General features: G+C 70.2%; 10 protein-coding genes (1 of these 10 cut by a window edge). 4 read left to right on the top strand and 6 right to left on the bottom strand.

The genetic code is table 11. The features are described 5' to 3' along the window. Positions 1-40: 40 nt before the first annotated feature. Together ACFUEJ_RS14535 and ACFUEJ_RS14530 are read left to right on the top strand one after the other, a co-directional pair. Entirely contained in the window at positions 41-796 is a 756-nt protein-coding gene (locus ACFUEJ_RS14535; protein WP_388030145.1) for an acetoacetate decarboxylase family protein, read from the top strand. 55 nt (positions 797-851) lie between these two features. Then, positions 852-1,865: a pirin family protein gene (locus ACFUEJ_RS14530; RefSeq protein WP_388030142.1), complete on the top strand. Its 1,014-nt coding sequence runs from the start codon at positions 852-854 to the stop codon at positions 1,863-1,865. Positions 1,866-1,875: 10 nt separating this feature from the next. Here the strand turns inward: ACFUEJ_RS14530 and ACFUEJ_RS14525 are convergent, their stop codons facing one another. Together ACFUEJ_RS14525 and ACFUEJ_RS14520 are read right to left on the bottom strand one after the other, a co-directional pair. After that, positions 1,876-2,535, bottom strand: a complete 660-nt coding sequence (locus ACFUEJ_RS14525; RefSeq protein WP_388030140.1) for a CE1759 family FMN reductase — start codon at positions 2,533-2,535, stop codon at positions 1,876-1,878. Beyond that, on the bottom strand, positions 2,532-3,632 hold the full coding sequence (locus ACFUEJ_RS14520; RefSeq protein WP_247449962.1) for an LLM class flavin-dependent oxidoreductase: 1,101 nt from the start codon (positions 3,630-3,632) through the stop codon (positions 2,532-2,534). The genes ACFUEJ_RS14525 and ACFUEJ_RS14520 overlap by 4 nt, the downstream gene beginning before the upstream one ends. Before the next feature lie 132 nt (positions 3,633-3,764). On the opposite strand from ACFUEJ_RS14520, the gene ACFUEJ_RS14515 reads away from it, so the two are divergent. Together ACFUEJ_RS14515 and ACFUEJ_RS14510 are read left to right on the top strand one after the other, a co-directional pair. Then, positions 3,765-4,298, top strand: a complete 534-nt coding sequence (locus tag ACFUEJ_RS14515; protein WP_006360231.1) for a DUF4878 domain-containing protein — start codon at positions 3,765-3,767, stop codon at positions 4,296-4,298. An 80-nt stretch (positions 4,299-4,378) separates the two neighbouring features. Further along, the gene (locus ACFUEJ_RS14510; RefSeq protein WP_388030137.1) at positions 4,379-5,014 is read left to right on the top strand and encodes a DUF4190 domain-containing protein; all 636 of its coding nucleotides are present in this window, start codon (positions 4,379-4,381) and stop codon (positions 5,012-5,014) included. A 120-nt stretch (positions 5,015-5,134) separates the two neighbouring features. Here ACFUEJ_RS14510 and ACFUEJ_RS14505 read toward each other — a convergent pair whose 3' ends face one another. The 4 genes from ACFUEJ_RS14505 to ACFUEJ_RS14490 form a co-directional block, all read right to left on the bottom strand. Next, positions 5,135-5,452, bottom strand: a complete 318-nt coding sequence (locus tag ACFUEJ_RS14505; protein WP_006360233.1) for a hypothetical protein — start codon at positions 5,450-5,452, stop codon at positions 5,135-5,137. 305 nt (positions 5,453-5,757) lie between these two features. After that, a complete protein-coding gene (locus tag ACFUEJ_RS14500) occupies positions 5,758-5,985 on the bottom strand; it encodes an MbtH family protein (protein ID WP_006360234.1) in 228 nt (75 codons plus the stop codon). A 121-nt stretch (positions 5,986-6,106) separates the two neighbouring features. Further along, a complete protein-coding gene (locus ACFUEJ_RS14495; protein ID WP_388030133.1) occupies positions 6,107-19,984 on the bottom strand; it encodes an amino acid adenylation domain-containing protein in 13,878 nt (4,625 codons plus the stop codon). Between the two features lie 93 nt (positions 19,985-20,077). Beyond that, a protein-coding gene (locus tag ACFUEJ_RS14490) for a non-ribosomal peptide synthase/polyketide synthase (protein ID WP_388030130.1) crosses the window boundary here: on the bottom strand, positions 20,078-45,606 show its 3' portion. Its footprint extends 14,674 nt past the window's final position; the window shows 25,529 of its 40,203 coding nt (coding positions 14,675-40,203); its start codon lies off the right edge, out of view; its stop codon occupies positions 20,078-20,080.

The following is a 45,606-nucleotide window of genomic DNA, read 5'->3' as shown; positions in this document are numbered from 1 at the left end:
CCCCCGACCAGACCCGACCCGACACGCAGGAGCAGAACAGGTGAGCGCACCTTCGACGCACGATGTACTCGGCACCCCGGTGACCATGCCGGTCGAGATCCGGCACGCACGGTGCTTCGTCGCCGGTTTCACCGCCGACACCCGGGCCGTGACACGGGCCATCGACGCCGAATCGGCACAGCCCGGGACGCTTCGCCCGTTGCGCATTCGACCGGGTCGCACCATGTGCATGCTCGTGTTCGTCGACTACGTCGACGGCGACCTCGGACCGTACAACGAGTTCGGCGTGTGCTTCCTCGTCGAGGACCCGACCACCCCACCCGCCTCACCGATCCGGGCAATGCGCTCCCTGCTGAGAGGGGACGCGCGTGCGCTGGTGCACCGACTCCCCGTCGACGGCGACTTCACCCTGGCCGCCGGGCGCGGCATCTGGGGGTTCCCGAAGACACTCGCCGAGTTCGAGGTCGACCACTCCTCCGCCACCAGACGCGGTCGCCTCGTGTCCGACGGCGCACTCGTCGCCGACCTGAGTGTGAAGCCGGGACTCAAGGTCCCGGACTCGACCGCCGACACCGTGCTGCACGCCTATTCGCAGCTCGACGGGATCACGCGGATGACACCGTGGCGGCTCACCTCGACCACCGGGACCCGCACCCGCATCGGCGGCGCGCACCTGACCCTCGGCGATCACCCCATCGCCGACGAACTCCGATCCCTGCAGCTGGGGCGGCACGCCCTGATGTCGAGCTCGGTCGATCGGATCACGATGCGTTTCGAGGACCCCACGCTGGTCTGACCGGGGATCTCTCGGGCTCGCGGACGTCCGGGCCGCGGTCGCGGACAATGGTTCCATGAGCAATCTCGAGACGGACCCGGTCGAGGTCGAGTGCCATGCCTACGCCGGCGTCGCCGCGGGCTCGGGCCTCCTCCACATGGACGTCCTGACCGCGCGCGACGTACCGCTCGGCGGCCCGCGCGCGATGACGGTGCACCGGACCCTCCCGCAGCGGTCACGTTCGCTGATCGGAGCCTGGTGTTTCATCGACCACTACGGCCCCGATGACGTCGCGAGCAGCGGCGGGATGGACGTGCCTCCACACCCGCACACCGGACTCCAGACGGTCAGCTGGCTGTTCACCGGCGAGGTCGAGCACCGGGACACGATGGGCAACCACGCGATGGTCCGCCCCGGCGAGATCAACCTCATGACCGCCGGGCACGGCATCGCGCACACCGAGGTCTCGACACCTGACACCACCACCCTGCACGGGGTACAGCTGTGGGTCGCGTTGCCGGCCGAGAACGCCGACACCGCACGCGATTTCGCACACCACCGGCCCGATGCTCTCGACCTGGACGGGGTCACCGCCAAGGTCTTTCTCGGCGAACTGTTCGGCACCCGCTCGCCGGTGCACACGTTCACGCCGTTGACCGGCGCCCAGCTCGACTTCGAACCCGGCGCCGCCGTCGACATCGACGTCGATCCCGAACACGAGCACGGCATTCTTGTCGACACCGGAACCGTAGAGGTCGCCGGCGCCGATGCCGCACCGCTGGCCCGCACCGAGTTGGGTTACATCGGATTGGGCGCGCGTCGGATCACACTCACCAACGTCGCCGAGACCGACGCCCGGGTGATCTTCCTCGGCGGCGCACCGCTGGCGGAGGACATCGTCATGTGGTGGAACTTCATCGGGCGCACACACGACGACATCGTCGGCTACCGGGACCAGTGGGAGGCGCGCAGCGAACGCTTCGGGCAGGTGCAGGGTTACGTCGGTTCGACGCAGCACCTGCCCGCGCCGCCGCTGCCGCACTCACGGCTGCGCGCCCGGGCCAACACCCCGGGGCGCGCCGCCCCGTAGTGAGGGCGCATCACGCCGTTCCGAGCAACCTCGCGAAGTTCGCGATCCCCGCGGCCTCGACCGCCTGCTGCCTGCCGTCGGCCACGGCCGCGCGCGGCGGTTCCCCGTCGGCGGCATTCCCCGACCCTGTGCCACCCCTCGGTCCGAGGAGCGAGACGAGTTCGGCTGCGGCACGGCCGATCCGGTCGTTCAACGATGCGGTGTCCCCACCGGCGCCCGCCCAGTCCGCCGACGCGGCGTAGACGCCGGTCGGCAGGACGACGGCACGTAGGTAGGCGAACAACGGTCGCAGCGCGTGGTCGAGCACCATCGAGTGGCGCGGGCTGCCGCCGGTCGCCCCGATCAGCACCGGTTTGCCCGACATGGCGTCGATGTCGACGAGATCGAAGAACATCTTGAACAGTCCGCTGTACGACGCGTTGAAGATCGGGGTCGCCACGATCAGGGCATCGGCCCCCTCGACCGCGTCGAGTGCCCGGCCCGAGGCGAAGCCGACCGTCATCGCCTGTCCCAGGTCGGCGGCGAGGTCACGCAGGTCGACGATCTCGACGTCCGCGCGGCCCGCCCCGAGTCCTTCGGTGACGGCGGCGACCATCCGGTCGACGAGCAGTCGCGTCGACGACGGTTCGGAGAGACCGGCGTTCACCGCGACGATCCGCAGGGCGGTCACGAGGACACCTCCACATCCTGATCGGCTTCCTGGCGGGCGGCGACGAGCGAGGCGTGCGTCGGCGCGTCGGGAACGTCGTCGGGACGTCCCTCCGCGAACCCGGCGCGCAGGTCCGGTAGCACCTCGCCCAGCAGGTCGAGCTGCTCCAGCACGGTCTTGAGCGGCAGTCCCGCATGATCGACGAGGAACAGCTGACGCTGGTAGTCGCCGAAGGTCTCCCGAAAGGTCAGCGTCTTGTCGACGAACTCGGCCGGGCTGCCGACGGTCAGCGGCGTCTGCGAGGTGAAGTCCTCGAGCGACGGACCGTGTCCGTACACCGGCGCGTTGTCGAAGTACGGGCGGAACTCGCGCACCGCGTCCTGCGACCTCGGTCGGATGAAGAACTGTCCGCCGAGCCCGACGACGGCCTGGTGGGCCTTGCCGTGGCCGTAGTGCTCGTACCGTTCGCGGTAGAAGTTGATCAGCCGCTGGAAGTGCTCGTTGGGCCAGAAGATGTTGTTCGCGAAGAACCCGTCCCCGTAGTAGGCGGCCTGCTCGGCGATCTCGGGACTGCGGATCGAACCGTGCCAGACGAACGGTGCCACGTCGTCGAGCGGGCGGGGCGTCGAGGTGAAGGACGTCAGCGGGGTCCGGAACTGTCCTTCCCAATCCACCACATGCTCGGTCCACAACCGATGCAGGAGGTGGTAGTTCTCGATCGCCAGCGGGATCCCCTGCCGGATGTCCTGGCCGAACCACGGATAGACCGGACCGGTGTTGCCGCGCCCGAGCATCAGGTCGACGCGCCCGTCGGCCAGATGCTGCAGCATCGCGAAGTCCTCGGCGATCTTGACCGGGTCGTTGGTCGTGATCAGCGTGGTCGCGGTACTCAGCTGCAAGCGCTCGGTCTGCGCCGCGATGTAGGCCAGGGTCGTGGTGGGCGACGACGAGAAGAAGGGCTCGTTGTGGTGCTCACCGAGCGCGAACACGTCGAGCCCGATGTCCTCGGCCTTCTTGGCGATCTGCACGATCGCCTTGATCCGCTCGTGTTCTGTGGGCGTCGTGCCCGTGGTCGGGTCGGTGGTGATGTCACTGACGCTGAAGAGTCCGAACTGCATGTCGCGCCTCCTTGTGATGGTTACACCGAGCATAACCGGACCGCGGTCCGATTAATTCCGGTGGCCGGTGAGTTAGTGTTGGCTCACTGCGGAGAAGCGCCGCGGATAGACAACTGCATCGAGGAGAGTCGCATGAAGATCCGGAAGTCCGTCGCTGCCGTCACCCTCGCCGGGGCCGCTTTGTTCGTCGCCACCGGTTGTTCGGAGTCCACCGACACCGTCGACGAGGCGACGAGCGCGGTGTCCACCGCCGTCGAGTCCGCGGCGAGCCAGGTCGAGACCGCCGCCAGCGACGCGGTCGACGAGGTCACCGGGCTCAGCAATGACGACGCACAGGAAACCCTGCGCCAGGCCATCGACCCGAACACCTCCTCCGAGGAGCTCGATCAGGTCATCGACGTCACCAACCCCGCCACGAAGCCGGCCGCGATGGCTTTCGCCAAGGGCGCCTCCGCCGCGGGATACACCCCGGACGCGTTCTCGGTGAAAGAGGTCACCGAGGACGGCGACAAGGCCACCGCGACCGTCGCCGTGAAGAGCCCGCATTCCTCGACGCCGGTCGACATCCAGCTCGGCTTCGTCAAGGTCGACGGCGACTGGAAGCTCAGTGGTGACGCCATTCAGCAGCTGATCAGCATGGGCAGCGGCCAGCAAGAGGGCAACTAGACCCACGGCGTACGTCGCCTCCTCGCCTACACTCGGACGGGTGCGGTTCCGACCCGGAGCCGGGCGGCGAGGAGGTGTACGTGCGTACCGATCAACCCACCCAACCGTTCGCTCCGCCGGTGACCCAGCGGCACGCGCGGTGGCCGCTCGTCAACGATCTCGACGACACCGAGTTGCCGGCTGCGGCCGAACCGACCGGCACGCGGGTCGACGTGCATGTTGCGGTACCCGCGTCGCCGAAGCTGCCGACCAGGGTCGAGCCCGCGGCGGAATCGTCACCGCGGATGGTGACGGGCAACGCCGGCCGGCTGCCGGCACGGGAACATGCCGCATTGCCGCCGGTGGGCGACTTCTGGGACCTGGAGAACGCCCGCCGGGCACCCCTTGCCGCGATGCCGCTGCCCGCGCGGACCTTTCCGGCGCGCTCGGCGCCGTACCTGACCCGGCCCGTCGGCGGCCGTTCCGTCGCACCGGCTGCCTCGCTGGCGCTGACCACCGGGCTGATCTCCATACCCCTGACCCTCCTGCTGGGACTGGGCGCGATCCTCGGACTGATCGCCGTCGTCGCCGGCGCGGTCGGAGTCAGGCAGGTTCGACGCGCCCCCGCGGAGCGCAAGGGCACCGGTCGCGCGATCACGGGCATCGTGACCGGCGCCGGCAGCGTGATCGTGGGCGGCCCGATCCTCTTCCTCGTTCTGCTCCTCGCCGGACTGTAGCCGCAGGCGCACTCTTCGAGGCCTGTCGCCGCCACGCTTGTCGCCGCCACAGTCGCACGACCGCAGAAACAACGAGACCCGCCTGTCGGCGGGTCTCGTCGGGTATGTCGGTGCGGGTCTCTAGCTGACCGCGCGGAGTCGGGGCCGGACCGAGGCGACCTCGCCGCGCTCGCGGCCGAGCCAGGCCTGGATCTCGCCGATGACCTGCAACCGGGAATCGACCGGGTCGATGTCCACGAGAGACGGCATGCAGTGCATCAGGGCGGCGTAGAACGCCGAGGTCGGCGACATCCCGTACTCGGCCAGCACGCTGCCGTAGTCCTCGACGCGATCGGCGAGTTCACCATAGGTGAGAGCGTCATCGCCCAGCCGAACTGCGGTCAGGTGGGGCGTGATCGCCCCTCGTGTCTGGATGTCATCCAGTAGTAGCTGGTCCATGATTACTGCCTTCCCGCCCGTGGAGCGTCGATCGCTGTGTCCCCGCCTCCCCTGACGTTGGTACTCATGCGATCCTTCAACCAAGTGTGCCCTACCTCATTCAACTAGTAGAACACTGACTCAACATGTGTGGGATATTCCACAACATATTCGGTAACTGTGCTGCAATCCGATGTTACGGCTGTGACTGCAGTTGCGACAGGTCACCACTGGGTTGATTCTTTACCTGTTATCCACGTGCAACTGTCCCGACATTCGAGCACGACCGACTTTCGCGATCGCGAGTGTCGGGGCCCGTCGCCGACTCAGGCGTCGCCGCTCTTGTCCGCCTCCATCGCCTCGATGAGGCTCTTGGGCCGGAGGTCGGTCCAGTTCTGCTCCACGTACTCCAGGCACGCGGCGCGGCTGTCCTCACCGAAGACCTTGGTCCACCCGGCGGGGATGTCGGCGAACGTCGGCCACAGCGAGTGCTGGTTCTCGTCGTTCACGAGCACGTAGAAGCGGCCGTCCTCGTCGTCGAATGGGTTCGTCATGGGTGTCCTTTCTCCATCGGCACGGCGACTGTCGTCACCCGCCTGCTTTGTTGTTGTCGAACGTAGTGGCTCGCCGCCCGGATTCACGCGAGGTCAGGTCGATGATGTCACGCAAATCCCCTCATTCCGGTGTCCGCTCGCCGGCGCCGTCGACCTGCGACAGCTGGGCATCGAGCGCCGGTCCGACGACCGCGAGGGCGTCGGCGTTCGCCATCCCCAGGTGGTGGGTGGCCACGTCGATGTTGTCGACGGCCCCGGTCACGAACGGACGCCAGGCGCCCGCCAACAGGGACGGGTCGTCCTTGTCCGCGGTTGCGGTGAACACGTGCATGTCGCCGGCGAAGACGTCCGGGCGATAGTCGAGGACCACCTGGGTCGAGGACTCGAAGCTGTCCATGATGCGTTCCACCTGATCTTCCGCGAGCAGGCCCATGCCGGAGATCTGCTGCCGGATGATCGCGGTGACCTCCTCGGAGGTGGACGCCTGCACGTCGTCGCCGAGATCGAAGAGATCCCGCCAGCCGCCGAGGACGTCGACCACGGTGGACGCGTCCGGCTCGATCGCCGGCCCGGGCTCCGCCGCGGCCGGCTCGACCGGCTCCCCGTGCTGCGGCACGTCGTGGACGATCACCGGTTCGTCCTCCGGCCGGGAGTCCATGATCCCCAGGTAGGCGACCTGCTGCCCGAGTTCCCCGAGGTGGACGGCCATCGCGTGGGCGATCACGCCGCCGACCGACCAGCCGAGCAGATGGTAGGGACCATGCGGCTGGACCCGCCGGATCTCCTCGACATAGCGCCGGGCCAGCACCCGCGCGTCGGTCACGCTCGGCTCTCCGGTCACCACATGCGGGTCCTGCAGTCCGTAGATGGGCCGATCCCGCAGGTGCGGTGCCAGCCCGCCGTAGAACCACGCCAGGCCGCCGGCCGGGTGCACGCAGAACAGCGGGGGCCGCGAACCCTCGCCGCGGAGGCTGATCACCACGTCGTTGCTCACCGCGTTGTCCTCCGCCAGTCGGCGGGCCAGGCCACGCACCGTCGGATCGCTGAACAACCACGCGAGTTCGATGTCGAAGCCGTTGCGGTCGCGCAGCGCCGCCGCGACCCGGGTGGCCGAGAGGGAGTTGCCGCCGAGGTCGAAGAAGCTGTCGGTGGCACCGATCTGTTCGACGCCGAGGACCTCGGCGTAGGCATCGGCGATCGCCTGCTCGACCGGGGTGGCCGGGGCGACGAATTCGACGGAAGCCACCTCGGGAGCCGGCAGCGCCGCTCGGTCCAGCTTGCCGACCGGGGTCAGCGGGAACTCGTCGAGCACCGTGATCGAGGCAGGCACCATGTGTCCGGGCAGCTGCGCGGCCAGCAGACCACGAAGAGCGTCCACCTCTACACCGTCACCGACGACATAGGCGGCGAGGCTCGACGCCACCGAACTCGGGGTCCCCGACGAGCCGATGCCGACGACGACCGCGGAACGCACCTCGGGCGCCGAGCGCAGCACCGCCTCGATCTCGCCGAGCTCGATGCGCAGGCCACGGAGCTTCACCTGGTCGTCGCTACGACCGGAGTACTCGAGCGTGAGGTCGCCCGACGGTGACTCGCGCCAGCGCACGACGTCGCCGGTCCGGTACATGCGGCGTCCAGACCCGGCGAGGGGACTGGCGACGAACCGCGCGGCGGTCAGGCCGGGCTGGTCGAGATAGCCGCGCGAGAGTGCGGGGCCGAGGACGTAGAGCTCCCCCGCCACACCGACCGGCACCGGCCGCAGGTGGGCGTCGAGCACGAGGAACTCGAGTCCGGGCAGCGGACCACCGAGGCGGACCGGGTCGCCGGGCGCCGCCGCGTCGGACACCGCGACCATGATCGTCGTCTCCGTCGGCCCGTATCCGTTGTGGATGCGGGTGTGCGGCGCCCAGGCGTCCATCACCGACTGCGGCACGGCCTCGCCGCCCACCGAGACCGCCTGCAGGCTGGGCAGCGCGGCCGGGTCGAGCGTCGACAGCACCGAGGGCGTGAGGAAGGTCGTGGCGACCTCGTGTCGCTGCATGAACTCCTGCAGCTCCGTACCGCCGACCGCGGTCGACGGCCGGTAGACGAGCGTGCCGCCGTTGACCGTCGCGAGGAGGTACTCGAGCACCGAGGCGTCGAAGCTCGGCGACGCGAATCCCAGGACCACCGCCCCGTCCTCGGTTCCCAGCGCCGTCGACTTCGCCACGGCGAAGTTGCGCAGTCCCGAATGCGACACCGCGACACCCTTGGGGCGTCCCGTCGACCCCGAGGTGTAGATGACGTAGGCGACGTTGTCGGTTCTGACCGGACCGGTCTGCTCGGCCGGGTCCACCGGGGCATCCGACGTGGCGTCGAGTTCGGCGGCGACCGCGGCGTCGTCGAGGCGAAGCCACTCGAAGCCCTCGTCCGGCAACGCGCCGACGGCGTGGACCGACAGCCCCATCCGGGCGCCGGAGTCCTCCACCATCGTCGCGACCCGTTCGGCAGGGTAATCCGGATCGATGGGAACGTAACCGCCGCCGGTCTTCGCGACCGCCCAGATCGCGACCAGCAGGTCGACGGACCGGGGAATCGCAAGCGCCACCAGCGTTTCCGCACCGACGCCGCGACCGATCAGCCAGCGCGCCAGGCGGTTGGACCGGGCGTGCAGCGCGGAGTACGACAGGGTGGCGCCCGAGGCGTCGACCACCGCGGTACGACGCCGGTACCGCGTGCCGGCCTCGGTGAAGAGCTCGCCCAGCAACACGGCCTCGGCGGCCTGGCCGCCGTGTACCGGCACCAGCGACTCGGCCTCACCGGCCAGCAGGATGGGCGCCGCGGCGACCGGGGCGCTCGGGGTCGCGGTGAGCGCGCCGAGCAGGTTGACGAATCGGGCCGTGAAGCCGGTGGCGGTGGATTCCGCGAACAGATCGGTGGCGTATTGCAGTGCCGCCGACCAGGTCTCGCCCGCCTCCGCCTTCGCGATCGAGAACAGCAGATCGACCTTCGCCGGCACCTCGCCCGCGTCGAGCGGGCTGACCGAGATGTCGCCGAGATCGGCCGACAGCGACTGTCCGGCGAGCTCGGGGACCACCGCCTGGTCCAGGGTCAGCCACACCTGGGTGAGCGGGGCGAACGCCTCGGAACGAACCGGGTTGAGCCGGTCGACGAGGGTCTCGAACGGCAGATCGGCATGGGCGAAGGCATCGAGGTCGGTGCGTCGGACGCGACCGAGGACGTCGACGAACGTGTCACCCGGCGCGTGGGCGGTACGCAGCACGAGCGTGTTCACGAACATGCCGACCAGCGGATCGAGTACCGCGGCACCACGTCCGGCGATCGGCGTGCCGATCGCCACGTCGTCGGTACCCGACAGGTCGGCGAGCAGGACCGCCAGCGCCGCGTGCAGCACCATGAACGGCGTGACCCCGAACTCGTCGGCGACGGTGTCGATCCGGGCGGTGACGTCGGCCGGGATCGTGAAGGGCACGCGGGCGCCCCGCTGCGACGCGACTGCCGGGCGAGGCCGATCCGTCGGGAGTTCCAGGAGATCGGGCATCCCGGCCAGGTGCGCGCTCCAGTACTCCAGCTGGGCACCCATCACCGACGCCGCGTCGTCGACATCGCCGAGGGCGCGGCGCTGCCAGATGGCGTAGTCGGCGTACTGGACGGGCAGCGGCTCGAACGACGGCTCTGTACCGGCGGCCCGTGCCAGGTAGGCGGTGCTGAGATCGGTGACCAGCGGCCCGAGGGATTCGCCGTCGGACGCCACGTGGTGCAGGACCACCGCGAGAATGTACTCGGCTGCCCCGGAACCGGTTGCGATCTCGATCAGCCTGGTCCGCACCGGCCAGTCGACGGCGAGGTCGAATCCGGTTGTGACGGCGGCCAGTACGACCTCTCCGCCGTCGCGCCCGGCAGCGGCCGGTACGAACTCGTGGTCGAGTCGGGTCGCGATGTCGGCCGCCGGGGCGATCAGCTGTACGGGCTGACCGTCGGTCTCGGGATAGGTGGTGCGGAGGATCTCGTGACGCGCGACGACGTCGGCGATCGCGGCGCCGAGCGCCTCGGGGTCGAGGTCGCCGGTCAGGCGCATCACGGCCGGGATGTTGTAGGCCGCCAGCGTCGGGTCGAACCGGTTGATGAACCACATCCGCTGCTGGGCGTACGACAGCGGGATCCGGTCGGGACGAGGCGTCACTGCGACGATGGGCGGGAGTCCGCCGGTACGGTCGCCGAGGCGTTCGGCCAGCAGGCGCGGCGTCGGCGCCTCGAAGACGTCACGCACCGTCACGTCGACATCGAGGGCGTCCCCGAGCCGGGCGGCTGCCCGCATCGCCGACAGCGAATTGCCGCCGATGTCGAAGAAATTCGTGGTGGCGCCGACGTTCTCCGGCGACATCGACAGCAGCTCGGCGAAGACCGACGCCGCCGCCGCTTCCCGCGGGCCGGCGACCGGCACGATGGCGGCGGTGTCGACGGTCGGCGCGGGCAACTGCTGTCGCACGATCTTGCCCGCGCTGCTCAGCGGCATCTCGTCGATCAGCATCCACATCCCGGGACGCATATACTCCGGGAGCGCCTGCGCCACCGAGTGTTTGACCGCATCCAGGTCCACCGAGGCCGGTGTCAGGTAGGCCACGAGTTGCTGCCCGGCCGGCGTCTCGACGACGGCCGCCGCCGCGTACACGACGCCCGGCGCCGACGTGAGGGCCGACTCGATCTCGCCGAGCTCGATCCGCTGGCCACGCAGCTTCACCTGGAAGTCCGTGCGGCCCTGGTATTCCAGCTCACCGTCGGCTCGCCAGCGGACCAGGTCACCGGTCCGGTACAGGCGGGACCCCGGCACGCCGTAGGGGTTCGGCACGAAGCGTTCGGCCGTGAGCGCGGGCCGCGAGGTGTATCCGCGTGCCAACTGGATGCCGCCGAGGTACAGCTCGCCGGTGAATCCCGGTGCCACCGGGCGCAATCGATGGTCGAGCACCAGCGCGGTGGTGTTCGCCACGGGCCGCCCGATGGAGACCGAGTCGCCCGCGACCCGCGCGACGGTCGCGTAGATGGTCGCCTCGGTCGGTCCGTACTGGTTGCTGACGGGGGCATGCGGGATGAGCTCGCGCACGGTCTCGGCGACGCTCTGCGGGAGCGCCTCGCCGCCCGTGTGCAGGTAGCGCAGCCGTGAGAGACCGCGCAGCTGTTCGGGATCGGCGACCTCGGTGAGCACGGCGAGCATCGAGGGGACCAGCGTCGCCGACGTCACGCCGAAGTCCGCGAGGTAGCGCAGGACGGCGACCGGGTCACGATGCGCACCCGGCTCCATGACCACCAGGCGGCCGCCCGAGAGCGGCGGGCGGAGGATCTCGCCGACCGACGGATCGAAGGTGAGTTCCAACACCTGCAGGAAGACATCATCGGGGCCGAAATCGTAGGCGCCGCGGTCGTAATCGAGATGGGCGCGCAGGGTTTCGTGACTCACCGTGACGCCCTTGGGACGACCGGTCGAACCCGACGTGAAGATGGTGTAGGCCGGATTCGCACCGACGACTGCCGACGAACGCTCCGCCGGCGCGAAGAGCGACGCCGGCTCACCGGCGTCCGAGTCGTCGTCGACGGCCACGACGGTCACACCGGGGTCGAGAGCCTCGATGCCCGCCGGGACCCGTCCCGGACCGATCAGCACCGCCGCGACATCGGCGGTGCGCGCCAGATAGTCGATGCGATCGGCCGGCGCGGCCGGGTCCATCGGCACGAATTGCCCACCGGCGGCGAGAATCGCGTGGACGGCGACGATCATCTCCGTCGACCGCGGGATGCACACGCCGACCGCGACCTCCGGTCCGACCCCCAGACCCACCAGCCGCCGGGCGAGAACGCTCACCCTGCTTCCCAATTCGGCATAGGTCGAATGCGCGCGGGTCGAGGCCCCGGCCGGACTCTCCACCGCGATCGCGTCGGGCGACGCGGCGACGCGCTCGAGCAGGAGATCGGCGACATGGGTGCCGGACGGGATCAGCTCCGGGCCGGTCGACCATGTGTCGAGGCGGGCCTCGTCGTCCTTCGACATCGGTGGGATGTCGGCGATCCGGGTCTGTGCGTCGCCCGCGATGGCCTGCAGGATGCGCTCGAGGGACCGCGCGAAGACGGCGATCTCGTCGGTGGCGAAGGCGTCGGGAAGGTAGGTCAAGCGGACCGCGATGCCCGACGCGGTCGGCGAGGTCGCGAGGTTGAGCGGGTAGTGCGTGGCGTCGGAGACCTCGACGTCCCGGATCGCCAGTCCCACTGCCGCACTGGCGGCACCGCCGGCCAGTGAGTCGTTGTCGACGGGATAGGACTCGTGCACGGTCAGGGTGTCGAACAACTGTGGCCGTCCGACGGCGGTGAGGATCTCGGGCAAGCCGATGTGCTGGTGATCGAGCACGGCGGTCTTGTCCGACTGCAACCGGCCGAGGACCTCGGCGATCGTCGCATCCGGGTCGACGTCGACGACGGCGGGCAGCGTGTTGATGAACAGGCCGACCATCGACTCGACGCCGTCGAGTCCGGCGGGACGTCCGGACACGGTCTCGCCGAAGGTGACCACCCGGTTGTCGGTCAGCCGGGACAGCAGCACCGCCCAGGCGAGCTGCAACACCGTGGCCGTCGTCGAACCGGATTGCCGCGCCGTCCGCTCCAGGCCCGAGACCAGGTCGGGTTCGAGGACCCAGCGATGCTCGCGCGGCAGATGGTCTGCCGCGGAGTCGTTCTCGGCATCCTCGACGGCGTGGCCGGTGAGTCCGGGGGCGACCAGGGTCGGCTCCTCGACCGGTTCGAGGACTCGTCGCCACGCCGCGAGACCGGCGTCGAGGTCGGTGTCGGCGATGCGGGCCAGGTAGTCGGCGAAGTCGGTGCGTTCGGTCGTTCCCTGACCGGTGAACGGGGTCCCGGTCGCGTAGAGCGCCAGCAGGTCGGCCAACACGAGCGGCCCGGACCAGCCGTCGAACAGGATGTGATGGTTGGTGATGACCACGCTCGTGCCCTGTGCGTGGCGCACGACCACCGCTCGCAGCAGCGGCGGGTCGGCGAGGTCGAACGGTTCGGTGCGCTCGGCCGCCGACACCTCGTCGACGGCAGCCCGGACATCCACCTCGGCGGTGGTCGGCACGTCGAGCACGCGCCAGCGCAGCGGCACCGTCTCGGGCACGACGGTGACCACGTGCCCGCTGGGCACCCGGACGAACCCCGATTTGAGGGTGCGGTGGTGATCGAGCAGTGCGACCACCGCGGTGCGCAACCGCTCGAGGTCGACCTCGCCCTCGAGATGCAGAACCGCTTGCGTCACATACACATCGAGTTCGTCGGTGCCCGCGAGTTGGGACTGGAAGTACAGCCCGCGTTGCAGCGGCGACAGGGCCCAGACCTGCGCGCCGGGGAACCGCTGCGCCACGATGTCCAAGTCATGCTGGGTCACCTCGGCGCCCGGGACATCCGACGGCGAGCGGCCGACGTCGACGCCGTCGGTGACGAGGCGGACGACGTCGGCGAGTTCCGCGGTCCACCGTCGTGCGATGTCGCGGACATCCTCCGGCGACAGGATCGCCGCGGGGAACTGCAGATCGGCCGAGAGCACACGCCCCTTCGAAGACGCACCGGTGCTCGCGTTGACCGTCAGCACGCTCATGGCCGCCACCCCGTCGGACACCGTGGCCGGCAGGAACGGCGCGTCGGGTGCGGGCAGGAAGCCCGCGCCGACCGGTGCTGCGGTGTCGGACGACGGGGCGACCGACGAAAGGCGGTCGGCCCCGTCCGGGGTCGTCGGGTCCTCGCTCTGACCGGTCGTACCGCGGGTCCCGAGATAGTTGAACGCGATCGTCGGCAGCGGACGCGAATGCAGTTGCGCGGCCGGGTCGCCGGGGCCGCGGCCGTCGGCGGCGTAACGCAGCAGGCCGAAACCGATCCCGGAGTCGGGCATGCCGAGACGTTCTTCCTTGGCCGCCTTGACCGCGTGGACGACGTCGTCGGCCGGATCGAGTGCGAGCGGGGCGATCGAGGTGAACCAGCCGACCGTGCGCGACAGGTCGGCGCGCCGCGGGTCCGGGCCGGCGAGCAGGACGTCCTCGTATCGGCCGTGCCCCTCGGTGAGCACGGTGACGGGAGCGGCGTCGGCGATGCCGCGATCATGTTGCCAGGAGCGGACCGCGCGCGCGAGGGTGCCGAGCAGTACGTCGACCACCGACGCCGAGAAGGCGTCGGGCACAGTCGTCGTCAACGGGTCGACGATGGCCGGGTCGACGCGGTGGACGATCGAGGTAAGGGTGCCGTATCGGTCGCGGTCGGGGTCGAGCGGCGCGCCGAAGTCGGTCGGAAGGGCTGGGGACCGGTCGAGCCAGTACCCGATCTCGCCACGCCGGGCGTCGAGCTGCGCGGTGAGTGCCCGCTGCCACGCACGTTGCGAGGTCTCCTCGGCGCGGACCGTCACGGGCTGCCCGGAAACCAGCTGGGCGTGGACGGTGAGCAGATCCTCGATCAGGATCGGCCAGGACACCGCGTCGACGGCGAGGTGGTGCAGTACCAGCACTATTCGTACGGACCGATCCGCCTCGTCGGGGGAACCCTGCGGGGCGGCGCCGCTGACCACCGTCGCGGCGACCAGCCGCCCGGCGGTCGGGTCGAGGCGGCGCGCCGCCTGCGCATGCGCGTCGACCAGCGCATCGGCGAACCCGGCCTCGCCGGGTACGGTGTCCGTCGCCACCGACACGATCGAGGCGCCGGGATCGAAAGGTGTTCCGGTGGTGAGGGTCCAGGTGTCACCGGTCTGGGTGCCCCCGGTCTGGGTGTCCCCGGCGGACTCCAGGCGCGCACCCAGCATCGGATGCGCGTCGACGACCGCGCCGAGCACCGCGCCGAGGTGGGCGACGGTGAGTCCGGCCGGTGCCGTGAGCACCATCGACTGGTTGAAGTCGGCGAGGTCGGCCGGCGTCCGCGCGGCGTCGACGAGCCAGGACACGATCGGCGGGAGATCGACCCGTCCGGCCGGATCGTCGGTGGGCTCCGCGAGCATCGGGGCCCGGTCCCCACCTGCCGACGCCACCCGCGCCATCGCGCGAATGGTCTTCTGCTCGAAGATCTCTCGCGGCGACAGCGACAACCCGGCGGCCTTCGCGGCGGACGCGAGCTGGATGGACATGATCGAGTCGCCGCCGAGCGCGAAGAAGGACTCGGTGACCGAGACGGTGTCGAGACCCAGCAGCCCCGCGACGATCGCCGCGAGGGTCTCTTCGGCGGTCGTCGCCGGTGCGACGTATCCGTCGGCGGGCGTGGTGAACTCGGGCACCGGCAGTGCGCGCCGGTCGAGCTTGCCGCCCGGGGTCACGGGCAGCTCGTCGAGCACCATCGCCGAGTGCGGGATCATGTGTCCGGCAAGCCGATCCGCCGCCCCGGCCAGGACGGCGTCGGCGTCGAGGCGGTCGCCGGCGGTGTCGTCGCCCACGAGGTAGGCGACGAGCCGGGTGCGACCGTGGTCGTCGTCGACACCGGTCACGACGACCGAGCCGACGCCCGGCTGGTCACCGAGAACGGATTCGATCTCGCCGAGTTCGACTCGCTGGCCGTTGATCTTGACCTGGTGGTCGGCGCGCCCGGCGAACTCGATCGCGCCGGTCGCGGTGATCCGCACCAGGTCGCCGGTGGCATACATGCGGTGGCCCGCCTCGCGGGCGAACGGGTCGGCCACGAAGGACGACGCGGTGAGGCCGGGGCGGCCGAGGTATCCGCGCGCCAACGAGTCGCCGCTCGACAGGTAGAGCTCACCCACCACGCCCTGGGGTACCGGGTGCAGACGGCCGTCGAGCACGTAGGCGGCGAAGCCGCGGACCGGTCGTCCGATGGTCACGGGCGCGCCGGGCTCGGATCGTCCGGTGGTCGCCCAGACGGTGGCCTCCGACGGGCCGTAGAAATTGAACATCCGGCGGCCGGATTCCGGTGTGGCCCACCGCGCGATCAGCTCGGGCGGGCAGGCCTCGCCACCGGTGACGAGGTTGCGGACGGTGCGGCCCCGGCGGGGGTCGACGGTCGCCAGCACCGTGGGGGTGATGAGGGTGTCGGTGACCCGATCGCGCTCGAGGATGCGGCCCAGTGCATCGCCGGCGTACTCCGACGCGGGCGCCACGACGAGGGTGTGTCCGACCGCGATCGACCACATCATCTCCAGCACCGAGGCGTCGAAGCTCGGGGAGGCGACGTGCAGGACACGGGTGTCTGGGGCCTGCGCCGGCGTTCCGGTGACCTCGGTCAGCGCGGCGACGAAGTTCGCGATGCCGCGATGCGGAACCCCGACCGCCTTCGGCCGTCCGGTGGAACCGGAGGTGTAGACGAGGTAGGCCAGGTCGTCGAGAAGGACCGGCCGATGACGCTCGACGTCGGTGACGGGTCCACCGGCGACGGCCGGATCGTCGAGCGAGGCGAGTTCGAGCCATTCGCAGGATGATTCTCCCAACCGGTCCCGCGTCGGCGCATCGGTGATGCCGAGGCGCACACCGGAATCGGCCACCATGAACGCAATGCGGTCACTCGGGTAGGCGGGGTCGATCGGCACGTAGGCGGCACCCGCCTTGATGACACCGAACACGGCGACCACCGACCCGATCGACCGCTCGAGGCCGACGGCGACCACGTCGCCGGGCCCGACCCCACGGGAGATCAGCTGGCGTGCGAGACGATTGGTACGTTCCTCGAACTCCGTGTACGAGATCTCGTTGCCGTCGTGGACCAGTGCCGGACGATGCGGGTCGAGGGCGCGCCGCGCGAGGAGTTCGATGAGGGTCACCGGCTCGGTGACCCCGCCGTCGGCGGCCGGCGCCGTCTCGCCGATGGAGTTGCGGCTCGGCGCGCTGAGGGTGGCCGCGTCGATGCCGACGATGTCGACGTCTCCGACGGGCAGCGACGGGTCGGTGGCCATCGCGGCGATCACCTGCAGCCAGACCTCGGCGAAGCGGCGGATGGTCGCGGCATCGAACAACGAGGTGGCGTACAGGAAGTCGGCCCGCATCGGCGACGACCCGGTCCGCTCGGACACCGAGACGGTGAGGTCGAACTTGGCGATCGGGGCGGCGGCCCCGAGCGGTTCGGCACTCAGACCCGAGAGCTCCACCCGGTCGATCTCCTCCGGCTGTCCCCCGGCGGCGACGAGGGTGTAGGCGATCTGGACCAGCGGCGGATAGGCCGTGGACCGCTCGGGCGCGAGTTCCTCGATCAGATCATCGAATTGCACGTCGGCGTGCGCGAAGGCATCGAGGTCGGTGGCGCGGATCGTGGCGATGAGGTCGTCGACGGTCGATGCCGGGTCGACGTCGGTGCGCAGCACGAGCGTGTTGACGAACATGCCGACGAGGTCGTGGAGCGCGGCGTCGGGGCGGCCGGCGATGGGTGTGCCGATGACGACGTCCCGGGTCGAGGCGAGCCGCGCGACGGTGACGGCGAGTGCCGCGTGCAGCACCATGAACACCGTGACGTCGCGGTTGCGCGCCAGGTCTTCCAGGGCGGCGGCGAGCGCGTCGTCGACGGTCACGGACTCGACGGCGGCCGCGGTGTCGAGCACGGCCGGCCGCGGGCGATCCATCGGCAGGTCGGTCACTGCGGGCAGATCCGCGAGGACCTCGCGCCAGTGCGCGAGCTGACGCCCCATCGGTGCGCCGGGATCATCTGCGGCGCCCAGGTATTCGCGCTGCCACAGCGCGAAGTCCGCGTACTGGACCGCGGGCGCGGCGACCGGTGGTGCGGCGTTCGTCCGGGCCAGGTACGAACCGAGCAGGTCGCGCACGAAGATCGGGGTCGACTCACCGTCGAAGGCGATGTGGTGCACGGTGACGACGACGTCCACCGCCTCGGCATCGCGGCGCAGCACCCGGACCCGGAGGGGGAACTCGGCGGCGACGTCGAAACCGGTGGTCGCCGAGACGAACAGGTCCTCCTCGGTCTCCACCGCCTGCCAGTCGAGGCGGGCGCGGGCCGTGTCGGCATCGGTGATGAGCTGGAACGGCCCCTGCTCGTCGCTGGGGTAGGTGGTGCGCAAGATCTCGTGGTTGGCGACCACGTCGCCGACCGCGGCCTCGAGCGCGTCGAGGTCGAGAGTTCCGGTGAGACGCAGCGCCATCGGGATGTTGTAGGCCGCCGAGGCGGTGTCGAACTGGTTGATGAACCACATGCGACTCTGCGCCGTTGACAACGGCAACCGCGCAGGCCGCGGCATCGCGGAGACCCGCGGGACGCTCCGGCCGCGTCCGGACACCAGGCCGGCCAGATCCCGCACCGACGGCGCGTCGAACAGGTCGCCCACCGACACGTCGACGTCGAGCAGGTCGGCCACACGCGCCGCGACCCGCGCCGCGGACAGCGAGTTGCCGCCGAGGTCGAAGAACGACTGCGTCACGCTGACCCGGTCGGTGCCCAGCACATCGGCGACGATGGCCGCGATCGAGGTCTCGGCGTCGGACTCGGGTGCGGCGAATTCCTCGACGGTGAGTTCGGGGACCGGCAGCTTACGCCGGGCGACCTTGCCCGCACTGTTCAGCGGCAGCTGCTCGAGTGCCATCCACACCGTGGGCCGCATGTAGGCCGGCAGTGTCCGCGCGACAACCGATTTCACCGCGTCGATGTCGACCGACGCCGGCGAGACATAGGCGACGAGGTGTGATTGCCCGGACACCTTCGCCACGGTGGCGGCCGCGTGGAGGACACCCGGCGCCGACATGAGGACGGACTCGACCTCCCCCAGCTCCAGTCGCTGTCCGCGAAGCTTGACCTGGAAGTCCGTGCGGCCCAGGTATTCCAACTGGCCACGGGCATTCCAGCGGACGAGATCGCCGGTACGGTACAGACGTTCACCGGGTTCACCGAAACCGTCGGTGTTGTCGGCCGCCTCGCCGCGCGCGGGAGCCGCGAAGGGACTGGCGACGAACCGTTCGGCGGTCAGGCCGGGCTGCGAGGCGTAACCGCGGGCGAGTTGCACGCCCCCCAGATACAGCTCCCCGGGCACGCCCGAGGGCACGAGCTGCAGTCGCGAGTCGAGGACGAAGGTGGTGGTGCTCGGCACCGGGACGCCGATCGGCACCGACGTCTCCCCCGCCCGCACCTGATGAGCGGTCACGTCCACCGCCGCCTCGGTCGGACCGTACAGATTGTGGACCTCGTTGCCCGGCAACGCCCCCACCAACGCCTGCGCCACCGGCGCGGTCAACGCCTCACCCGAGGTGAACGTCAACCGCAACGACGACAACTCACCCACCCGATCGCCGAGCACATCCAGGAACACCGACAGCATCGACGGCACGAAGTGGATGACCGACACCTTCTCGGCCGTGATCAACTCCGCCAGATAGCGCGGATCACCATGCCGCTCCGGCTCGGCCACCACCAGCGTCGCCCCCACCGCGAACGGCAGGAACAACTCCCACACCGACACATCAAACGTCACCGGGGTCTTCTGCACGAAGACATCCGAGTCCTTGATCGAATACCAGTCCCGCATCCACTCCAGACGGTTCACGATCGCCGCATGCGACACCGTCACACCCTTCGGCCGACCCGTCGACCCCGACGTGAACAACGTGTACGCAGCATCGGCGGGCTGCAGGGGCGCGAGCCGTTCGTCGTCGGTGACGGGTGCTGTGGCGAGATCGACCTCGGCGGTCGTGTCGACCACGACCGCGGTGACGTCCGCCGGCAGTTCGACGGCGGAATCGGCGGCGACGAGGACCAGCCGGGCGTCCGCGGTGTCGAGCATGTACCGGGTGCGGTCAGACGGCGCGTCGATGTCGAGCGGAACGTAGTGACCGCCCGCCGCGACGACGCCGTGGATGGCGACGAGAAGCTCGACCGACCGCGGGATGGCGACCGCGACGGCGACGTCGGGTCCGACACCGATGGAGATCAGATGACGAGCCAGTGAGTCGACCCGTGCACCGAACTCGGCGTAGCTGACGCGACGCGAACCGAACACGATGGCCGGTACGTCGGACCTCGTCGCCACATGCACCACATCGGTCACCGTTGGGCCTCCATCTCGCCTCGTCGCCTGCCGTCTCGTCCTGCGTTCCCCATTCCCCCCGTGTGTTCGCTGCGCCCCGGGTGTTCTCTCCGCTCAGTCATCCCCACCGGGACCACTGCCGTCGGAACCATCGTCACCGTAGCGACCCGCGTCCCCGTTCAGGCCGTTGTACCCGCCGCGACCGTTGTACCCGACCTCGCGGCCGGTCACACCGTTCTCGCCGACTCCCGGCTCCCCCGCGCCGGGCTGCCGGGATCCGATGATGCCCGGCAGGGTCGCACCGGTCGGCCGCGTCGCGGCACCCGCCGACCACGCCAGCACGCGATCACGTTCCGCGGGCGTCACGAGCGGACACTCCCCGACCGCGGCATCCGGTCGGGCGGTGAGCCCGTCGAGGAGCGTAACCAGGCGCTGCGCGAGCAGTTCGACGGTCCCCTCGTCGAACAGATCCGTCGCGTACACCATCGACGCCGACCAGGACCGGTCCGGCCGCGCGAGGACCGCGACCGTCAGGTCGAGCTGCGACGACGTGACCGGCGACTCGAGTGCCGCGACCCGCAGCCCCTCCGCCTCGAGCACCGGTGAACCGCTGCCGGCGTTGGTCAGCGTGAGCATGACCTGTGCCAGCGGCGAGAACGCCCTCGACCGGGTCGGGTTCAGACGTTCGACCAGTGTCTCGAACGGCACGTCGGCGTTCGTGAACGCATCGAGGTCGACGACCCGGGTCTCCTCGAGCAGTTCCGCGAAACTCATCGACGGGTCGACCTCGGCACGCAGGACGAGGGTGTTGACGAACATGCCGATCAGCTGGTCGATCTCGGCTCGTCCCCGGCCCGCGATCGGCGTCGCCACCGCGATGTCGTCGGTCGCGGTGACACGTGCCAGCAGTACTGCCAGGCCCGCGTGCACCACCATGAACGGCGTCATCCCGCGCTCACGCGCCAGGACCGAGATCCGCGTCGCGACCTCGTGCGGGATCTCGAAGTCCACCCGCGCGCCCCGCATCGAGGCCACGGTCGGGCGAGGCCGGTCGGCGGGTAGCTCCAGCACGTCGGGCACCCCGGCGAGCTGTCGCAGCCAGTACGACAGCTGCCGGCCGACCACCGAGGTGGGATCGTCGACCGCCCCGAGCTCGCGTTGCTGCCACAGCGCGTAGTCGGCGAACTGGACCGGCAGCGGCGGCAGGTCCGGTGTCCGGCCCGCGGCCCGGTCACGGTAGGCGGTCACGACGTCGGTCATCAGCGGTCGCATCGACTCACCGTCACCGACGATGTGATGCAACACCGCGACCAGCATCCACGACTGCTCGCCGCGCCGCCACAGCCGGATTCGCACCGGCACCTCGGTCGCCACGTCGAAACCGGTGGACAGGGCGTCGAGTAGCTCTGCCTCTTCGGCACATTCGACGAGTCGGGGCAGTGCCGCGGGCCCGTCGGCGTCGTGGACGACCTGGGTGGGCCGGCCGTCGACGGCCGGGAAGGTCGTCCGCAGGATCTCGTGCCGCGCGACGACGTCGCCGATCGCCGCGCCGAGAGCCTCGACGTCGAGGTCCCCGGTGAGTTCGACACCGATCGGGAGGTTGTACGCCCCCGACGCGGGGTCCAGGCGGTTGATGAACCAGATGCGATGCTGCGCGAACGACAGCGGGATCAGGTCCGGCCTCGGCTCGACCCGGGTGACCGGTGCGCGCAACCCGCCGCGGTGTTCACCGAGGGCGGCCAGCGCCCGCGGGGTGGGCGACTCGAACACGTCCCGGACGCCGATGTCGGCGTTCAACGCGTCGCCGACGCGCGCGGCCAAGCGGGTCGCCGACAGCGAGTTGCCGCCGAGGGCGAAGAAGTCACCCGTCACCGACACCGCGTCGACGCCCAGCAGGTCGGCGAAGACGGCCACGACGCGCGCCTCGGCCGCCGTCTCCGGGGCCACGAGGTCGTCCGCCGCGATCTCCGGGGCGGGCAGGGCCCGCTTGTCCAGCTTGCCCGTCGGGGTGAGCGGCAGGGCGTCGAGGACCGTGATCGTCGCCGGGATCATGTACGACGGCAACCGATCCGCGAGATGGCCGCGCAGCTCGCCGACGTCGACGGCCGCGGCCCCGCCCGCTTGCGCGTCCGATGTCGGCACGACGTAGGCGGCCAGGGCGGTCGCGACCGACCCGCCCACCCCGAGCACCACGGCCGTCTGGACACCGGGATACGAGGACAGCGCGTTCTCGATCTCGCCGAGTTCGATGCGCAGCCCGCGCAGCTTCACCTGGTCGTCCGAACGTCCCAGGTACTCGAGCACCAGCTCACCCGACGCCGAGCGCACCCACCGGACACGGTCGCCCGTGCGGTACATGCGATCGCCGGGCACCCCGAACGGGGACGCCACGAACCGTTCGGCGGTCAGTTGCGGGCGCCCGAGGTAACCGCGTGCCAATGAGACGCCGGTGGCGTACAGCTCGCCGGCCATCCCGACGGGCACCGGCGCCAGGCGCTGGTCCAGGACCAGCAGGCCGGTACCGGGCACGGGCGCGCCGATGGTCACCGGTCCGTCCGGATCGAGCGGACCGCTGATGGTGACCGCCACCGACGTCTCCGTCGGACCGTAGGCGTTGTGGAACGCGACCCGGTGCGACCACGCGCGGACGAGGGCGGTGGAGACCGCCTCGCCACCCGAGGCGAGCATCCGCAGTGCGGGCAGCTCGTCGGGTTCGACCGTCGCCAGCACACTCGGTGTCAGGAACACGTGCGTCAGCTCGTGTTCGCGGAGGAATCCGGTCAGCACCTCGCCGGCGACGACCTCGTCCGGCCGGTAGACCAGCGTCGAACCCGAGGTCGAGGCGAGCAGCCACTCGAGCACCGAGGCGTCGAAACTCGGTGAGGCGTAACCGAGTACACGTGAACCCGGACGGATACCGAACCGCTTCGCCTCGGCGACCGCAAAGGCGTGTGCACCACGATGGGTGACCGCGACACCCTTGGGCACACCGGTCGAGCCGGAGGTGTAGATGACGTAGGCGAGCGCGTCGAGACGCGGGGCACCCGACACCTCACCCGGGGTGAGCGGACTGCCGTCGACCGCGCGCACCGCCTCGGAGAGGGTGTGCACATCGATCGACTCGACGTCGCCCGGGACGTCGACGCCCGAGTCCGGGCCTCGTTGATCGGACGTGATGACCAGTCGCACACCGGAATCGGTGATCATGTGCGCGATGCGGTCGGCGGGCAGCGTCGGGTCGACGGACAGATACGCCGCACCCAGCTTCGCCAGGGCCCACTGCCCGACCAGACGGTCGACGGTGCGTCCCACCGCGAGCCCCACCACGTGATCGACGCCGATGCCCCGACCGGTCATCCACCGCGCGAGACGATTCGACCGCTCGTCGAGCTCGGCGTAGGTGAGCGATGCGCCGGTGCCGTCGGTGACCGCGACGGTCTCGGCATGCGTGGCCGCGACGTCGGCGAAGACCTCGCCCAGCAGTCGCGGCTCCGGTGCCGCCGGACCGTTCACCGGGGCGAGCTCGGCGGCTGCCGCCGCGTCGAGGAGGGCGATCGCCGAGGTCGGCCGATCCGCATCGTCGACGGTCGTCCGCAGGATCTCGCGCAGTGCCGCGCCGAACACCCCCACCTGGTCGTCGGCGAAGGCCGACGGGAGGTACTTGAGCTTCAGCAGCAGGCGGTCACCGGACGGTGACGACGCGAGGTTGAGCGGATAGTGCGTCGAGTCGCCGGCGTCCACGCCGACGATCTGCAGACCGCCGGCCAGCGACGTGTCCGCCGTGGACAGCGAGTCGGAGTCCACCGGGAACGACTCGAACACGGTCAGCGTGTCGAAGAGCGCACCGATCCCCGCAAGCGCGGTGAGGTCGGCGAGACCGACGTGCTGGTGGTCGAGGACCGCGACCTTGTCGGCCTGCATCGCGGCGAGCACGTCGCCGATCGGGGCAGCCGGGTCGACGTCGACGACGCTCGGGACCGTGTTGATGAACAGGCCGACCATGCCCTCGACACCGTCGAGGTCCGGCGGGCGCCCCGACACGGTCTCGCCGAAGGCGACCACCTGGTTGCCGGTCATGCGCGACAGCAGCACCGCCCAGGCGAACTGCAGGATCGTGCTGACCGTGACACCGCGTTCGCGCGCCAGCCGGTTGATCGCCGCCGTCGTCTCGGCGTCGATCCACTCCTCGTGGTTGCGCGGCAACGAGGTGGTCGTGGCCTCCTCGACGCCGGACACCAGCGTCGGTTCCTCGAGCGGCGACAGCACCTCCCGCCACGCGGCGAGACCCGCGGCCCGGTCGGTGGCGGCGAGACGCCGGACGTGATCGCCGAAGTCGGTCTCCGCGGCGATGGTGGCCGTGTACGGGCCGACCCCGGCGTAGAGCGCGAGCAGGTCCGCGAGGACCAGCGGCCCGGACCAGCCGTCGAGCAGGATGTGGTGGTTGGTCACGATCAGGCTCAGTGTCGTCTCGGAACCGGCGGCGTGCTCGACACCGACGAACCGCATGAGCGGCGGTGCCTCGAGGTCGAACGGCGTGATCCGTTCGGCGTCGGCGATCTCACGCACCCGTCGTGCGACGTCGACGTCGTCGAGACCCGGGTCCAGGGACACCTCGGACCACGGCAGGTCGGCGCGCGGGGGCACGACGGTCACCAGCGCACCACCGGGGGTACGCACATATCCGCTGCGCAGCACGCGATGATGCGCCACCAGTTCCGCTGCGGCCGACCGCAATCGCGATCGGTCGACGTCGCCCCCGAGATGCAGGACGGCCTGGGTGACGTACACGTCCACGCTGCCGGCTCCCGCCGCGGGCACATCGTCGGCGCCCGACGGGTCGCGCGCCGCCATCTGCGACTGGAAGTACAGACCCGCCTGCAGCGGCGTGAGCGGCCAGACGTCCGCACCCGGGAAACGCACCGCGAGGGCGTCGAGTTCATCCTGCGTGACCGGCGTGCCCGGCACGTCCGCCGGCGACCGGCCCGGGTCGCCGACCGTCGCGACGTGCTCTGCGACAGCGGCGAGTTCGGCCGCCCACAGTTCGGCGAGTGCGGTGATGTCGTCGGTGCCGAACAGAGCCGACGGGAACGTGAAGTTGGCAGTGAGACGACGGGCTTCGCCGTCGCTCCGCGTTCCGACGTTGACGCTCAACGGGTTCAGCGCGACCATCGCGCCCGACACCGACGGCGGCATCCCCGGTGCGCTCGGCGCGCCGGTGAATGGGATGACGTCGTGCGCGGGTTCGGCCGCGGGACGTCCGGCTCGGCCGGCGCCGAAGAAGTTGAACCCGATGCTCGGCAGCGGACGCTGGGCCAGCTCGGTGTCGGCGCCGTAGCGCAGCACACCGAATCCGAGCCCGCCGTCGGGTTGCCCGAGGCGTTCTTCCTTGGCCGACTTCACCGCATGGGTGACGTCGGCGGACGGATCGACGGCCACCGGGGCGATCGTGGTGAACCAGCCGACCGTGCGGGACAGGTCGACGGCGCGTTCGCCGTCGGCGGTGACGATCTCGTCCTTGCGACCGTGGCCCTCGACCAGGACCGTCACGGGTGCGACGTCGGCGATGCCGCGCGCGGCCTGCCACGACCGGACCGCCCGTGCGAACGTTCCCAACAGGACGTCGTTGGCGTTGCCGCGGAACGCTTCCGGCACCGAGGTCAGCGCGGCCTCGGTCACCTGCGCGTCGAACGAGTGGACCACCGACACCTCGGTGGCGAACCGGTCCCGCGACGCGTCGAAGTCGATCCCGAGATCAGTGGGCCGGGCCGGGAGCCGCTCGAGCCAGTACGGCAGCTCGGCGGCGCGCCGGTCGGCCTGTGCGCCGACCGCGTGGGCCCACGCCCGCTCGGACGTCGCCTCGGCACGCAGGGCGATCGGCTGACCCGCTGCCCGCTGCGCCCATCCGGTCACCAGGTCCTCGACGATGATCGGCCAGGACACCGCGTCGACACCGAGATGGTGGATCGCCAAGACGACCCGGCCGACGCCGTCGACGTCGGTGACGATGCCCGCCGCGACGAGTACACCGGTCGACGGATCGAGGTGTGCCAGCACCTCGCCATGCGCGGCGCGCACATCCTCGTCGTGGCCGGGGGTACCCACCGACGAGGCCGAGGACCGCGCGAACACGTACGGCGCTGCGCTCGGGCCATCGGTTCCCGAACCATCTGGGCTCACGCCGGAACCGGCGACGAGTCGCCAGCGGTCACCGTTGCGGGTGAGACGCGCGGACAGCATCGGGTGCACCGCGATGAGCTCGGACAGCAACTCCGACAACGCGTCCACGGTGAGCCCCGACGGTGCATGAAGCACCCGGTACTGCGAGAAGTCCGCGAAATCGCCCGGCTCCGAAGAGTGTTCGATCATCCACGACATCACCGGCAGCAGCGGCAGGTCGCCGTGCGCGCCGCCCGCGGGTTCGTCGAGCGCCGGCAGGCGGTGGGCCTCGCCGGCGACCACGCGGGCCATCGCCCGGATGGTCCGTTGCTCGAAAATGTCTCGCGGTGTCAGCGTGAACCCGGCCGCGCGAACCGCCGAGGCGAGCTGGATCGACATGATCGAGTCGCCGCCGAGCGCGAAGAACGACTGGGTGACCGAGACCCGCTCCAGTCCGAGCAGACCCGCCACGATGCTCGCCAGGGTCTCCTCCGTCGCGTTGGCGGGCGCGACGTGATCGGCGTCGAGCCCCGCGAAGTCGGGGGCGGGCAGGGCGCGGCGGTCGAGCTTGCCCGCGCTGTTCAGCACGACGTCGTCGATCGGCATCCACAGTGTCGGACGCATGTACTCCGGGAGTGCCTGTGTCACCGCGTCGCGCAGGACCTCGAGGTCCACGGTCGACGGCGCGACATAGGCGACCAGATGCTGTCCGCCCCCCGGCGCGTCGACCACCGTCACCGCGGCGTGCACGACGCCGGGCGCGGCCGCGACGACGGACTCGATCTCGCCCAGTTCGATGCGCTGGCCGCGCAGCTTCACCTGGAAGTCGGTGCGGCCGAGGTACTCGATCTCCCCGTCGGTGTTCCACCGCACGAGATCACCGGTTCGGTAGAGCCGCGAGCCGGGCCGGCCGAACGGGTCGGCCACGAAGCGCTCGGCGGACAATCCCGGTTGCGCGGCATACCCGCGTGCCACCTGATCGCCACCGAGATAGAGCTCACCCGGGACTCCCGTCGGGACAGGATTCAGTCGCGCGTCGAGCACATGGGTGGTCGTGTTCCAGACCGGCACGCCGATCGGCACGACCGACGGTGCCCGGGTCACGTCGGCGTAGGCCACCTCGACCGCCGCCTCGGTGGGACCGAACAGGTTCACGATCCGCACGTGTGGCAGCAGCTCGTGGGCACGGGCCACCACCGCGGGCGGTAGCGCCTCACCGGAGGCGAACAGCCAGCGGAGCGTACCCAGGCGCGAGATCGTCTCGGCCGGTACGACATCGAGGAACACCGACAGCATCGACGGGACGAAGTGCACCGAGGTGGCACCGCTGGACGCGATCAGGTCGGCGATGTAGAGCGGGTCGGCGTGACCGCCCGGTTCGGCGATCACCATCGTCGCCCCGGTCAGCAACGGCGCGAACAGCTCCGGCACCGAGACGTCGAAGGTGTACGGCGTCTTCTGGATGATGCGATCGCCCAGGGTCCAGGGGTACTCGTCGAGTCCCCACCACAACCGGTTGGCCACGGACGCGTGCGAGACGGTGACGCCCTTCGGCCGTCCCGTCGAACCCGAGGTGAACAGGGTGTACAGCGCGTCGTCACCGCGGATGGGCCGAACGCGCTCGGCGTCGGTGACCGGCGGAGTCGACTGATCGATGTCGCGGGTCGAATCGACGGTGACGCGCCGGATCCCGTCGTCGAGACCGGACAGGTCGGCCGCCACGGGCCGCGGTCCGACGAGGAGGACCCGCGCGCCCGCGGTCTCGACCATGTAGCGCACGCGGTCGCCCGGGGCCGCGGTGTCGATGGGCACGTACTGTCCACCCGCCGCGGTCACCGCGTGGACCGCCACGACCATCTCCACGCCGCGATCGATGCACACCGCCACCGCGACGTCGGGTCCCACGCCCAGCCCGAGGAGTTCCCGGGCGAGATCGGCGACCCGAGCGCCGAACTCGCGGTAGGTCAACTCACGGTCGGCGTAGGTCAGCGCGATCGAGTCGAGCGACCGCGCCCCGCGAAACGAGAGCGCATCGGCCACCGATCCCGCCGGTATGGCGGTCTCCGTGCCCCGTGATCGCCGGAGTATCTCCTCGATCTCGGCGGGTTCGAGGAGGGCGGCGTCGGCCACCGGGTCGTCGGTGTGCCGGGTGAGCTGGTCGAGAAGCCCGACGAACCGGCGCGCCAGCTGGGCGACGGTGTCTTCGTCGAAGAGATCCCGCGCGAACACCAGCGAGAGCGGCCAGTCCCCGTCCCCGTCGGGAACGGACACACCGATCGTCAGGTCCAGTTTCGCCGGCGGATCGGCCGGCGGCATCGGTTCGATCTCCAGCCCCGCGACAGCGGCCGGCGCGGTCTCCGCCATCTCGGGCAGTGCCGTCTGACCGAACGTGAGCATGATCTGGGCCAGCGGTGCGAACGCCTCGGACCGAACCGGATTGAGCTTCTCGACGAGCATCTCGAAGGCCACGTCGGCGTTCGCGAATGCTTCCAGGTCGGTGTCGCGGGCCTGCTCCAGCAGTTCGGCGAACGACATCGACGGATCCACCTGGGCCCGCAGGACCAGGGTGTTGACGAACATGCCCACGAGCGGGTCGAGTACACGCTGTCCGCGTCCGGCGACCGGGGTGGCGATCGCCACGTCCTCGCCGGCCGACAGTCGCGCGAGCAACACGGCGAGCGCCGCGTGCACGACGATGAACGGGGTCGCGTCGACCTCGCGTGCGAGGCCGCGGACCCGGTTCCCGATCTCGGCCGGGATCGCGGCGCCGACGCGACCGCCGCGCTGCGAGGCCACCAACGGCCGGGGCCGGTCGAACGGCAGGTTCAGCACCTCGGGCAGATCAGCGAGTTTGTCTGTCCAATAGGCCAACTGGGAGCCGATGACCGAGGTCGGATCGGATCCGTCGCCGAGGACCTCGTGCTGCCAGAGGGCGTAGTCGGCGAATTGGACCTCGAGGGGCTCGAAGTCGGGCTCGTTCCCCGACACCCGGGCGTCGTATGCCGTGAGGACGTCGACGAGCAGCGGGTTCATCGACTCGCCGTCGGCGGCGATGTGGTGGACGACGACCGCGACGACCGCACGCTCGGCGTCGACGTGCCAGACCCGCACGCGGATCGGCCAGTCGGCGGCGACGTCGAACCCGGAGACCACCGCACGCTCGAAGGCGTGCTGGTCGGCGGCGATCCCCCAGTCCAGCCGGTCGGCGATCTGCTCGGCCGGATGGACCAGTTGATGGGCGACCCCGTCGACGGACGGGAAGGTGGTCCGCAGGACCTCGTGGCGTTCGACGACGTCGACGATCGCCAGGCGCAACCCCTCGGTGTCGAGAGCACCGCGCACCTGGAGCACGAACGGGATGTTGTAGGTCGGCAGCGACGGATCGAACTGGTTGATGAACCACATCCGCTGCTGGGCGAAGGACAACGGTACGAGTTCCGGACGATCCGCGCGGGCGACGATCGGCGGCAGCGCCTCGGCATGTCCGGACACCTCGGCCACGAGCGCACGCACCGTCGGTGCCTCGAACAGGTCGCGCACCGAGGTCTCCACGCCGAGCACCTCGCCCACCCGGGCGGCCACGCGCGTCGCCGACAGCGAGTTGCCACCGAGGTCGAAGAAGGACTCGGTCACGCTGACCTGGTCGATTCCCAGGACCTCGGCGAACACCGCGGCGACCGCGGCTTCCTCGTTCGTCTCCGGTTCGACGATCTCGCCGACCTCGATGACCGGTTCGGGCAGGGCGGCCTTGTCGAGCTTGCCGACCGGGGTGAGCGGGAGCTCGTCGAGCACCGCGACCGACGCCGGCACCATGTGCGCCGGGAGTCGTTCGCCGACAAACGATCTCAGCTCTGCCGGATCGACCTCGGCGCCGCCCCCTGTGCCGGCCGCGACCACGTAGGCGGCCAGCGCGGTGGCGACCGAACCGCCGACACCGACGACCACGGCCGAGCGGACCGCCGGGTGCTCGGCGAGGACCGCCTCGATCTCGCCGAGTTCGATGCGCAGACCGCGCAGCTTCACCTGGTCGTCACTGCGGCCGGAGTACTCGAGGACCGGCGCACCGGTGGAGTCCTGCTTCCAGCGGACGATGTCGCCGGTGCGATACATCCGGTCACCCGGGTGACCATGCGGGTTCGCCACGAACTTCTCCGCGGTCAGGCCCGGGCGGTCGAGGTACCCGCGGGACAGCGCGCCACCGGTGACGTACAGCTCCCCCGCGACCCCGACGGGGACCGGACGCAACTGCGCGTCGAGCACCATCAGGCCCACGCCGGCGAGCGGGCCGCCGAGCGAGACCGGCTCGCCCACCGCCATCGGCGCACTGATGGTGACGCCGATCGTGGTCTCGGTGGGGCCGTACAGATTCTGGATCCGCCGGAAGGGAGCCCAGCTGTCCTTGAGCGCCTGCGGCACGGCCTCGCCACCGGCATACACGACCCGGAGGGCCGGGACCGCCTGCGGTTCGATGGTCGCGAGCACGGTCGGCGTCAGGAACGTGTGGGTGACCGCCTGTCGCATCATCAGGTCCTGCAGCGGCGGGCCGCCGACCGCGTCGGCGGGGCGGTAGATCAACACGCCGCCGGACACGTTCGCGAGCAGGTACTCGAGCACCGACGCGTCGAAGCTGGGCGAGGCGAAGCCGAGCACCCGCGAGTACTCGTCGGCGCCCGAGCGCCGGATCTCCTCCGCGGCGAAGTTCGCCAGACCCGAGTGGGTCACGGCGACACCCTTCGGTCGCCCGGTGGAGCCGGAGGTGTAGATCACGTAGGCGACGTTGTCCACCCGTACCGGCGCACGACGATCCGCAGCGGTGATCGGCGCATCGGACAGTGCCTCGATCTCGGCGGACAGGGTGGCGTCGTCGAGACGGAGCCACGAGAACCGTTCCCCGGGCAGGGTTCCCGACGCCTGGACGGCCAGGCCCAGGATCGCGCCCGAGTCCTCGACCATGTTCGCCACCCGTTCGGCGGGATAGTCCGGGTCGATCGGCACATACCCACCACCGGTCTTGGCCACCGCCCAGATCGCGGTGAGCAGCTGCGCGGAGCGGCCGATCGCCAGCGCGACCAGCTTCTCCGGGCCGATGCCCTGACCGATCAGCCAGCGCGCCAGGCGGTTCGACCGCGCGTCGAGATCGGCGTAGGACAGCCAGACGTTGTCGGCGTCGACGACGGCCTGACGCGGACCCCACTTCGCGGCGGCCCGGGCGAACAGATCGCCCAGGACGACCGGTTCGGTTCCCGGCCCCCCGGTGACGACCGCGTCGGAGTCGGCGATCGACACCGTTGTGCGCTCCGGCTCGCGTTGCGCTGCGGCGCGGGCGAGTTCGGCCGGCGACATCGTGTCGCCGCGGGTGATCTGCCGCAGCGGGGTCCGGGGATCGTCGACGGCCTCGGTCAGCAGTCCGAGGAGCTGCTCGCCCAGGCGGACCGCGGTCGACTCGTCGAACAGGTCCGTGGCGTAGGTGATGGTGCCCGCCCACTCATCGCCGCGGCCCGGCTGGGTCATCCCGATGAGCAGGTCGACGCGCGCCGGGGTCTGACCGGTGTCCACCGCACTCACCTGGAGGCCGGCGACCTCTCCCACCGACAGGTCGGCGCCGGCGAGCTCCGGCAGGGTGGATTGGTCGAAGGTGAGCCAGACCTGGGTGAACGGAGCGAAGGCCGCCGACCGCTGGGCACCGGCGGCATCGACGACGATCTCGAAAGGCACATCGGCATTCGCGAACGCGCCGAGATCGGCCTCCCTGGTGGCCTCGAGCAGGTCGGCGAAGCCGCGGTCGAGGTCGACGCTGGTGCGCAGCACGAGCGTGTTGACGAACATGCCGATCAGCGGATCGAGCACGCGTTGACCTCGACCCGCGACCGGGGTGCCGATCGCGATGTCGTCGGTCGCCGACAGGCGCGAGAGCAGCGCGGCCAACGCCGCGTGCACGACCATGAAGGGCGTGGCGCCGGTGTCCTGCGCGACGCGCGCGATCCGGTCACCGACCTCGGCCGGCACGGTGAAGGAGACGCGTCCGCCGCGCTGGCTGGCACGAGCCGGGCGGGGCCGGTCGGTGGGCACGTCGATCACGTCCGGCAGACCGGCCAACCGCTCGACCCAGTAGGCGAGCTGGCGACCGACAACGGATTCCGGATCGTCGGGCGAGCCGAGCACGTCGTGCTGCCAGATCGCGAAGTCGGCGAACTGGACCTCGAGATCTGCGAAATCCGGGTCGGCATCGGCGGTTTCGGCCAGATAAGCGGTGACGACATCGCTCACCAGGGGCATCATCGACTCACCGTCGGAGGCGATGTGGTGGGTGACGACCGCGAACACGTGCTCATCCGGCGCCACCTCCCAGATCCGGGCGCGGATCGGCCAGTCGCGCGAGACGTCGAAGCCGGCCGACACCGCGGCCTCGATCTCCTCTTGCGAGGAGACCACATCCCAGTCCAGACGCGCGGCGACCGAGGTCGCGCGGTTGATCTTCTGATACGGCGTGCCGTCGGCGGACGGGAACGTGGTCCGCAGCGACTCGTGGCGCGACACCACGTCGATCAGGGCGGCGTGCAGAGCGCCTTCGTCGAGGGAACCGGACAGACGCAGCACCACCGGGATGTTGTAGGCCGACGACGTGGTGTCGGCTTGGTTGACGAACCACATCCGTTGCTGCGCAAAGGCCAGCGGGATGCGTTCCGGACGCGGACTGACCGCGACGATGGGCGCCCGGGCTGCGTCGAGATCGGCACTGGCACGGGCCAGTTCCCGCACGCTCGGCGCGTCGAACAGGTCGCGGACCGAGATCTCGCTGCCGGTGACCTCACCGACGCGCGCGGCCAACCGCATCGCCGACAGCGAGTTGCCACCGAGGTCGAAGAAGGAGTCGGTGACGCTCACGCGGTCGAGGCCGAGGACGTCGGCGAACACGGCCGCCACCGCGGCCTCCGACTCATCGGCGGGCTCGACGTACTCACCGGCAGAGAACACCGGCTCAGGCAGTGCACGACGGTCGATCTTGCCTGCGGTGTTCAGCGCGATGTCCTCGACGGGCATCCACACGCTCGGCCGCATGTACTCCGGGAGCGACTCCGCGACAACGGACTTCACCGCGTCGATGTCGAGACGCTCGCCCGGGACCCCCGCCACGTAACCGACGAGGTGTTCGCCGCCACCGGGCGCCGTGGCCACCGTCGCCGCAGCGTGCACGACGCCGGGCGCCGACGCGATGACCGCTTCGATCTCACCGAGTTCGATGCGCTGTCCGCGCAGCTTGACCTGGAAGTCGGTGCGGCCGAGATACTCCAGCACGCCATCGGAACGGCGGCGCACCAGGTCGCCGGTGCGGTACAGACGCGAGCCCGGCTCGCCGTACGGGTCGGCGACGAATCTCTCGGCAGTGAGGTCCGGGCGGGCGGCGTAACCGCGGGCGAGTTGGACCCCGCCGAGGTAGAGCTCGCCGGGCACGCCGGGAGGGACCCGGCGCAACCGCGAATCCAACACCACTGCAGACGAATTCCAGACCGGAACGCCGATGGGCACCGTCGGATCATCCGCGGCGACGGAGTGAATCCGCTCGAACGTGATCTCCACCGCGGCCTCGGTCGGGCCGTACAGGTTGAAGAACCAGGCATCCGGCCACAGTTCGCGCACCGGTGCCGCGACCGCAGGCGGCAACGCCTCACCCGTGGTCGAGACGATCCGGAGGGTGTCCAGCGCGGCGAGCTGTTCGCGGTCGACGACCTCGAGGAACACCGAGAGCATGGACGGCACGAAGTGCACCATCGTCGTGCCGGTGCGGGCGATCTCGTCGGCCACCTGCCGCGGATTGAGGTGACCACCGTCGGCGAGGACGACCACGCGCGCGCCGATCGCCAACGGCGCGAACAATTCCGGCACCGAGCAGTCGAAGGTGTACGGCGTCTTCTGCATCACGACGTCGTCGGGGCCGATCGGCAGCGCGTCCAGGCCCCACCACAGGCGGTTGAGCACCGCCGCGTGTGAGAGGGTCACACCCTTCGGACGTCCGGTCGACCCGGAGGTGAAGAGGGTGTATGCCGCATCGTCCGGGCGCAGCGGCGCGAGTCGCTCGTCGTCGGACACCGGGGCGGCGGACGCCGCGTCGACGTCCAGCAGTGCCGAGGCGTCGACGGTCATGACACGGACCCCGGCCTCGTGCGCGGCGTTCACCGCGCCGGGTACCCCGTCCGCGTCGGCGACCAGGAGCACTCGCGCACCGGCGGTCTCGTACATGTAGCGAACGCGGTCCGCGGGTGCGGCCACGTCGACGGGTACGTACTGACCACCGGCGGCGACGACGGCATGGATGGCCACCATCATCTCGACCGATCGCGGAACACACAGCGCCACAGCGACATCGGGACCGACCCCGGCGGCGATCAGGGCACGGGCGAGCGTGTTGACCCGGGCCGAGAACTCCGCGTAGGTCACCTCACGCTCACCGAAGACGAGCGCGGTCGCGTCGGGTGTGCGTCGGGCCTGCGCGGCCACGGCCTCGCTGACCGTCTGCACGGCCGGCAACTCCACGGGATCGCCCCATTCGGCGGTCTCGATCTCGGCCTCAGTTGCCCGCGCGACGAAGGGTGCGTCGCCCACTGCGGTTGCCGGCGCCGCGGTCAACGCACCGAGCAAGCGGGTGAAGCGGTTGGCGAACTCGACGACGGTCGCTTCCTCGAAGAGGTCGGTCGCGTAGATGATCGACAGCCCCCAGTCCTGGCCGGCCGCCCCGGACGTCACCGTGATCCACAGGTCGGTCTGCGCGGTGACCGCGACCTCGCCGTACGGTGTGACCGTCAACCCGCCGGCGTCCCCGAGCGCCGCGGCGGCCGTGGCCGCCGGATCGAACGAGAAGGTCACCTGCGCCAATGGTGAAAACGCCTCGGAGCGAACCGGATTGAGACGATCGACCAGGGTCTCGAACGGGACGTCGGCATGCGCGAAGGCGTTGAGATCGGTGTCGCGGACCTGCGCGAGCAGACGGTCGAACGGCTGGGCACCGTCGACCGCGGTGCGCAGCACCAAGGTGTTGACGAACATGCCGACGAGCGGATCGAGCACCGCCTGTCCACGACCGGCGATCGGGGTGGCGATCGCGATGTCGTCGGTGGCCGACAACCGAGCCAACAACACTGCGAGCGCCGTGTGCACCACCATGAACGGCGTCACATCGGCCCCGCGTGCCACCTCTGCGACACGCGCACCGATCTCAGCCGGGATTCCCACGTCGTACCGGTCACCCCGGCCCGACGCGACCGCCGGACGCGGCCGATCCGCCGGCAGCTCGAGCACATCCGGCAGACCGGCCAACTGTGCAGTCCAGTAGGCCAATTGACGTCCGACAACCGATTCCGGGTCGTCCGCGGAGCCGAGCACGGAGTGTTGCCAGATCGCGAAATCGGCGAACTGCACCGTGAGCGGCACGAAACCGGGAGCCTCGCCGACGACGCGGGCGCCGTACGCGGCAACGAGATCGGAGACGAACGGCGCCATCGACTCCCCGTCGGCGCCGATGTGGTGCAACACGATGGCGAGCACATGCTCCCCGGCCGCGGCGCGCCAGAGGCGGACACGGATGGGCCACTGGGTCGTGACATCGAAGCCGGCGGTCACGGCTACGACGAGCTCGTCCTGGGAACCGGCGATACCCCAGTCGAGCCCATCGGCGACCGATGCCTCGGGATGGATGAGCTGATAGGGCAAGCCGGCCTGATCGGGGAAGGTCGTCCGCAGCACCTCGTGCCGTCGGACGACGTCGACCAGCGCGCTGTGCAGGACATCGGCGTCGAGATCACCCGACAGACGCAGCACGGCCGGGAGGTTGTGCGTTGCCGACCCCGGCTCGAAACGGTTCAGGAACCAGATGCGCTGCTGCGCGAACGACAGCGGAATTAGTTCCGGTCTCGGGGAGACGGCGACCACCGGGGCCACGCCGGCGCCACGACCTGACAGCCGGGCGACGAGTTCCCGTACGGTCGGCGACTCGAAGAGGTCACGCACCGACACCTCGACGCCCAGGGCGTCGCCGACCCTCGCGATGACACGAGTCGCCGACAGGGAGTTGCCGCCCATCTCGAAGAAGGACGCTGTGACACCGACTTCGTCGACGCCGAGGACCTCGGCCACGATGTCGGCGACCCGGCGCTCGGCTGCGTTCTCCGGCGCCACGAAATCGTCGAAGCGGATCTCCGGCGCGGGGAGCTCGCGACGGGCGACCTTACCCGCGGTGTTCAGCGGCATGGCATCCAACGGCATCCAGACGCTGGGACGCATGTACTCCGGGAGAGCACCGGCGACGACGTCCTTGACTGCATCCAGATCGACGGATGCAGGTGCCACGTAACCGATCAGCTGGTCGTCGACGACCGTCGCCGCCGCGTGCACCACGCCGGGTACCGACATCAGCACGGATTCGATCTCGCCGAGCTCGATCCGCTGCCCGCGCAGCTTGACCTGGAAGTCGGTGCGCCCGAGGTACTCGAGTTCGCCGGAGGTGTTCCAGCGCACGAGGTCGCCGGTGCGGTAGAGCCGCGCACCGTTGTCGGCGAAGGGATCTGCGATGAACCGTTCTGCCGTCAGACCGGGCTGTCCCGCATATCCGCGAGCGACCTGCGCGCCGCCGAGGTACAGCTCACCCGCGATTCCGGCCGGTACCGGCCGCAAACGGGAGTCGAGGACCCAGGTCGTGGTGTTCCAGCCCGGACGACCCATGGTGACGGACTCGCCCGGCACGACGTGCGTCGTGGTGAGATCCACGGTGGTCTCGGTCGGACCGTACTGATTCAGCAGACGCACGTCCGGGAAGGTGCGGTGCAGATTCGCGGCCAGGGAGTCCGACAGTGCCTCGCCACCGGTGAACAGGTGCCGGAGGGACGTGCTGCCGGACTCGTCGTCGGCCAACTCCAGGTACACCGCGAGCATCGAGGGAACGAATTGCACCGCGGTCACACCATGCCGACCGATGAGGTCTCGCAGGTACCGGGGATCCGCGTGTCCGCCCGGCGCGGCGACGACCACTCGACCGCCCGTCATCAACGGCCAGAACATCTCCCACACCGAGGCATCGAACGTGTACGGGGCCTTGAGAAGGGTGATCTGCTCAGACGCGTCCGGCACCAACGAACCTCGCCAGGCCATGAAGTTCATGACCGCGGAGTGTGGGACGGTCACCCCCTTGGGCCGGCCGGTCGAGCCGGAGGTGAACAGCGTGTAGGCGGCGTCGTCGGGTCGAATCGGTCGGACCCGATCGGAGTCGGAGATCTGCTGGGTCGAGGGATCCACTGCGGCCGAGCAGTCCACCTCGATCACGCGTACGCGGTCGGCCGTCCCGGCGAGACCGGTCGGGGACTCCCCCGCAGCGACGAGCACCACTCGGACACCTGCGGTGTCGACCATGTACGCGACCCGGTCCGCCGGTGCGCCGGTGTCGATGGGGACGTACTGACCGCCGGCGGCGACCACGGCGTGGACGGCGACCACCATCTCGACCGAACGATCGATGCAGACACCCACTGCCACGTCGGGGCCCGCTCCGGCCGCGACCAGGTCCCGCGCCAGAGCCGAGACCCGGGCACCGAACTCGGCGTAGGAGACGGTGCGGTCCTCGAACACGATCGCGACATCATCAGGCGTGGCCGCAGTCTGGGCCACGACGGCGTCGGCGAGCGACCGTTCGGCAACGGCGACCGACCGACCGACCGACCAGGTACGCACCGTGTCGAGCAGCGATGCGTCCGCGAGTGCGATGTCGGCGGACAGCGTGTCCGGATGCTGCGCCATCGCGGCCAGGATCTGCGCCAGCGCCTCGGTGAACACCCGGATCTGGGCGTCGTCGAAGGCAGAGGGCAGATAGGAGAGACCGAGAACTATCTCGTCCCCCCGGCGCGAGGTCACGAAGCTCAGGGGGTAGTGCGTTGCGTCGGTGGTCTCGACATCGAGCACACTGACCCCTTGGCCGGTGTCCACCTCGGAGATCGATTCGACGTCGACCGGGTACGACTCATGCACCGCGAGCGTGTCGAACGCCACCGGTGACGTGACCGACGAGAGGATGTCGGACAACCCCAGGTGTTGGTGATCGAGGACCGTCACCTTCTTCGCCTGTACGTCGGCGAGGATGTCCAGAACCGAGGACTGCGGATCGACGTCGACGACCGCGGGCAGCGTGTTGATGAACAGGCCGACCATCGACTCGACTCCATCGAGATCCGACGGCCGCCCCGAGACGGTTTCGCCGAACGTGACCACCCGGTTGCCCGTCAGCCGCGACAGCAGGATCGCCCATGCCACCTGCAGCGCGGTCGCCGTGGTGATGCCGTGGTCGCGCGTGAGCGCGTCGACCGCCAAGGCGACGCGAGCATCGACCACCACGTCATGCCGCTGCGGGAGCGTGTCCGCGGTGGCCTCGACGCCCGGGGCGACCAGCGTCGGTTCGTCCACGTCGGCGAGGATCTGCGCCCAGGCAGCCGCACCGGCTGCCTGATCGGTCCCGTTGATACGGCGCAGGTAGTCGGCGAAGTCCTGGGTGGTCCGGGCGACCTGTCCCGTATATGTCTGCCCGGTTGCGTACAGGGACAACAGATCAGCGAGAACCAGCGGGCCGGACCATCCGTCCAGGATGATGTGGTGGTTGGTGACGATGACCCGGGTGGTGTCCGGTCCACGGACCACCACGAAGCGGACGAGTGGCGGCGACGCGAGGTCGAACGGACGGATCCGTTGTGCATCGGCGAGTTCCGCGACGATCGTGTCGAGGTCTTCGGTTGCTGCGCCGGCGACCGGCGTACTGCGGTCCACGACGTCCCACGGGATTTCCACCGACGGTGGCACGACCGCGACGACGGTTCCACCCGCAGTGCGCACATATCCCGATCGCAGCACGCGGTGGTGGGCGAACAGTGCCTGCGCCGCGCGCTGGAGCGACGTCACATCCACATCACCGCCCAGCGTCAGGATCGCCTGCGTCACATAGACATCGACGGCGCCTTCGGAGATACCGCCCTGCGCGAGCTCGGCCTGGAAGTGCAGTCCCCGTTGCAACGGCGTCAGCGGCCAGATGTCCGCGCCCGGGTGGGACGCCGCCAGTGCGTCGAGTTCGTGCTGGGTGAGTTCGGTGCCCGGCACGTCAGACGGCGACAGTCCGATCGACGTGCCCGCCCGGACCAGGTCGACGACGGCCGACAGCTCGTGCGCCCACAGTCCGAACAGCGCGTCGATCTCGTCCTCGGTGAAGAGCGCACCCGGGAAGTTGGCCCCGGCCACCAGCTTTCGCCTGCCGTCCGCGTCGTGCGACGTGGTGACGGTGACACCGAGCGCGGCCAGCGACACCATCGCGCCGGACGCGGACGAGGCGAGGACCGGCGCGTCGGGCGCGTTGGTGAACGGCAGGGCGTCGGTCTGGGCGACAGCGGCCCCGCTGCCTGCGCCGAAGTAGTTGAACGAGATGGTCGGCAGCGGTCGTGACGCGAGTTCGGCGTCGGCTCCGGGCCCGTACCGCAACCAGCCGAACCCGATGCCGTTGTCCGGCTGGGCCAGTCGTTCCTCCTTGGCCGCCTTGACCGCGTGCACGACGTCCTCGCCCGGGTCGAGGGACACCGGGACCAGCGTGGTGAACCAGCCCACCGACCGGGACAGGTCGGCGCGGCGCGGCGACGGCCCGGTGGCGAGTACCTCTTCGTATCGCCCGTGCCCCTCGGTGAGGACCGTGACCGGTGCGGTGTCGGCGACCTCGCGATGGGTCTGCCACGACCGGACGGCGCGTGCGAACGCCCCCAGGAGAACGTCGTTGACGTTGCCCCCGAATGCCTCGGGCACCGAGGTCAGCACCGCCGCCGTGACGTCGGCGTCGATCTCGACGGAGACGAGGCGTTCGGTGGACATACGGTCTCGGTCCCGGTCCAGCTCGACGCCCAGCGAGGTGGGCCGGGCAGGCAGCCGGTTGAGCCAGTGGCCGACCTGTCCCGACCACGAATCAGTCCTCGCCGCAAGAGCATTGGTCCAGGCCAGGGCACTCGTCTGTTCCGCTCGCAGATCGATGTCGCGACCACTGGACAGCTGGGCCCAGCCGGTGACCAGGTCCTCGATCAGGACCGGCCACGACACGGCGTCGATGCCGAGGTGGTGGATCACGACGAGCACGCGTCCGGCGCTGTCGGGGTCCCGGACGATTGCGGCACGCGCGAGACGGCCGGTCGCCGGATCCAGCGTGGCCGAGATGGTCCGGAACGCGGCGCGCAGATCGGCGTCGAACCCGGCGGTGCCGATCGCCGCGGTGCTCGTGACGCCGATGACGGCCTCGGTTGCGTCGAAGCCGTTGCCCGCGACCGACTGCCAGCCGTCTTCGGTCTCGATCAGCGTCGCGGTGAGCATCGGATGCGCGGCGACGGCCGCGGCGAGCAGTTCGCTCATGCGGGCGAGGTCGAGGTCCTCCGGCGCCAGCAGCACGGCCGCCTGCACGAAGTCGGCGAAGTCGGCGGGATCCTGGGAATGCTCGATCATCCAGTGGACGACCGGCGACACCGTGACCTGACCGACGCCGGCCGGGTCGCCCTCCTCCAGCATCTCCAGGCGTGCGGCACCGCTGTCGGCCGTCGCGGCCATCGCCCGGATCGTGCGGAGTTCGAAGATCTCGCGCGGGGACAGGTCGAGACCGGCGGCCCGCGCCGCCGAGGCCAGCTGAATCGACATGATCGAGTCGCCACCCAGAGCGAAGAACGACTCGGTGACCGACACGCGGTCGACACCGATCAGGTGCGCGACGATTGCGGCCAGCGTTTCCTCGGTCGAGCTCGCCGGCGCCACATAGTCCTCGGTGTGCACGCCGAAGTCGGGCTCGGGCAACGCCTTCCGATCGATCTTTCCCGCGGTGTTGAGTTCCAGGAACGGAACCGTGACCCAGACCGTGGGTCGCATGTACTCCGGCAGCTCCGCCGCCACGGCCGCCTTGACCGAGTCGAGGTCGACGTCCTCCGGTGCCACGTAACCGACCAGATGGTCGGCGCCGGTCGGGGCCTTGGCGACCGTCACGGCGGTGTGCACGACGCCGTCGACGGCCGCGATCACCGACTCGATCTCGCCGAGTTCGATGCGCTGGCCACGCAACTTCACCTGGAAGTCGGTGCGGCCCAGGTATTCCAGCGAGCCGTCGGCCTGCCACCGCACCAGGTCGCCGGTGCGGTACAGCCGGGAGCCCGGCGCGCCGAAGGGGTCGGCGACGAAACGCTCGGCGGACAGGTCGGAGCGCGCTGCGTAACCGCGCGCCAGCTGTACGCCACCGAGGTAGAGCTCACCCGGGACACCGGCAGGCACCGGCCGCAGCCGGGCGTCGAGGACCCAGGTGGACGTGTTCGCCACCGGCACGCCGATCGGGATGAGCGCGGGCGCCGAGGTCACGTCCGCGACGGCGACCTCGACCGCCGCCTCGGTCGGACCGAAGAGGTTGACGATCTGCACCTGCGGCAGCAGGGCGTGCAGCCGGGCGACGACGGCCGGGGGCAGCGCCTCGCCGGACGCGAACACCCAACGGAGCGATGAGAACTCGGCGAACCGAGCATCCGGGACGAGGTCGAGGAAGATCGACATCATCGAGGGCACGAAGTGCACCGAGGTGGCCCGGGTCTCGACGATCAGGTCGGCCAGGTACTCCGGATCGGTGTGTCCGCCCGGACGGGCGACGACCATCGTCGCGCCGGTCAGAAGCGGGCCGAACAACTCCGGCACCGAGACGTCGAACGTGTACGGCGTCTTCTGCACGACGCGGTCGCCGACTGCCCAGGCGAACTCCCCGAGTCCCCACCAGAGGCGGTTCATCACGGCGGTATGCGACACCGTCACGCCCTTGGGGCGGCCGGTCGAACCGGAGGTGAAGAGCGTGTATGCGGCGTGGTCACCGCGTAACGGCGCCAGACGCTCGGCGTCGGCGACCGGCGCGGCTTCCGTCGGCGGCGTCGAGGTGTCCACCTCGACGACCTGCACGCGGTCGCCGAGGCCGTCGATCGCGGGCGGCCGGGTTCCCGCGGCCACCAGCACGATCCGCGCCTGGGCGGTGTCGACCATGTACTCGACGCGGTCGGTGGGCGCTCCGGGATCGATGGGGACGTATTGGCCACCGGCGGCGAGGACGGCGTGCACGGCGACGACCATCTCCACCGACCGGTCGATGCAGACACCGACGGCGACGTCCGGCCCCACTCCGGATCCGATCAGTAGCCGCGCGAGATCGGCGACGCGGGAACCGAATTCACGGTAGGTGACCTCACGGTCGGCGAACCGCACCGCGATCTGTGCCGCGTGTGCGGCGACACCGTCGGCCACCGCGTCGGCGATCACCGACCGGCCGAAGGTCGCCGACTGCCCCACGGACCACTCGGCGACGCGCGCGCGGTCGTCGGCGGAGACCAGTGCCAGGTCGCCCACCGCACGGGATCGGCGCCCGGCGCCGGCGAGATCGCTCAGCATCGACACCAGCCGGGTCGCGAGTTCGGTCACCGTCTCGGGGTCGAACAGGTCCTGCGCGTAGATGACCGTGCCCGACCACGCGCGGCCGGGGACATCGGCCGCAACGGCGACGGCCAGGTCGAGTTGCGCCGAGACCTGTGGCGGGTCGACCGGCGTGATGGACAGTCCGGCGAGTTCGGGCGTGTCGGCGGAACCGCCGCCGTCGACCGGCAGTACGGCCCCGGACAGCAGCGACTGGTCCATGGTCAGCATGACCTGGGCGAGCGGTGCGAACGCCTCGGAGCGGATCGGATCCAGATGTTCGACGAGGGTCTCGAACGGGATGTCGGCGTTCGTGAAGGCGTCGAGATCGGTGGCCCGGACCTGGGCCAGCAACTCGTCGACCGTCATGCCGGGCACCACGCGCGACCGCAGTACCAGGGTGTTGACGAACATGCCGACGAGCGGATCGAGCACCCGCGATCCGCGCCCCGCGACCGGTGTGGCGATCGCGATGTCGTCGGTGGCCGAGAGGCGCGAGAGGAGCACCGCGAGGGCCGCGTGCACGACCATGAACGGGGTGACACCGTGCGCACGAGCGGCGCCGGCCACCGCCTCGGCGACGTCGGCCGGGATCTCGAAGCCGATGCGGCCGCCCCGGGCGGTGGCGATCGCCGGGCGCGGGCGGTCGGCCGGAAGCTCCAGCACGTCGGGAAGGCCGGCCAGGCGGCCGGTCCAGTGGGCGAGCTGCCGGCCGAGGACGGACTCGGGGTCGTCGGCTGAACCGAGCTGCTCGTGCTGCCAGATCGCGAAGTCGGCGAACTGCACCTCGAGCGGGACGAACGTCGGGGTCTCCCCGGCGCTGCGCGCGACGTAGGCCGTCACCATGTCGGCGACCAGCGGCTGCAGCGACTCGCCGTCGGAGGCGATGTGATGGGTGACGAGGCCCAGGACGTGGGTGTCGGCGTCGATCTGCCACAGGCACGCGCGGACCGGCCACTGGGCGGCCACGTCGAAGCCGCGGGACACCTCGGCCTCGAAGTCGCCCTGGGTATGCACGTGCGCGAAATCGAGATGCGCGGGCACCTGGTCGGCATCGGCGATCACCTGGTGCGGACCCTCGGCGTCCTGCGGGAACGTCGTCCGCAGCACCTCGTGCCGTACCACCACATCGGCGATCGCCGCGCGCAGTGCCTCGACATCGAGCCGGCCCGACATCCGGACGACGGCCGGGATGTTGTAGGTGGGCAGGCTCGGATCGAACTGGTTGATGAACCACATGCGCTGCTGTGCGAACGACAGCGGGATGCGTTCGGGGCGAGGCGACACCGCGACGATCGGGGCGCGTCCGTGGGCGTGCCGCGACCCGGACGCGATCAGATCACGGACGTTCGGCGCATCGAAGAGGTCCCGGACCGTGATCTCGGTGCCGAGCACGTCGCCGACGCGCGCGGCCAGGCGCATCGCCGACAGCGAGTTGCCGCCGAGGTCGAAGAAGCTGTCGGTCACGCCCACCCGGTCGACACCGAGGACATCGGCGAAGACAGCGGCCACCGACTCCTCGACGGGGGTGGTGGGAGCGACGGTCTCGCTGCTGCCGAAGTGCGGCTGCGGCAGGGATTTCCGGTCGATCTTGCCCGAACTGTTGAGCGCGATGTCGGGCAGCGGCATCCACACCGTGGGACGCATGTACTCCGGCAGTTCCCGGACCACGGCCGCCTTGACCGCGTCCGTGGACACGGTGTCGGGAGCGAAGTATGCCACCAGATGCTGTCCCGAGCGAGGCGACTCGGCCACCGTCGCGGCGGCGTGGACCACTCCCGGTACGGACGCCAGAACCGTCTCGACCTCGCCGAGCTCGAGTCGCTGGCCGCGGAGCTTCACCTGGAAGTCGGTGCGGCCCAGGTATTCCAGCTGGCCACGCGCATTCCAGCGGACGAGGTCACCGGTCCGGTACATCCGGCCGCCCGGCGCGGCGTACGGATCGGCGACGAAGCGATCCGCAGTGAGATCGGGGCGCGACGCGTATCCCCGCGCCAGCTGGACACCCGACAGGTACAGCTCACCGGGTACGCCGACCGGCACCCGGCGCAGGCGCGAATCCAGAACTCGTACAGCAGTATTGGGCACGGGGACGCCGATCGGCACCGACCTCTCCCCCGCCCGCACCTGATGAGCGGTCACGTCCACCGCCGCCTCGGTCGGCCCGTACAGATTGTGGACCTCGTTGCCCGGCAACGCCGCCACCAACGCCTGCGCCACCGACGCGGTCAACGCCTCACCCGAGGTGAACGTCAACCGCAACGACGACAGCTCACCCACCCGATCGCCCAGGACATCCAGGAACACCGACAACATCGACGGCACGAAATGGATGACCGACACCCGCTCAGCCGTGATCAACTCCGCCAGATACCGCGGATCACCATGCCGCTCCGGCTCAGCCACCACCAGCGTCGCCCCCACCGCGAACGGCAGGAACAACTCCCACACCGACACATCAAACGTCACCGGCGTCTTCTGCACGAAGACATCCGAGTCCTTGATCGAATACCAGTCCCGCATCCACTCCAGACGGTTCACGATCGCCGCATGCGACACCGTCACACCCTTCGGCCGACCCGTCGACCCCGACGTGAACAGCGTGTACGCCGCATCGGCGGGCTGCAGGGGCGCGAGCCGTTCATCGTCGGTGACCGGTGCGATGGCGAGATCGACCTCGGCGGTCGCGTCGACCACGACAACCGAGACCGATTCACTCAGTCCCGCAATTGATTCCGGCACAGGACCGGTCGCGACCAGGACGTGACGCACACCCGCGGTCTCGACCATGTAAGCCGCGCGATCGCGTGGCGCGGCCGGATCGACGGGTACGTAGTGCCCGCCGGCGGCGACGACGGCGTGAATGGCCACCATCATCTCGATCGATCGCGGAAGGCACACGGCGACTGCGTCTCCGGGCTGCACGCCGGAGGCGAGCAGGGTTCGGGCGAGGGTCCACACCCGAGCACCGAACTCCCCGTACCGCACCGACCGGCCGCCGAACGACA

It is taken from the genome of Gordonia sp. NPDC057258 (assembly GCF_042668985.1).
GTDB classification, from domain to species: domain Bacteria; phylum Actinomycetota; class Actinomycetes; order Mycobacteriales; family Mycobacteriaceae; genus Gordonia; species Gordonia hongkongensis.
This window is presented reverse-complemented; position numbering and strand designations above follow the sequence as displayed.

What these genes read in the sequence shown, in the direction of transcription:
- ACFUEJ_RS14530 (WP_388030142.1), top strand. Translation starts at nt 852, where the DNA reads ATGAGCAATCTCGAGACGGACCCGGTCGAGGTCGAGTGCCATGCCTAC.
- ACFUEJ_RS14500 (WP_006360234.1), bottom strand. Translation starts at nt 5,985, where the DNA reads ATGACGAACCCATTCGACGACGAGGACGGCCGCTTCTACGTGCTCGTG.
- ACFUEJ_RS14515 (WP_006360231.1), top strand. Translation starts at nt 3,765, where the DNA reads ATGAAGATCCGGAAGTCCGTCGCTGCCGTCACCCTCGCCGGGGCCGCT.
- ACFUEJ_RS14505 (WP_006360233.1), bottom strand. Translation starts at nt 5,452, where the DNA reads ATGGACCAGCTACTACTGGATGACATCCAGACACGAGGGGCGATCACG.
- ACFUEJ_RS14520 (WP_247449962.1), bottom strand. Translation starts at nt 3,632, where the DNA reads ATGCAGTTCGGACTCTTCAGCGTCAGTGACATCACCACCGACCCGACC.